We start from the raw sequence: 56,505 nt of genomic DNA, 5'->3' as shown, positions 1-56,505 counted from the left end.
TTCTTCAGGCTGATACCACACTCAAAACCTTGTCTCACTTCAGACACATCGTCCTTGAAACGCTTCAGAGCAAGTATCTCGCCGTCCAGCACCACGATGCCATCACGTACCAGTCTCACCTTTGCGTTACGCTGTATGGTTCCGTCAGTCACCATACAACCGGCAATGGTACCCACCTTCGTGATCTTGAACACGTCGCGCACTTCTGCGTTACCCGTGATCTCCTCTTTCAGCGTCGGTGCCAGCATACCTTCCATGGCGTCTTTCACCTCGTTGATCGCGTCGTAGATAATAGAGTAGAGGCGAACGTCGATCTGCTCCTGCTCTGCCAACTTGCGCGCATTCTGCGACGGACGCACCTGGAAACCGATGATGATCGCGTCGGAGGCAGAAGCCAGCAACACGTCTGATTCCGAGATGGCACCCACGCCCTTGTTGATGATGCTCACCTGAACCTCAGGCGTAGACAGTTTCAACAGGGAGTCAGAGAGTGCTTCCACCGAGCCGTCCACGTCACCTTTCACAATCACGTTCAGTTCCTTAAACGTACCGATCGCCAGACGGCGTCCGATCTCATCCAGGGTGATGTGCTTGCGGGTACGCAGGTTCTGCTCGCGCTGTACCTGAGAGCGGTTAGAGGCAATTTCACGCGCCTCACGCTCCGACTCCATCACCAGGAACTTGTCACCGGCCTGCGGCGCACCGTCCAGACCAAGCAACTGCACCGGCGTTGACGGGCCAGCCTCTTTCATTTTCTTGCCGAGGTGGTTGGTCATGGCCTTTACTCTACCGAAGTGAGATCCTGCCAGTACCACATCCCCAATCTTCAGGTTACCCGTCTGAACCAGTACTGTGGCCACATAACCACGTCCTTTGTCCAGGGATGCCTCAATCACGGTACCGATGGCGGCACGCTCTGGGTTGGCTTTCAGCTCAAGCAATTCCGCCTCCAGCAACACTTTCTCCAGCAAATCCGGGATACCAGCGCCTGTTTTGGCCGATACCTCCTGAGACTGGTACTTACCGCCCCATTCTTCCACCAGGAGGTTCATCTGGGCGAGTTCTTCGCGAACTTTATCCGGGTTGGCGCCTGGCTTGTCTATTTTGTTAAGTGCGATGATAATCGGTGAACCGGCCGCCTGCGCGTGGTTGATCGCCTCTTTTGTCTGCGGCATCACCGAGTCGTCTGCGGCAATCACGATGATCACGACATCCGTTACCTTGGCACCACGGGCACGCATCGCCGTAAAGGCCTCGTGACCCGGTGTATCGAGGAAGGTGATGGTGCGGCCGCTCTCCGTCTTCACCTTGTAGGCTCCGATGTGCTGCGTGATACCACCGGCCTCACCGGCTGTCACGTTTGCGTTTCGGATATAATCGAGCAGGGAAGTTTTACCGTGGTCAACGTGACCCATGATTGTGACGATAGGGGCACGCTCTTCCAGGTCTTCCTCGTTGTCCTCTACGATATCCTCCAGTGCCTGCTCGTCTTCTGAGGTGATGAAGTCAACGTCATAGCCGAACTCATCCGCGATGATGGTAATGGCTTCGGCGTCGAGGCGCTGGTTGATAGACACGAACATGCCCAACTGCATACATACCTTGATGACGTCGTTCACACTGATATCCATCAGGGAGGCAAGGTCGTTGGCTGACACGAACTCAGTTACACGCAGTGTCTTAGACTCTGCCTGCTCTGCCATGCGGCGCTCTTCCGTGGCATCGGCAATCGCTGAGCGCTTCTCGCGCCGGTATTTGGCGCGGTTACCGCTGCTGCCTTTACCACCGCTGAGCTTGGCAAGTGTTGCCTTGATCTGCTCCTGGATTTCCTTGTCCGTAACTTCTGCCTTTACAGGCCGGCCAGCCGGGGTATTTGCACGCTGCGGACCTCTGCCGCCGCCTGGCCTAGGAGGGCGCTGTCCGCCGCCGCGCTGCTGCGCTGGCACGGTTGGGCGCTGGTTGCCCTGTCCGGGTCCTTGCTGGGCCCCCTCTGTTCCTACAATAATGCGCTTGCGCTTTTTCTTCTTCCCTTTCTTGTCGTCTGACGACGCCACCGGTTTAGAACCTTTTCTGCGCGACTCTGCTGGCAATTCTATCTTGCCCAACACAGTTAGACCTTTTAGCTGGTCTGCTCTTCCTGAAATCGTTTCTATGCTTTCCTTATTTTCTGGGTTGGTGTCTGCTGCAGGAGTGGCCGGTTGCTGCGGCGCCGTCTCTGGGGCAGATGTTTTAGGTGCTTCAACAGCCGGTTTCTCAGCGGAAGGAGCAGGTGCCTGGGGTTCCGTAGGCTTGGCAGGAGCTTCCGGAGCTTTGGCGCTTACTGGTTCTTCCGGCTTAGGGGCCGGGGCCTGTGGTGCCTCTGGGGCAACGGCCACAGGAGTGTCCTGTACAGGAGGGGCTGGCGCAGCCGGTTGCTCGGGAGCCTTAGGTGCCTCAGCGGCAGGCTCTGCAGCTGGTTTGGCCGCTGGCTCCGGTGCAGCTGCCTCTGCCTTTGGTTCTGGTGCAGGGGCTGGTTGTGGTTGCTTCGGAACCGGGCGTCCTTTGGCGTCCAGTTCTATCTTGCCCAGCACTTTGATGCCGGGTAAGATAGAAGCGGGTTCCTCCTGAGCCGCCGCTGGGGCAGGCTGTGGGGCAGCCGGTGCCTGCGGCGCGTGTTGGCTGGGGTTCTTTATCAGAATATCCTGCTCAGGCTCGCTTGGCTTCTTCGGCTCCTGATGAATCTGTTTGTCTGACTCAATTACCTGGTTGCTCTGCGGCTTCTTGCCAATGTTGATTTCCTCTGCCTCCTGCTTGTCCTGCATAGAAGAAGCATACTCTTTCGTCAGCATACCGAACTGCTCTGCCGTGATTTTGGTCGTAGGCTTGTTGTCCACGTCAAAACCTTTAGCAGAGAGGTACTCTACAATGGTAGAGGTACCAATGTTTAATGTAGTCGCAACCTGTTTGAGCCTCCTTGTTTTTTCTTCTGCCATTTTGTTCTAATATGCTGTCTTTAATTCTAACTAAATAAATATATAGCTGCCTTGCCAGGGAGTAACAGTTGCATCCCGCTATAATTTCTTCAAAATTAAGCGATGGCGGTTCAACTCACAACTATTGGCTGTCTTCTTCTTCTAACTCCTCGCGCAGGATAGAGAGCACATCGTCAATGGTTTCCTCTTCCAGCTCGGTGCGGCGCAGCAGGTCTTCCTTGCTCACGGCCAGCACGCTCTTGGCTGTGTCGAGGCCAATGCGGCGCAGCTCTGCGATTACCCAGTCCTCGATCTCGTCTGTGAACTCTTCCAGGCTGATGTCTTCCTCGTAGCTTTCAGACTCGCGGAACACGTCAATCTCAAGGCCCACCAGGCGGCTGGCAAGCTTAATGTTCTGGCCGCCTTTGCCAATGGCAAGCGACACCTGGTCTGGCTTGAGGAACACCGACACGCGGCCGTTTTCCTCGTCTACTTTCATGCTGCTGATCTTAGCCGGGCTAAGGGCACGCTGTATATACAGCTCCAGGTTTTCGGTATAGTTGATAACGTCGATGTTCTCGTTCTCCAGCTCGCGCACGATGCTGTGGATACGGGAGCCTTTCATACCCACACACGCCCCAACGGGGTCAATGCGGTCATCGAATGACTCTACGGCTACCTTGGCGCGCTCGCCGGGCTCGCGCACGATTTTCTTGATGGCGATCAGGCCGTCGTAGATCTCAGGCACTTCGTTTTCGAACAGGCGCTCCAGGAACGTAGGCGATGTGCGGGAAAGGATGATCTTCGGGTTTCCGTTCACGATCTCCACGCGCTGCACCACGGCTCTCACCACGTCGCCTTTGCGGTAGCGGTCTTTCGGGATCTGCTCCACCTTCGGTATCAGCAGCTCGTTCTCTTCCTGATCAAGCAGCAGCACCTCGCGGTTCCATACCTGGTATACCTCCCCCGAGATCACTTCGCCCACCTGGTCTTTGTACTTCTGGAACACCAGTTCCTTCTCCATGTCCTTGATGCGCTGGATCAGGGTCTGGCGGGCCGTGAGCACGGCGCGGCGGCCGAAGTCTTCCAGCTTCACCTCTTCCGAAACTTCCTCACCTACCTCAAAGTCGGGCTCAATCTTACGGGCGTCCGTAAGGCTGATCTTGTCATGGTCCCAGATGTCCTCGGAGTTGTCGTCCACGATCTCGCGGTTGCGCCATATCTCCAGGTCACCCTTCTCCACGTTCAGAATGATGTCAAAGTTCTCGTCAGTGGACCACTTCTTGCGGATCATGGTGCGGAACACATCCTCCAGGATGCGCATCATGGTCGGACGGTCAATGTTCTTGAATTTCGCAAATTCAGCGAACGACTCGATCAGGACTGAACTGTTCATTATTTTATCATTTAAAAGATATTACAACATTTGCTTTCACAATCTCCCCGAAGGGTATTTGCACAGGCTCATACGTTGCCTTTTTGCCTTTCTGTTTCTTCTCTTCCAGCAGGAGTATGCCTGTTTCGGTCACCTCCTCCAACTTGCCGGTTTTCTCGGTGTCGTCCTGCAGTTTTACTTTCAGGTGGCGGCCAACGTTGCGCTGGTACTGCTTTGGCTGCGTGAGCGGGAAATCCACGCCCGGCGAGCTAACCTCCAGCACATAGCTCACTTCCTCGCCCTCTGTCTCCTCGATCCGCTTGTTGATGCGGCGGCTGATGGTGGCGCACTGCGAGATGGTGATGCCCTGCTCGCCATCGGCCAGCACCACTATTTTGGGGCGCACGGCAGACGCCGACACGGAAACATCCACAATAAACAGATCCGGCTCGGGTAAGCAGGCCTCCGCCATCTCTCGTACAGTTGTTGCAGTAATTGCCATCGCCAAAGGTTAAGAAATAAAGAAGGGGACTCCATGTCCCCTCATCTCCTTTATTAGAAATAATGGCACAAATTTACTACAAAATCCTAAGACAAACAACATGGGGGGCTGCCAAAGCCCTTATTAAATTAGTGTTTTCATCTGTTTCAGGAAAAAAACAGGCGTAAAACGGGGTTTGGCAGGGGGGCTGTCGGCAAACCCTGGGCTGTAACAAAACCAAGGGTGCAATAGTTCGGATAGTGCAAAGCAGCCGGACACGCCGCGTTGCGCCGCAATATATTCTGCCTGCCTGCGTAAGGTAGATACTCTCTTAATTCGTAAGTTTGCTTTTGTGTCGGGAACCTTTAGAAAAATACGCAGGCGTATATGGCTTGTCCTTAACATCGGGGTAGTGCTCTGGGTGCTGGCCGGTGTGCTCAGCCTGCAGGTGCCGCCGCAATCGTTCTGGCCTGCCGGCTTTGTGGCCTTTTCGCTGCCCGGTGCGCTGGTCCTTAACTTCTTCTTTCTTTTATACTGGGCGCTGCGCCGCTCGTGGCTGTTTATGCTGCCGCTGGCCGTGCTGCTGCTCGCCTGGAACTACTATGCCCGCCTGCTGGCCATTAATTTTGAGAAAGAGGTGCCCGAGGGGGCGAACACACTGCAGGTGCTGAGCTTTAACACGCACATGTTTAACGTGTACAGCGATGACGCAGGCGACCAGGGCAGCTCGGTGGAGATGGCAGACTGGATAGCAACCAACCCGGCGGATGTGTACTGCCTGCAGGAGTTTTACAGCAAGCGGAGCTCGGATGTGTACAACACCATCAGCAGGATCGGGGTGCGGTACGACAAGCACCGCTTTTTCTCCGTGTCGCGCACCAGCCGCAAGCGGGGCGACGTGGGCATCGCCATCTTCTCAAAGCACCCGATCATCCACAAAGGCGTGATCAACTTCAGCAACGAGCCGAGCCCGAACCGGGTGGTATGGGTGGACTTGAACGTGGCCGGCGACACGATTCGCGTGTACGCCTCGCACCTGCAGTCCATGAGCATCAAGCGGGAGGACATTGAGGACACGTATTCCTCGCTCTCCAACGAAGACAGCTTTAAGCGCAGGGGCCGGAACCTGGCCAGGCGGCTTCGGGCCGGTTTTGTGGCCCGCGGAGAGCAGGTGGAGATGCTGCTGGACCATGTGCGGGAGTCGCCCTACCGCACGATCGTGTGCGGCGACTTCAACGACATCCCCTTCAGCTATACCTATAACAAGCTGGCCAAAGAGCTCGACAACGCGTTTGTGAAGGCGGGCACGGGGGTAGGCGCCACCTACAACGGGCCGCTTCCGTTCCTGCGCATCGACAACCAGTTTTATACCGACGGGCTGCGGGCGGTTTCCTTTCAGACGCACAACGAAATGGGCCTCTCGGACCATTACCCTATCTCGGCCACGTATGTGGTGGAGCCGCGCGCGGAGGAGGCCCGTTAGGAGATGGAAGGCAATATGAATAGCTTTGGGGTGTTACCCATCGCGCAAAACCAACAAGATACAGCAATGCGACACCTGCGGGTGTGTATACCTGATTAGAACCATGCAACAGAAACTGAACCTATACAACACGCTCACGCGAAAGAAAGAGGTGTTTGAACCCCTGCACCCCCCCATGGTGGGTATGTATGTCTGCGGGCCCACCGTGTATGGCGAGCCGCACCTGGGCCACGCCCGCAGTGCCGTTACCTACGATGTGCTCTACCGCTTCCTGAAATCCCAGGGCTATAAGGTGCGCTACGTGCGCAACGTGACCGATGTGGGGCACCTGGAGAACGATGCCGACGAGGGCGAGGACAAAATTGAGAAACGCGCCAAGTTGGAGCACCTGGAGCCCATGGAGGTGGTGCAGCACTATACCAACATCTACCACGAGGAGCTGCGGAAACTGAACGTGCTGCCCCCGGACATAGAGCCGCGCGCCTCCGGGCATATCATCGAGCAGATCGAGATGATACAGGAGATATTGAACAACGGGCTGGCCTACGAGGCAAACGGATCGGTATACTTCGACGTGAAGGCCTACAACAAGGACCATAACTACGGCAAGCTCTCCGGGCGCAACATCGAGGACCTGCTCGGCAACACCCGCGCCACCGAGGGGCAGGAGGAGAAGCGCTCTCCCGTGGACTTCGCCCTATGGAAGAAAGCCTCGCCCGCCCACATCATGCGCTGGCCCTCGCCCTGGAGCGACGGCTTCCCGGGGTGGCACCTGGAGTGCTCGGCCATGAGCCGCAAGTACCTCGGCACAACCTTTGATATACACGGGGGTGGGCTGGACCTGATGTTCCCGCACCACGAGTGCGAGATTGCGCAGAGCCAGGCCAGCAACAGCCACACCGATGCCGCGCGCTACTGGATCCACAACAACATGATCACGGTGAACGGGCAGAAGATGGGCAAATCGCTGGGCAACTTCATCAACCTGAGCGAGCTGTTCGGCGGCACCCACGAGACACTGGAGCAGGCCTATACCCCCATGACAGTGCGCTTCTTTATTTTGCAGGCGCACTACCGCAGCACCCTCGATTTCAGCAACGAGGCCCTGCAGGCGGCCCGCAAAGGCTATACCAAGCTGATGAACGGCCTGAACATACTCAAGAAGCTGGAGTACCCGGAGGAGACGGAGGCCCTGGCGCCCGACGAAAAGCTGAACCAGGAACTGCTGAAGCTGACCGAGGACTGCTACCGGGGTATGAATGATGACCTGAACACCGCGCGCACCATCGCCTCGCTGTTCAACCTGCTCAAAAAGATCAACAGCCTGAACCTGGGCCAGATCAGCATGGGGCAGCTCTCGCGGGGCACGTTCGATACGGTGCGGGACACCTACCAGGAGCTGGTAACAGATGTGCTGGGGCTGCAGGAAGAGCCGCTGGGAGATATGGAAGAGATGCTGGACCTGGTGCTGCAGTTTTACAAAGAGGCCAAAGAGAACAAGCATTACGACAAGGTCGACACGATTCGGGCGGAGCTCAAAAAGCAAGGCATCGTGATCAAAGACCTGAAAACAGGAATAGATTGGGCTTATGAAGAATAAACTGAACATGCTGGCACTCTTGTTCTGTTGCTCCCTCGCCCTGCACGGCTGCGACTCAGCCGAGAAAGGCGGCGCGCAACAAACAACGGTGGAGGAAATGAAAGAAACGGTGCAGGCACCCGCCTTTAACCCGGACTCTGCCTATGCCCTGATCGCGAAGCAGGTTGCCTTTGGGCCGCGCGTGCCCAACACGGCCGCTCATGAGGCCACTGGCGAGTGGATTGTGGCCAAGCTGAAGGGGTATGGCCTGGAGGTGAAGGAGCAACGGTTTCAGATGGAAGCCTACAATGGCACCACGCTGAACCTGCGCAACATTATCGCCTCGATTAACCCCGGCGCGGCGAACCGCGTGCTGCTGGCCGCCCACTGGGACACGCGCCCGCTGGCAGACAAGGACGAGAAGGAACCGAACACGCCGATAGATGGCGCCAACGACGGCGCGAGCGGGGTCGGTGTACTGTTGGAGATTGCCCGCACCATAAAGGAGGCGCAGCTAAAGCCGGACGTGGGCGTGGACATGATCTTTTTTGATGGGGAGGACTACGGGCAGCCAGACAACAGCGGCTTGTCATACAAGGACGATACCTGGTGCCTGGGCTCGCAGTACTGGAGCAAAAACAAGCATGTGCCGAACTACCGCGCCAAGTATGGGGTGCTGCTGGACATGGTTGGTGCCGAGAACGCCCGCTTTGCCCGCGAAGGCCACTCGATGCAGTTTGCCCGCGAGATCGTGAACAAGGTATGGAAGGCCGGGAACAAGATCGGCTACTCCGATTACTTTAAGTATGTGAATGCCCCGGCCATCATCGACGACCACTACTACGTGAACAGGGTGGGAAACATCCGCATGATCGACATCATTGAGTACAACATGAACAATCCCGACGACTATTTCGGGCCATACCATCACCGTCATACCGACAACATGGACGTGATCAGCAAAAACACCCTGAAAGCGGTTGGCCAGACGCTGCTGCACGTGCTCTACAACGAGTAGCGTACTGCTGCCACGGAGGAAAAAAGGGGGGGAGCCGCAGCTAGCGGCTCCCCCCTTTTTTTATGTTGGGCGCGCGCAGGTTTACCTGATCAGGTGTTCCTGGGCCATTCTGCTTGCCGTCAGCTGTGCAAGCGTTTCGGAGGCTTTCCGGAGGCTGGCCGGGCTGTAAGACCTGGACTGGGCCGACCAGAGCAAGTCCTCCGAGCTGGCATCGTACAGGTTCGTCTCCAAAAAGTAAATCTTCTCCTCGGTGTAGTAGCCGGGGTCGTAGAGGGTGGGGTACCAGTAGGTATAGTAGCCCCGGAACCTGCCATACCAGCCAAACCGCGTTACCGGGGTATAGCCGTATGTGCCCGGCACGTAGCGCGTTTCCGTGTCCTCGTCAATCAGGGCCACCGTCAGGATGGCGTCGTAGTTTTGGTTCTTTATTTTCTGGAGCAGTTGGTTCATATCCGGCCCTCCCTCGCGCACCGTCGGCGGGAACAGGTCGATGCTTCTGGAGGCGGTGATGCCGCGCTGCTGCAACTGCATTTGCATGTCGGTCTCCACGGTTTGCCGGGCGCGGACGTTGTCTGTCAGGGCGGCCACCACAATCTTGTCAAAGTTCTGCGTTCCCGCCTCCGGGTTTTTCCAGGTAGCCGTTATCCTGGTAGTCGGCACGCAGCCATACAACCCCGCCCCAGCCAGCGAGACTGCGAGCAGAAACACCAAAGCACGGCTGGCGAATTTCAGGTTTACTTTCATAATCAGCTTATATATAAGTGGTTGTACTGTTTTGTATAACGTGTGTTTAGTGCTTGTGGTATACCAGTGCGGACTGATTATACCCCATGCCGGCTGCGGAAGGTGGTCGGGAAATGAGGGATGTCCCACACAAATTTCCTGAAGCGTGCGGGGTGTTTTCACGCGGCGTTTGCCGCCGCTGTCTAAGTTTCCGGGAGATTACCGGCTGGCAACGTGCCTTCTTACAGATTGACTGCCGTATAAATGTGTGTCTTTCTAAACTATCACGGTTTTAAAACGCAAGATACATGACGTACGAAAACATTGTTTCGATGCTTGGTGCCGATGCAGAAAGCCTGCTGCAGCACGAGAGCAAAACCTTCCCGAAGGCCCAGCTGCATGTGCCCGGCCCCGACTTTGTAGACAGAATCTTCGCTCAGACGAACCGCAGCCCCCAGGTGCTGCGCAACCTGCAGCAGCTGTTTGGTCACGGCCGCCTTGCCGGCACCGGCTACATCTCCATCCTGCCCGTCGACCAGGGCATCGAGCACACGGCGGGCGCGTCGTTTGCCCCAAACCCGATGTACTTTGACCCCGAGAGTATACTGGCGCTGGCGCTGGAGGGCGGCTGCAACGCCGTGGCCACCACCTTCGGCAACCTGGCCATGATGTCCAGGAAATACGCCCATAAAATCCCGTTCATCGTCAAGATCAACCACAACGAGTTGCTGACCTATCCCACCAAGTACAACCAGATCATGTTCGGCTCTGTGGATGATGCCTGGAACCTGGGGGCCGCCGCCGTGGGGGCTACCATCTACTTCGGCTCTGAGGAGTCGTCGCGGCAGCTCATCGAGGTGTCGGAGGCGTTTGAGCGTGCGCACCAGCTGGGTATGGCCACCATCCTGTGGTGCTATACCCGCAACAGCGCCTTTAAGAAAGACGGCACCGACTACCACGTGGCCGCCGACCTCACGGGGCAGGCCAATCACTTGGGTGTCACCATCCAGGCTGACATCATCAAGCAGAAGCTACCCGAGAACAACGGCGGCTTCACGGCGGTCAGGTTCTCCAAGTCAGACAAGCGGATGTATACCGAGCTGAGCACCAACCACCCCATCGACCTGTGCCGCTACCAGGTGGCCAACTGCTATATGGGCCGCGCGGGCCTGATCAACTCGGGCGGGGCGTCTGAGGGGGCATCGGATATACAGCAGTCCGTCCGCACGGCTGTCATTAACAAGCGCGCGGGCGGTATGGGGCTGATCCTGGGCCGGCGGGCTTTCCAGAGGCCTTTCGCGGAGGGCGTGGATCTGCTGAACGCCGTGCAGGACGTATACCTGGCAAAAGAGATTACTGTGGCGTAATTTGTAGCACAACTGCAGATTATTACATATTTTTGTAGCCTGCCTTTCAAAAGCCTGTTTATAAGGCCCGAAGAGGCAGGTTATATAGTTTTATGCTTTGCTGCCCGCAAGGTATACACCCGAAACTTAAAAGTGCGGCACGCACGCTTTTGTCTATGATGCCTTGGTTTAAAAGAGTCGAAAAAGGAATCCATACCCCCACAGAGGAGAAAAAGGAAACCCCGGATGGGTTATGGTATAAGTGTCCGGAGTGCAAAGCGGTGACCAGTATGGCCGAGCATCGCAAAAGCATGCATACCTGCGTAAAGTGCGATTACCATGACCGGATCGGGTCGGAAGAGTACTTTGCCATTCTTTTTGATGATAACGCGTTCACGGAGCTGGACGAAAACCTGACCTCAGGCGATCCGCTTCACTTCGTCGATTCCAAGCCATACCCGCAGCGCATTGAGGCAACCGAGAAAAAGACGGGCCTGAAAGACGCTGTCCGGACGGCCTACGGCAAGCTGGATGGCCGGGACATCACCATCGCCTGTATGGATTTCGCCTTTATCGGGGGCTCGATGGGCTCGGTGGTAGGGGAGAAGATAGCCCGTGCCATAGACCATGCCCGCGAAACGCGCACCCCGTTCATGATGATTTCCAAGTCGGGCGGGGCCCGGATGATGGAAGCCGGCTTCTCGCTGATGCAGATGGCCAAAACCTCGGCCAAGCTGGCGCTGCTCTCTGAGGAGCGCCTGCCCTATATCTCGATGCTGACAGACCCGACCACCGGCGGCGTAACCGCGTCTTACGCCATGCTGGGCGACTTCAACATCGCGGAGCCCGGAGCCCTGATCGGTTTTGCCGGACCGCGCGTGATCAAGGAAACCATCGGCAAGGATTTGCCCAAGGACTTTCAGAGCGCCGAGTTTGTGCTGGAGCACGGCTTCCTCGACTTTATCGTGGACCGCAAGCAACTGAAGCAAAAGCTGTCGGACCTGCTCCGGATGGTAGCGCCCAAAAGCGTGCCGGCACCCAAGCCCCAGGTAGTTACTCAGGCTTAAATTTATATACCCCCTACAAAAAGCGCGGCCTGCTACTTCTGTAGCGGGCCGCGCTTTTTTGTGGAGCAGGCTGATGGCCAGGGGTATAGGTATGTTTTGGTAAAAATATATCGGGGATTAAATATTTAAAGGGTGCTTCCGCGCGTTCTGGCACAGGAGTTGCCAATGCACAGACATGCATGCAGCATACTAACAGAAACAACACAAACGGAACAGTACAAACAATCACACAAATCAAAACCATGAAATTAAGAAACCTTTCGCTGGGCACCTTTTTAGCTGCCACCATGCTGTTTACCTCGTGCCAGACCAAGGCACCCGTTGCCAGCTCAGACAACACCGAGACCACCCAGGGCAAAACAGCCGAGCAAGATCAGAACGCAGACAAGCCAGGCATGAAGAAGACGACCAAAGGCGGCCTGATCGGGGCAGGCGGCGGTGCCGTAATCGGAGGCCTGATCGGCAGCAAGCTGGGCAACACGGCCGCCGGAGCCATTGTGGGCGCTGCCGTGGGCGGTGCCACAGGTGCCGTGATCGGCCGCCGCATGGACAAGCAGGCCGAGGAGCTGGAAAAATCGATGGAGGGCGCGAAGGTGGAGCGCGTGGGTGAGGCCATCCGCGTGAACTTCGACTCGGGCATCCTCTTCCCGGTGGGCTCCGCCGACCTGAGCGCCAACGCCAAACGCGATGTGGAGAAACTGGCCAAGACGCTGAAAGAGTATGGCGGCACCAACGTCATCATCGAGGGGCACACAGACAACACCGGCTCTTACGAGTTGAACCAGAAGCTGTCGGAGCGCCGTGCTGAGGCCGTTGCCACCTATGCCCGTAGCCTGGGCGTGGAGCCCGGTCGCCTGCAAGCCAAGGGCTACAGCTTTGATCAGCCTATAGCAGAAAACACTACTGCCGAAGGACGCCAGCAAAACCGACGCGTCGAGATTATCATCGTGGCGAACGAAGAGCTGAAGCAAGCCGCTGAAAGCGGCCAGTTGAAGTAAGCAAAGCACTTTCCTGTTTTAATGGGATGGCGTCTGCGGGTATAAACCGGCAGGCGCTGTCTTTTTAAAGGCCGTTGGCTAATGATTGCGCCTGTGGCAAGGCCTGGCTTAAAACCTGAGAAAGCGGCAAACGTTTAAGTATAAAGTATAGATTATATAAAGTGTTATATATCAGCCTGCTCATTGCCCCTTACCTCTGCAAAGCTGCCAATGCAATGCTTTATGGCTTCAGAGAACAGAACATTTTAGAATTATAGGAGTATTTACCACAGACCTTTTGGGTTCGAAAAACTTATTTATGATGAAAACCATGAAAAAACTAAGAATTTATCTTTCAATATTCGCCATCCTGGGTTTATTGTCTACCTCTTGTACGTCTAGCCAACAATCCGGCACTAGCTCCGACAATGGTCGTGGCATGAGCAAAACCACGAAAGGCGGTATCATCGGGGCCGGTTCCGGCGCCGTGGTTGGCGGAGTGATCGGTAAGATAGCGGGTAATACGGCAGCAGGTGCCATTATAGGTGCTGCTGTGGGTGGTACGACTGGTGCCGTGATCGGACGCAAGATGGACAAGCAGGCCGAGGAATTACGCCGCGACCTGGAAAACGCCAACGTAGAGCGTGTTGGAGAGGGTATCAAGATTACCTTCGACTCAGGCATCCTTTTCCCGGTGAACTCCTCAGAGCTGCAGTCAGGTGCCAAAACCGAGATTGCCCAGCTGTCTGAGACGCTGAAGAAATATCCTGATACCAACATCGTGATTGAAGGCCATACCGACAACACCGGTTCGCGTGAGATTAACCAGCCGCTTTCTGAGCGCCGTGCCCGTGCCGTTGCCGACTATGCCGCCTCTATGGGCGTTGACCGCAGCCGCATGACCACACAGGGGTATGCTTTCGATCAGCCGATCGCTGACAACTCAACCGAGGCTGGCCGTCGCCAGAACCGCCGCGTGGAGATTGCCATCTTCGCGAACGAAAAGATGAAGAAAGCCGCTGAGAAAGGCGATTTGTAAGCAATAACGTTTGTTTCGATTTTATGCCAGCCGCGCCTTCGGGAGCGGCTGGTTTTTTATACCACATTTTTTACCCCGGCATATACTGCGCAGCCCTATAAGGAGCGTTGTGTAGATGCAAATCAATCAGATGAAAAAGGTTTTATACATCGCGCTGTACAGCATGCTGATCACCGCGGTTTTCAGTGCCTGCGAGCGTATCCTGGATCCGGCCACGGTGGAAGTGCTCTCGAACAGTAATATAGCCGCAGAAGCAAAGTGAGGGCAATCTCACGAGCGGGTGAGGCCTGGCTACAGGCAGGCTAATCAAACCCAACCACGTTATACTTTGGGTACTGCCTGAACCCGCTTTCTCCGCAGGATCAGCGTAAGGCACATGGCCAGCAGCGCACCGATGAAGGCCAGCCCCATATCCTTCTGGGCATCCCACACATCGCCCTGCATCCCCAGGTATACCATACCCTGCCGCGCGCCATCATAGGCCACATCGGCCACCAACCACTCCACCAACTCATACAGCGCGCTCAACGACAAAATGAACTCTACCGGCAACAGGTAGCCCAGGAAATTCCTCAGGCCAAGGCCTCTTGCAAACACCTCGTGCATCGGGTATGCCAGCAGCAAGCCAAAGCCGAGATGCACAATCCGGTCATAGTGGTTGCGCTGCAGGTGCCACTGCACTTTCAGCCATTCCCCGAACGGGTTTTCGGCGTACTGATACTGGCTGCCATACACGTGCAGCAGCAGGAACAGGAATATCAGTGTGTAACTGGTGTCGGAGAAACGCAGGATGTTGTAGAAAGCCACGAGCAAAATCACCATCGAGAGCGTGTTCTCCAGAAGCCAGTTTTTCAGGTCAGGTGTGGAGAGCCCGGTATAAAGCCAAAAGGCCGCAAACAGCACGCTGTAGCACAGGTGCAACGGCTGGCGCAGGAAAGAGGTCTTTGCAGGCAAATGTGCGATCATGGATAGAGAGCCTTCCTATGGAAGTCAATTGTTTCGCAGCATTAACCCGGAAAAGAGGATATAGTTTTACTGGTGTTGTATTGGGGCGTATGTCTGTGCGCTACCTATCCACACGTGCCGGAGAGCTGTCAGGCCATCAGGCTGCTCTCATGAAACACCAGGCGAATGGGGTTGTCCTCTGGGTTTTTGGTTGGGTCACAGTGATAGCCGAATATGTCGATGCCATTCATGTAGGGCAGGAGCTTTTTGTAGTAGGTATGGCCGGTATTGTCTGGGGTAAAGGTGATGTCGTGGAAGACGCAGGTCTTTTTCTCCGGGAGCCGTTCCAGCCGCTCAAACAGCACCTCAGGCCGTGCCAGGTCGCCGGAGTACACAATGCGGCTCTCATTGTCGAAAATGTAGGCGTAGCTTTGCATCCCCTCGGAGTGCTGCCCATACGTGTCGATCGGTATGATGCCCTCCACCTGGTCCACGGGAACAAACTCAGCGTACTTTTCCGGATCCTTCACCTGTATCTGCAAAAACTGGTATAGCTGCTGCTTAAACTGCTCTGAGGTATAGAGAATGACCGGGCGCGGGCTTTTCTCGATTATGCTTTTGTAAAGGAGCAGGTTGGCGAGGCTGCCGCAATGGTCGTTGTGCAGGTGCGTTAGCAGAATGTGATCCACCTTTCCGATCAGCTTCTTCTCTATTAGTGTCTGAAACACAGTGAAGCCACAGTCAATAAGCAGATGGATGCCCCTAAACTCCAGCAAGGCCGCCGAATTGCGGTAATCGATGTCGAAAGTCCCGCCTGTACCTAAAAATTTTATTTGCATATATATTCCTGAAATGAGCCAAGAGAGCTGTGTCGATAAGAATTAAACATATACCGACTGATAAGTGTAAATAGTTGTATATATAGTTACATTTTTATGAAACCAGTTCGCTCTCAGCTTTTCGCTGCGGTTTCAGCAGGCTGGCCAACGCATGCGGCCGTGCAACCAGGCCCAACAGCAGACAGGGTCCATCCGTAGACAGAAAGCCATATTGCGCTGAAAAATGGATGCACACCAACTACCGCCACAAGACAAAGCACTGCGAACACACGAGTTGCTGAACCAGGCTTACAAGCGGCTCACGCTCGACAGCCGCCGCACGCCCATGCACGAGCTGATCTCTACCATGCTCTCGCACCGCACTACCCATGCCGACGAAGTGTTGGCCTACAACACCATGCTGGAGCGCTTCGGCGATTGGGAGGGTGTGCTGAACGCCGACGTGGACGAGCTGGCGGATGCCGTGAAAACGACCCGTTACCCCGGCCAGAAAGCGCCTCAGATACAGCAGACGCTGCGCCTCATAAAGGAAGACCGTGGCGAGATCAGCATCGATTTTCTGCAGGACATGCCTGTGGAGGAGGCCATGGCTTGGCTCACGCGCCTGCCAGGCGTGGGCCTGAAGACAGCCACGCTACTGCTGCTTTTCAACTTCAGGAAGCCGGTGTTACCCGTAGACACACACGTGTTCCGGGTAAGCCAGCGCGTTGGGCTGATTGGGGCAAAGGTCACCGCCAACAAGGCGCACGACCTGCTGCTCCAGATGCTGCCGCATGAGGCCGTGGAGCTCTTTAATTTCCACAAGCACCTCTTCTGGCACGGCCAGCGCGTCTGTACTTTTTATACCCCCAAATGTGAAGCGTGCGTGCTCCAACGTTTCTGCAACTACTATCAGGATGTGCGGCAGAAGGGGATAGACCGGGCGGCATGAGTGCAACCCCTTGGCATAAAGACATCAGCCTCAACTTTGCTTCTCGTGCTCGCTTATCTCGAAAAGATGCCCGTCCGGGTCCCTGAAGAAACACCGGGTCTCCGTGCCACGTTGCTTGGGTGGCGTCAGGAAAGCAACTCCTTTGGCTTTCAGCGTCTCGTAGGATTTCTGGCAGTCCTGCACCTGTATGGTAAAGCAATGGCTGACCTTGTTTGCGTCTTGTGGCATCACAAACGCTGTCTCGGGCTTGTCTTCGGTAGGCCCTCCGGGGCTAACCAGCAGCAGCCAGTTGCCCAGGAATTGAAGCACGACAGAGGTGCCGCCATACGCGCGGTATAGCTCTGCTCCCAGGACATCCACATAAAAGGCTTTGGAGCGGTTTATATCCGTAACCACCAGTATCGTGGTGAGCGCTGCGCCCTGAAAAGGGTTGTATCCGTTTGCTGCCATAGGTATGATTTTTTTGCGCGGACTACCGCCGTCGTTTATAAATACCCTTGAACGCCACGTGGACGGGGGTGCCCTGCGGGTCAAGGATCTCCCAAAGTTGCGTCACGGTGCCGTCGCTGTTCCTGGTCCAGGTGATACGGTTTGCGTAAGGGATGCCCTGCCTGCCTGTTGTCAAGGCGCTTTGCAGCACCATCTTGTCGGGGCTGGCTTTGCCTTTCAGCACCAGGTTTTGCCCTTGGCTGTCTATCCATACCTGGTTCCAGGTCGAGTCGGCGGCATCAAAGTAATTGTAGCTTCGGCCGGTGGTGCCGGTGGCGCTTTGCCAGCGCTCGCTCACCACGCAGTCGGCCTCTACTTTCTCGATCAGGTTCTCGCCGACTTTCGCGCCGGTGGTATCATATACCAACCAGTCGCCGAGCCAGAAGTCGAATTGCCTGTGTTGTGCCGTACAGCAGGCGCAGCTTGACTGGGCCAGGCAGATGTTGGCCAGGAAGAGCAGCGGCAAAAGAAGGAGGGGCAGCTTGGGCATAGGCAAACCGGTATAAATGTGGCTGTGTCGGGGGCTATGCTTTTTTACGTGCGCGCTGGGATAAGTTTTTGACCCAGGCATATCTCCAAGCCAGCATTGGTTAGTGCATGTTTAAATTTCATTTTTGGAAGCGAAAAATGTTCAGGAAGGGTTCTGACGAAGCGTTTTTTGAGCCGCATAGCAGCGCTATGGGGCGATAACAAGGTGAAGTCAGGTTCCTTGATGGACGTTTTGTAGTCCAAAAGGTGAATTTTAAACATGCTCTTAGTCGGAATTAACTTTTCCGGGGCAAGCGAGTATCTATAGAACACTTAAAATAGAACACTTAAAAAAAATCATCGCTATGAGAAAAACTGCCAAAAGCTATTTGCTGTTGCCCCTGAGCCTCTGCCTGCTGCTGCTTGCCACCAGCTGCAAAGACAAGCACGGCGAGCTGCCGATCGAAGACAAGCCCGCCGCCACCGGACTTGCCTATACCCAAAAATCCAACCGAAGCCTGGATACTGTCTACAGCAACATCGTTGCAGCGCTGCAGGCCAATGACGCCATCGGGATAGTGGCGCAGGTAGACCATCAGCAGAACGCCAGCAACGCAGGACTCAGCCTGAACCCGACGCGGGTAGTGCTGTTTGGCAATCCGAAACTGGGCACCCCCCTGATGCAGGCAAACCAACAGGCCGGGCTCGACCTGCCGCAGAAAATGCTGGTATACAAAAACGACATAGGGGATGTGTATACGGCCTTCAACTCGGCGCAGTACCTGGCAGAGCGGCATGGCGTGGGCACCGTCTCGACTTTGCCGCAGATTGAAATGGCCCTGACCAAGCTGGCCGAAAGCGCCACAGGCAAAAAAGTGCAGATGGCAGACGATAACGCTGTTGCGCTGAACGAAGGCATATTGCATAAAGTAAGCGCGAACGCTTTTCCGGACGCATACGCCAAATTGCGCACTGCCATAGAGGCAAACGCCAACCTCAAGATCGTTGCCGAACTAGACCACCAGCAGAATGCCCAGTCTGTCGGTATGACGCTGCGGCCCACTAAGCTTATCGTGTTTGGCAACCCTAACCTGGGTACGCCGCTGATGCAGGCGGAGCAGACCATCGGCATTGACCTGCCGCAGAAAATGCTGGTATATGAAGACGAAAACGGGGCCGTGCACATTGCCTACAACGACCCTTACTACCTGGCAGAGCGGCACAATATTTCGGGAGAGGAGGAAACGCTGGCAAAAATAGCCACAGCCCTGAACGCGCTCGCCTCGACAGCTGCCGAATAGATTTCTACCTCGCTTTATTCTGGCCTGGCATCTCTACTTTTTTTCCATATCACAGAGGTGTCGAAGCACCGTGCTCCAGCCAAATCTCTTTAACCGTGGGAGAATGATTAGGAAAGTAATGCGGGGCTTTTAAAAACAACCTTGCTGTCCAGGCATTGCTATTGTTCGTGCGTGCGCCTTTTTGCCAAAGGCGGGGCCGCGATCAGCCCCACCAGTATAGCCGCGATGTAGATAAAGATAAGATCGCGGTGGTCAGGGTCCCCAAGCCATACCTTCAGGGCAACCACGGTAACGGCTATACCCGTCACGGTGAGCCAGTAAGGGAGAATACTTCTCTCAGGGGGCAGGGATGGGGCAGGTGGCAGCTTTAAGATGGCGAACAGCACAACCACGGCACCGACCAAAGAGCTTAACATTTGCAAGACCCCATAAAAATAATACTCCTCACCCCGAATGCGCGTGCCGTTGAGCAAAAAAGGTAGCCAGCCAACCGCACGTCCTTCTTTGTGGGTAAAGCTGTCCCAGAAAATATGCGACGCGGCCCCAAGCAGGATTGAGAGGATAACGACGGGATAGTGCTGCTTGAAGTACGCTACCCAATCAAAATCCCTGAACCTGCTCAGGCGTCGGTGCAGGTAGCCGGGCAAATTGTTTATCAGCGCGTCCCGAACCAGGATATGGAAAACAAAGGCAAGCAGGAGCCCGATCGGAAGGTTAAAGTAGAAAATGCTGCGCCAGGTATGGCTGTAGGGATCGTCTGCCGACATCGAGATGAATTTCTCGAAATCAGGCGCCACACTGCCGACAACCAATCCTGTTAAAGATGTCCATCGCTTAAAAACAGTATGAACGGGCAAGATAAGGGCAGGGTGCGAAAAAGTAAAAGGCATTTGAATGAGTAGATCGTGGTCAGCAAAAGCTGCGGCTTAAGGGCTTTATACTGGATAAGAAAAAAGGTTGTTGTAAAAGCAGCATCAGTAAATACCGGCCAACACAGGCATCAGCCCCCTCTCCGAAAAGCCATACGCTTGTTGTGTGAGGGATGCTTTTTCACCTTGGGCTATACATACGTCATCGTCACACCGTCTGGCTGCACCTCCAGTTGCGCTGTGCGGCCACAGACAAGGGCCAGGTTCAGCGGCTCGTGCCCCACCGGGAAGCCGTAGCACACCGGGTAGTTATACCTGCCCGTATGCTCCAGGATAATCTCGTAGGCCGTTTTCCCGAAAGGCACGGCGTTGTCGTTCATATCGCTCATGTCGCCCACAATCAGGCCCGCCAGGTTGGCCAGTTTGCCGCTGCGGTCGAGGTGCACCAGCATGCGGTCTACGTGGTAGAGGTACTCGTCCAGGTCTTCCAGGAAAAGGATTTTGCCGTCGGTGCCGCTGTCAGACCTCGTGCCGGTGAGCGTGTGCAGCATCGAGAGGTTGCCGCCCACCAGCTGCCCCCGCCCGGTGCCGGTGCGGTTAAAGGGGTGCGGTGCCGCTCTATAGCGGATATCCTCGCCGAATAACACCTTGCGCAGGGTTTCTACGGAGTCCTCGGTGCCAGCCTTGGGAAACAGCACGGGCATGATGGCATGGACACTCTCGATGCCCAGGGTATGGATGTGGCTGTGCAGGGCCGTCACGTCGCTGAAGCCCACGAGCCACTTGGGGTGCTTCTGGAACTGCGTGAAATCCACTTGGTCGATGATGCGGGTCGTGCCGTAGCCTCCCCGGGCACATATGATAGCTTTGATGCCTGGTTCGTCCAGCATGCGCTGCAGGTCCTGCAGGCGCAGGGCATCGTCGCCGGCGAACTGGTTATAGTTGGCCCCGATCGTTTCGCCCAGCACTACCTCCAGCCCCCAACTCTCAAAGGTGCGCACGGCCACTTCTACTTCCGGGGCGGTTATCTTGCGGGCGGTGGCAACAATGGCAATGCGGTCTGCGGGGCGTAGGGCTGGTATCATGGGTTAAAGGGTCGGGGGAAGCGGACGAATATAGGGCTTTTCCGGGTATTTATACATGCCCTATTACATGGTTAAATGGTTGAATTTTTAAATGGTTGATACAGCACATGTGGCGGGATTTATCTAACCATTCAACCATCCAGCCATTTAATAATTCAACAGTTTAACCATTCAGCCATTTACTTAATCAGCTTGTAGCCCAGGCTCACGATAAACTGCTGGTTGTTATACTGCATGTCGCGCTGCTGCGCCGTGTTGGAATACTGGCGGTTGATGCGCTCGTAGCGCACATCGGCGGTAATGCTGCCGAGGTCCAGGCCAATGCCCGCCTGCACACCCCAGTCGGCTCTTTTCATGTAATCCTCTAAATTCTCTCCCTCGCGCTTGGCGCTGATTAACGTAGACGACACCGGGCCGGCCTGCACCCGCAGCACCTGGAAGAAGTTATACCCCAGCATAATCGGCACGTCGAGGCGGTTGAAGTTAATATCCTCCACATGCACGGGTATGGAGTTGTCGGCACTGGATACCTCCACCTTGCCGCCTGTGGAAGTCAGGATGGCCTCCGGCTGCACAAACACCCCCGCAAACTGCAGGCGGGCAAAGGCACCCACATGGTAGCCGGTCACGTTCTCGGCTTTGGCATACTGCCACGGGTCGTTGCGGACTTCCTCAATTTTTACGTTGGCGGTGCTCAGGCCCGCTTTCACACCCGCCTGGAACTGCGCCCTGGCACCCACGCTTATTGCCACAAAAAACAGCAGCATCACGATTCTCTTCATATCTCCTAAAAATTTAGCCTGTTGTGACTCATGTATTTATACCGCATAAGAGCATGTTTAAAATTCATCTTTTGGGCTGCAAATTGTTCATAAAGGAACCTGACTTCACCTTTTTATCACCCCATAGCGCTGCTATGCGGCTCAAAAAACGCTTCGCCAGAACCCTTCCTGAACAATTTTCGCTTCCAAAAACGAAATTTAAACATACTCTAAACGCCGAAGAACAGGAATTGGTATGATGCGGCATCAGCTTTAGTGTATGGATCTGTTCCAGACGTTAAATGTATATGATTTTGTGAATATAACATAGCGCTCGCCGATTTCTGCTTGCCCTAAGGCTGTTTGCCCCGGAGGTCGGGGCGAGGCGGCAGTATGGCCGTTGCCTCGATCTCCACCAGCAGGTCGGGGTGGATGAGGGCGCTGACCTGCACCATGGTGGCAGCGGGTTTTATGTCGCGGAAGAATTCGGCGTGCGCCCGGCCAATTTCCTGCCACTGGCTGATGTCGGTGGTATAGATGCGGGTGCGCACCACATCGGCCATGGTGGCCCCGGCCTGCGCAAGGGCCTGTGCTATTTTCTCCAGCGCATACCGCGTCTGCGCATACGGGTCGCCTTTGCCGATCACCTGCTCGCCGTCGGTGGCGGTAGTGCCAGACACCTCGATGGTGTTACCCACCCGCACGGCGCGGCTGTAGCCTACTTGTTCCTCCCAAACGGCACCAGACGAGATATTTTGTCGATTCATACGTTGCTTTCGCGCTTTGCTGTACCCAAAGATAGCACCGGCTTAAAGCAAGGTTATGCATGCTTTCGCTTTATTTTCCATGCATAATCCCTACTTTTGGTTTTATACCCCCGGAAAATGCGCCTGACCTCTAAACCCGTGCTTTGCAATTACTACGTTACCTATCGCTGTAACGCAAAGTGCTCGTTTTGCGATATCTGGGAAAAGCCCTCGCCTTACATCACGCTGGAGGACGTGGCGCAGAACCTCCGTGACCTGAAGCGACTGGGGGTGCAGGTGGTCGACTTTACCGGCGGCGAGCCGCTGCTGCACCGCCAGATAGACCAGATGCTGGGTATGGCCCACGACATGGGCTTCATCACGACCCTCACCACCAACGGCATGCTATACCCTAAACTGGCCAGCCGGCTGAAAGGGAAGATAGACATGCTGCATTTTTCCCTTGACTCCTCCGACAAGGAGGAGCACGACACCGGCCGCGGCGTGGCCTGCTATGATTTTGTGATGGAGTCCATCGCTGTGGCAAAAGAGTTGGGCGAGCGGCCCGATATCCTGTTCACGGTGTTCCGGCGCAACCTGCACCAGTTGGAGGAGGTGTATGAGAAGATCGTCCTGCCCAACAAACTGGTCCTCATCATTAACCCTGCGTTTGAGTATAACACCGTGGAAACCGGCGAACAACTCACTGAGGAGGAGCTGAACTACCTCACGGCGTTCGGCAGGCGCAAGCGCGTATACCTCAACGAGGGCTTTGTGCAGCTTCGCCGCGATGGGGGCAACCACACTTCGGACCCCGTGTGCAAGGCGGCCAGCACCACGCTGGTCATCTCGCCCGAAAACGAGCTTGTGCTGCCTTGTTACCACCTGGGCACAAAGAGCTTCCCAATCCGGGGCAAGCTGTATGACCTGTACAAGTCGCAGGAGGTGGAGGAACTGAAGCGGCTGGAGGGAAGGTTGCCAGCCTGTGAGGGCTGCACCATCAACTGCTACATGCAACCCAGCTTTGCGGTGGAGGTAAACAAGTATTTCTGGAAATCCTTGCCCAGCACGCTTCGGTATAACTACATGAAAGGCACCTGGAAAAGGCTTTTGCCAAGCGTGAAAATCTAACTGCTCTACCAAAAGCTTTTCAGAATCCAACCTTAACTTTGCAAGAGAGGCGATGAGGAAATCGAAAACCAGTTGCAAGAAGAAAACTTCAGAAACGGGAAAAATCCTTTTGCATGCATTTCGTGTTACCCATTCGTAATTCGTAATTTATAATTCGTAATTCAAAAAAAATATGCCAGTTATACTACCGGTAAAAGGCGTGAAGCCGCAGATGGGCACCGATTGCTTTATTGCCGAGAACGCCACCATTGTAGGCGATGTGATCATGGGCAACGAGTGCTCGATCTGGTTCAACGCCGTGATCAGGGGCGACGTGAACAGCATCCGGATCGGGGATAAGTCAAACATTCAGGACGGGGCCGTGATTCATTGCACCTACCAGAAGGCGGCCACCACCATCGGCAACAACGTGACGGTGGGCCACAACGCCATCGTGCACGGCTGCACCGTGGAAGATAACGTGCTGATCGGGATGGGTGCGATTGTGATGGACAATGTGGTGGTGCAGAAAAACTGCATCGTAGCCGCTGGGGCCATTGTGCTGGAAAACACGGTATGCGAGTCGGGGTATATTTATGCAGGTATCCCCGCCAAAAAAGTGAAACAACTGAGCCCCGAGCAGGTGGAAGGCCTGGCTAAGGTGGCAAACAATTACGTGCTGTACAGCAGCTGGTTCAGCGGGAGATAAGAACAGTTGGCGCTCCAGAAAGTAATGCAAAATCGCGCTACGAAGCATCCTTGTCTGGCTTTATCTGGCGCAAGCGTCCGCTTGTGCCTTTTAGGGAACACCATTTTCCCAGGTCTCCATTTGGGCTTAAATACTTGGGCGGTTTTGATACAAGCTGAAAAGACTGGAGGCAAGGTATAACTTAATCGCATAAGCCCTTAGCAAAGGTATAAAGGCACAAGCGGACGCTTGCGCCAGCTTAGGTAGCGCGGTTACGCCAAGTGCTTTAGCACTAACTGCTGCAACAGCTGCAATTTTTCATCAGGGAGGCTTTGCTGCAGCAGCTCAAAGAACTCGCGCTCTTCGCGGCGTATGTGCTGTTCCAGAAGCTGACCCACCTCATCCAGCTTGTCCGGGAGCGTTGCTGCGTCTGCCTGCGGCAGGGCCTGTATAAGCGCCTCCAGTTGCCGGTGCTCTGCCAGCAGTACGTCTGTCTGTTCTGCCAGGGCTTCGGAATGGGCGCGGGCGGCGGCAAAAACGGTGGTTTCTTCTATCTCAAAATGCGCCTGGAGGTGGTCTGTGTAAAACTGCAGGGTATAGGCAAGTTTGTCGGCAGCCGCAGTGGGCATGCCTTTGTAGGGCGGGGCACCGTGCTGCAGCAGCCTTGCCGTGAGCAGGCCCCCGTGGTGCTGGCGCGAGATCGGGATCAGGCTGGGGTGCCGCTTCATCTGCTTGGCTCTTCCTCTTCCTGCAGCGACTCGTGGCGCACCTTCAGCTGCACCCACTCCACGCGGCGCTCTGATTTCTCCAGCACCCGCACCTCGTACTCGTTGAAATTGGTCACTTCGTTGAGGTTTTCCGGTATCTGCCCGTAAATCACGTTCAGCAGTCCTCCCACCGTTTCGTAGTCTTCGCCTTCCGGCAGCGGGTAGGGCAGATAGTCGTTTGCATCGGAGATGGTGGCCGAGCCGCTTACCTTGTAGTCAAAGTCGCTGATCTTCTCCACGATGGGCACTTCCTCGTCATACTCGTCCTGTATCTCGCCCACCAACTCCTCTATGATGTCCTCGATGGTCACGATGCCCGATACCCCGCCGAACTCGTCGGTGGCCACGGCCATGTGCATGTGGCGGCGCTGAAACTGCTTGAGGAGCAGGTTGATCTTCTTGGTTTCCGGCACAAAGTAGGCCGGGCGCATAAGCTTTGCAATCTCAACGGCCTCTCCGCGGCGCACAATGCTTAGGATATCCTTCACGTACAGGATGCCCACGATATTGTCGATGTTGCCATCGTATACCGGCAGGCGGGAGTAGCCCTCGTTAAAGATCAGCTCCATAAGCTCGTGCTCCGAGATGTTCAGGTCCACGGCCACCATTTTGGTGCGGGGCACCAGAATTTGCTTTACCATGCGCTCGTTAAACTCAAACACGTTCTCGATCAGCTCGTGGTGCGCGTTCTGGATGGCGCCGCTCTCCACGCTCTGCTCAAACAGGAGGCGAAGCTCCTCGGCAGAGTGTACCTCGGCGCCGTGCACCGCCTGTATGCCGAGCATGCGCAGCACCATGTTTGCCAAGCCGTTCAGCAGCCATATAAACGGCTTGAACACGATATAAAAGAACCGAAGCGGAAACGCAACAGCCAGCGCCGTGGACTCTGAGCGCTGTATCGCCAGCGATTTAGGGGCAAGCTCACCGAAAACGATGTGCAGCACCGTGATAATGGCAAAGGAAACAGGCAGGGCGATCTGGTGGGCCAGCACCTCGCTGCCGCTAAAGCCGAAGAAGGTCATGACGTTGATCACGATCTGGGACACCACGCTTTCGCCGATCCAACCCAGGCCAAGCGAGGCGAGGGTTATACCCAATTGCGTTGCCGAAAGGTAGGCATCGAGGTGGGTGAGCATGTTTTGGGCGAGCTTGGCCATGGAGTTGCCAGTCTGGGCGCGCAGCTCTATCTGCGAGGCGCGCACTTTAACGATGGCAAACTCAGCCGCAACAAAGAAACCGTTTAGGAGGACCAGGAAAATGGTTAACAGAATGTCTAAAGCCATAGGGAGTTTCTGCTGTTGTGTAGCAGCAAAGCTGTAAAATTAACTAAAATACGTGCTTTTGCTACTAGAGTATGTGCTATTAGGGCTAAAACATAGGCACAAATGCCATTGGAGGCAATAAGGCCGCATTTTTTCCTTCCCTTACACTTGGGCCAACCCAAAAACAAAAGGTGCCGCGAAGCACCTTTTGTTCATATGGTATATATTGTAGCGCTAAGCGCAGAATTGTGAGGACGCGGCGGCTGGGGCGTTAAACAGTTCAGAGGCGTTCTCCTGGGAGAGGAGGCGCTGAAAAATACGTTTGGCTTCAGGTTCAGAGATGAGCCTGTACACGTTGGCGAACAGATCGTCCTGAAACGGGTTGCAGAAGGAGTAGATGTACTCATCCGAGAACGTTTTGTAGACTATATGAAAGTTGTGCTGCTCATCGCGCACGAGCTTTATAGCTTTAAAAACATTTCCGAAGGTTTTGCCACATTCAGTCTGTAGCGAAAAGTCAACATAGCCGGGTAGAGTTTTATCCATGTTGGATAGGGTTTAGGGTGTAGCGATATGTAAATATTGAAAGTTTTTTTGAGATTTAACAATATGGGTTATCCTATTTAATCGCTTTATAAGTGAACACATCTTATTTAATAGGGGAGCATAGTATTTGCTTAGTTAATTTTAGGTGCTGGTACTTAGTACGTAAATTCTTGTATTATAGAGGTTGTTATATATAAAATTTACTAAATATCCAGGGTTTGTTGCACTTCTATTTCAGTTTTAAAGCTCTGGTTTCCCTAAAAGATCAGGTATACATGGCTTTAGGGGCTCAAGGGCCAGTATTGGGGTGTAGATAATTGCACCATCTCAAGGAGAAGAATTTTTTAGGAAACAGGGAAAGCCTGCCTGGAATCAGGAGGGGGACAGAGACAGGGAGTTTAGGGCAGCGCAGGCAACATTAAGGGGAAGATACATGTTGTCTGTCCGACCGGTTGCGGGGGCTAGTAAAGTGTCAGTCCAAAAATCCCTACTTTTGCAGGCGCACCCGCTCAAGCCCCATACTGCTTGCACCGGATTTTAACAGATGAACCCAAACAGAATGATCAACGGCAATAAAATTGGAGTGAGACTTACCCTGACGTGGCTATTTTGCCTGGTGGCCCTGTTTGCGCAGGCACAGGTGCTGAAGCCAGCTACCTGGAGCTACGATACCGCTAAAAAACAAGTGGCCGTCGGGGAGGAAGTGGAGCTGATCTTCCATGTGAAAATCGACAAGGACTGGTATCTCTACTCCTCCGATTTTGACCCGGACCTGGGCCCTATGGTCACGGAGTTTGCGTTTCAGAAGCACCCGTCTTATGAGCTGGTGGGGAAGATCAGGCCCATCAACCCAAAAAAGAAGTATGATGAGCTGTGGGAAGGCGAGTATACCTACTTTACCGGCACGGCGCAGTTCCGGCAAAGGGTCAGAGTGCTTCAGCCAGAGCTGCTTATAAAAGGAAGCTACGAATATCAGGTGTGTTCCGACGTGTCGGGGCAGTGTATACCTTTCGATGATACGTTTGCCTTCACCAACAGGCAGCTTGCCGTAACGGCTGCGGCCAAAACAGAACCCGCACCGGCAACAACGGCACCGAAGCCGCAGGAAAGAGAAATTCAGAAGGAGATTCGGCAGGAAAATGAGGAAACGGCCTTGCCGGATGCCACGGCGGCCATACCACCTGACGCTGTTTTTGAAGGGGAGGACACTGCCTCAAAAGCGCCTGAGGCCTTTGCCAGCCGGGATACGGCCCATACCGCTTCCGCTGCGCTGCCTGCCTCCGAAGAGACCGCCACTGCTGGCGGCGCGGGCAGCTTGTGGGCGTTTATGCTGGTGGCCTTTGGCTCTGGCCTGGTGGCCCTGTTAACGCCTTGTGTCTTCCCGATGGTGCCCATGACGGTGAGCTTTTTTACCGGCAGCAGCGGCAGCAAGGGGCAGGCAGTGCTCAAGGCGCTGGTATACGGGGTGTCCATCATCGCAATTTATACCCTCATCGGCACGGTGGTAGCCAAGGTTTTTGGGGCCGACGGTGCGAACTTCCTCAGCACGCACTGGTTGCCCAACGTGCTGTTCTTCGCTATTTTCCTGATTTTTGCGATGTCGTTCTTTGGCATGTTCGAGATCACGCTGCCCAGCTCATGGCTTACTAAAATAGACGCCCAATCCGACAGGGGCGGCTGGATAGGCGTTTTCTTTATGGCTTTCACGCTGGCGCTGGTTTCATTTTCATGTACCGGCCCGATTGTGGGAAGCATCCTGGTTGCCTCTGCCGGAGGCGAGACCATACGCCCGGTTGTCGGCATGTTTGGCTTTTCGCTTGCCTTTGCGCTGCCGTTCACGCTGTTCGCTGTTTTCCCCTCGTGGCTGAGCGGGCTCCCCAAGTCGGGGGGCTGGCTGAACTCCGTGAAAGTGGTGCTGGGCTTTATCGAGCTGGCTCTGGCGCTGAAGTTCCTGAGCGTGGCCGACCAGGTATACCACTGGGGAATTCTGGACCGGGAGGTATACCTTGCCCTCTGGATCGTAATCTTTACCCTGATGGGCTTCTACCTGCTGGGCAAGCTCAAGTTCTCTCACGACTCCGACCTGCCATACATCAGCGTGCCGCGTCTTTTCATGGCGGTCGCCACTTTCGGGTTTGTGGTATACCTCATACCGGGTTTGTTCGGAGCCCCGCTGAAGGCGCTGGCCGGCTACCTGCCGCCGCAGTCTACCCACGACTTTGACCTGAACAGCATTATCCAACAGAACGCGGGCGGCGGAAGCGTTGCTGCTACTTCGGATGAGATTTGCGAGGAGCCGAAGTATGGCGACATCTTCGAGTTGCCGCACGGCCTGCAGGGCTACTTCGATCTGGAGCAGGCGAAAAAGTGCGCAGCAGAGCAGGGCAAGCCGATCTTCATCGATTTTACCGGCCACGGCTGCGTGAACTGCCGCGAGATGGAAGCCAATGTATGGTCGGACCCGGCGGTGCTGAAGCGACTGCGCGAGGAGTATGTGATCCTGGCCCTGTACGTGGACGACAAAACAGAACTGGCTAAAAGCGAGCAGTATACCAGCAGCTACGACGGCAAGGAGAAGAAAACCATCGGCAAGAAGTACGCTGACTACCAGATCACGAAGTTCAACGTGAACGCTCAGCCTTATTATGTGCTGATGGACGCGCAGGAAAACATACTGGTAAAGCCTATCGCTTACGACCTGAGCGTGGAAAACTTCGTGAATTTCCTGGATGCCGGGGTGGCTGCTTTTAAAGCAAAACAGCAGGTAGCGCAGCGATAAACAAAGTCACAGTAGACCTCACAGTGTGCGAAGCTCCTGTGAGTGTCTGTGGCAGCAAAGGCTACAGCTAAATACTAAATACCCTCGCAGGTCGTAAAGACACCGCGAGATCTAAACAAAAAAGTCCCCGCCAGCAATGGCGGGGACTTTTTTGTTTACGGGCAAAAGTCCTAAGTCTTTTGTCCTGAGTCTTGTGTCTTTAAAAAGCTATTTGGCCTCGTTAAAGCGCTTGGTTACTTCTTCCCAGTTCACTACGTTCCAGAAAGCGCCGATATAGTCCGGGCGACGGTTCTGGTAGTTCAGGTAGTAGGCGTGCTCCCATACGTCCAGGCCAAGGATTGGCTGTCCGCCGCACGCCTGATCCACATTCATGATAGGGGAGTCCTGGTTTGCTGTAGAGCACACGCTCAGTTTGCCATCAGTGCCTACGCACAGCCAGGCCCAGCCAGAGCCGAAGCGCGTGGCAGCAGCCTTGTTGAATTCCTCTTTGAATGCATCGAAGGAGCCGAAAGCGCTGTTGATCGCATCTGCCAGCTCACCTGATGGCTGACCGCCACCGTTCGGCGACAGCACCGTCCAGAACAGGTTGTGGTTGTAGAAACCACCTCCGTTGTTGCGAACCGCTGTATTGCCGTTCACGTTTTTGAGGATCTCTTCGATAGACTTTCCTTCCAGGTTAGTGCCCTGAATGGCATTGTTCAGGTTCGTGGTATACGCCTGATGGTGTTTTGTATGGTGGATTTCCATGGTGCGCGCATCAATGTGCGGCTCCAGGGCATCATATGCATAAGGTAGTTTCGGAAGTTCGAACGCCATAGTTTTATGTGGTTTAAGGTTGAAAAATAATGTTTGTACACTTGTTGAAAGTGTACGTCTCGATTCCAAAGTTAGTTAATTTCTTTTAGCGGCAAAGAAAGTGGCCATCAGGTCGGCGCACTCCTGCGCCATGATGCCGCTAACCATCTCTGTTTTCGGGTGGAGCAGGTTGCCCACGCGCCTATACCCCCGCTTGGGCTCCGGCGCCCCGAACACCACCCGTTTCAGTTGCGCCCAATAGCTGGCCCCGGCGCACATCACGCAGGGCTCCACGGTCACGTAGAGGGTGCAGTCGTGGAGGTATTTGTTGCCCAGGTACTCGGCGGCGGCTGTAAAAGCCAGCATCTCGGCGTGGGCCGTCACGTCGTTCAGCTTTTCGGTCTGGTTATAGGCTTTGGCAATGATGCGGTTGTTTGCCACGATCACAGCACCAATCGGCACCTCGCCTTCGGCAAAGGCCTGTTTTGCCTGGGTATAGGCCTGCCGCATAAAATGATCGTCGCTGTGTATCGATAAAAAGTCTGTTGCCATAGGGGGGATGGTTTAGATGAAAGTGGGGCCATGATAAACCGGCAGGAATACGCCCGCCGCGGCCCGCCGGAAAAGAGCGGATGTATGGCGCGCCTCCCAAAAATAAGCCGAAGCGGCACCGAATCAAAAAAAAGCCCCTCCAAAAAAGGAAAGGCTTGTGAAGAAGGTATAGGGCAACGCGCCAGTTATGGTTTGATGTTGATAGAGCTCATAATCTCACGGGCGGGCTGCTGCCAGTCGTTTTTCAGCATGAAGGGCACGTGCAGGGTAAAGATCATCAGCTGGTTGCCCAGGATGGTATACTGCACAATGCTGTACTTCTGCATAGGGGCCATGTTGGTGGTGCCGCGCTCATCCTCCACCGACGACACGAACTCAAACACGATAAACTTCCTGCCTTTCACCTCAGAAACCTCCTGGCGGATAAAGTCCACTTTGCTGAAGGTCTCCAGCAGGTTTGCCTTGTAAAACTCACGCAGCATGTCCAGGTCCCGCTCCTTAAACTGCGACTGCTTTTGCGTTACGCTGAAATCCACGAGGCCATTGGGGCTGGTGTACACAGCCAGCGGTTTCGTGGAGGCCGGGTATTTGCGGGCTATTCCGTCGTCGGGCAGCGGCGTGAAGTCCTGCGGCAGGTGCACGCTAATCTCCTTGCTAAGCTGCACCTTCTTCAGTTTGGGCTGGGCAAAAGCCACTCCGGCCAATAAAAGGACTACCAGAAAGGTTAAATAACGCATGTTCATAATAGGTTGGGTTGGCAAAGGTATGGAATTGTGGGGTAAAATCACCCGGGATGCTGATTGGTGCAATTATGCTGCCAAAGTATGTAACGCACCGAACGCCCTGCACATTGTGCCGGGGTATCTTCTGAGGCCCTTTGCCGTTTATACACATAGGCGACTGCGGCCACCGGCGTCAGGGAAAGGCGCCACCGGAATGCACCGACGCGGCAGCCTGAAATCAAAATATGTATAACAGACTATTTAATTGAAGAGATATGCTTGAGAACATCATCAACAACATGAAAGGGCAACTGACAGGGGAGCTGCAAAGCAAGTTCAACCTGGAGCCAGACAAGGCCGACAAATCCGTGGACCTGGCCAAGGAGAATCTGATGGAGGAAATGAAGCAGCGTGCCAGCAGCGGCGATTTCGGCGGGATTATGGATGTGCTGAAGGGCCAGAAAGGGGCCACGCAAAGCGCGGGCATCAACAACGTTATCCAGAAGTATGTGGGTGACCTGACAGCCAAACTAGGTATTCCGGAGTCGATCGCGAAACAGGTAGCGCCGTTCGTCATCACGTTTATCATGGATAAGTTCTCCAGCAAAGTAGCGTCGGAGGGGATGGGCCAGTCCGAGATTGTGGGCAGTTTGCTGAGCGGGGGTATAAAAGACTCCGTAACCAAGGGGCTAGGCGGAAAACTGGGCGGACTGTTCAAATAGGCACTGCGCTCAACCGATAATCAGGGAGTAAAATAAAGAAGCCATACCTAGCAGGTATGGCTTCTTTTGTAACGTCATTGTGGTTGTTTGGATCAGAAAGGGCGCGTCCCCCTTGTAACAAGCGCGCCCGGTTGCCGGAAGCGTTCACTCCTCCTGGCAATGTCTTTATACAGCGTTAAGCCGCCATTGGTTAATCATTTCTTTTTAAACTGCACAGCCAGGGCCGTGCGGCCTCAAAGGTACGACAAATAAATCACAAAAGCAGGTATAAACGGGGTGCTTCCGCAGCGAGGCAGGCAGTTGTCGCTGGCTTTTATTAATAAGAAGATACCCATACCAGATAATTGGTTGCATGGCAGAAGTATTCTATTTTTGCAGCTTCCGCTAATCCGATCTCTTGCAGTCAGGCCTGGCCTGTGCGCGAAAACCCTGGTTGATGACTGAAAGTGTACAAACCCTTTTCCTGAAGTTCCTCAAGTTTGGCGCAGTGGGCTTCTCCGGCCTGCTCCTGGACTTCGGCGTGACCTACTTCGCAAAGGAGAAGCTGCGCTGGAACAAGTACATCGCCAACAGCATCGGCTTTCTGCTGGCCAGCGCCAGCAACTACTACCTCAACCGCATCTGGACGTTTGAGAGCGCGGAGCCCGAGATCGGGTGGCAGTTCTCCAAGTTCCTGCTGGTGGCCGCAGTCGGGCTGCTGCTCAATAACTTCATCATCTACGTGCTCACCGACCGCGGCAGGGTCAACTTCTACGCCGCCAAGTTTGTGGCTATCGTGCTGGTCTTCTTCTGGAACTTCTCCATCAACTACCTGTATACCTTCACGCGGTAAGGCGGCTAGGGCAGCACTTCGTAAAGCTGCACCCGCTCGTCTTTGTGCACGCGCGGGTTGAGCAGGTGCAGGAGGCGGTCGTAGAGCGAAGGCGTGATGGTATGCTCTAATTTCAGATGCGGGAAAAGCGTGTTCAGCCGGGCCATGCGCTCTTCCAGGTCGTCGGTGCCGACCACCACCACATAGTCCGGCTTGTAAGGCGATGCGTCGATTTGCGCCTGCAGCTCGGCCGGTGTTTTGTCCTGGTTCAGGGTATAGGCCATCACAAAGTCGGCGGGCAGCTGTTTTTTCCCCTGCAGGTACTCCTGCCATACCTGCTCCTTGTCGGTTGCATAATTTTCGTAAACCGCGCCGGTATGGCCCAGGTAAAAGAGCGGCGGTTTTTTCACGCTGTGGTTACCGAACTCCAGCACCACACCATCCATGCCTGTTTTTTCAGACAGATACACCAGCGGGGCCACCCGACTCTTTTTGGTGTACGTGAAGGCCATGCCCACGGCGGCCAGTATGTTCAGCACCCAGAAAAAGCCCCAGCACCAGGCCAGCAGCTTGCGGCGGCGCTGCCAGAACCCGGAGGCTTGCACAAACTGCTGCCAGCCGATCACGCCCAGGATCATAATTAACGGAAACAGCGGCAGTATAAACCGCTCCTGCTTGTTGGGGAACAGCGAGTGGGCCACAAAAAAGATCAGCCCTCCCCAAAAGAGCTTTGGGGCGAGCCTGGCCGTGCGGGCATAGCCCAGCACCAGAAACACGCTGACCGGCGGCACCAGAAAGCCCAGCACGGTCAGGGCAAAGCGATAAACCGGGCCTGTGCTGTAGTTCTCGGCGTTCTCAGCGTTATAAAGGAAGTAGGCCACAATGGAGTGGAACGGATAATCGAAGAAGACGATGTCGATGACGCCCTGCACTAGAAAGGCAAACACGGCAAAGCCGAGCAGCAGCGCGATTGACTCGCGCCACTGGCGGCGGTAGAGGAGCACCAGCCCGGCACCCGCGCCGAACAGCACGGTATGGTACCGGAACGCGAAGGCGAGCGCAAACAGCGCGCCCGCGCCCAGGTAAGGCAGCCACCGCCTGCGGCCCGCCTGCTCCTCGCGCACCATCAGGTAAAACGCAATGAGGTAGGGCGGAATGCACACCATCTCCACCAGGTTGCGCACGCTCATGTAGGGCATAAACCAAACCAGCGCCAGCATCATACCCACCAGCCGCGCGTTTAGGGTGTTCGAGAGCCGCTCGGTCAGCTTGTAGCCAAAGTATACCACCAGCAGTGAGTACAGGCCGTGCAGCACCCGCACCACCGTCATCTTCGCCTCGGGGCCGAAGATGCCGACAGCCTCCAGCACGTAGAAAACCGCGTAATGCAGCAGCACATACAGCATGCTGTGGCGGGGCGGCATCGATTGGTTTAGCCACAGCGGCAACCCGTCCAGCCAGCCCTGCGCCACCGTGATCACGTCGAAGTGGTCGTCGCTGAAGGCAAAGCCCTTCGAAAAAAAAGCAGCCAGCATCCGGATGACAAAGGCCAGGAGCATGACAAACCAAAGCGGGATCAGGTAGCGGCCCTGCGGAATGCCCTGCAGGGGCGGTATAGCAGTGTTCTCTTTTGAGATTTTCGTAAAGCTTTGCATAGGGGGATGGGAGTACTGCACAAATTTAAGGGGAATTAAAAAGAATTGGTGTTAACTTCGCCTTTTAAATTCGACAAACAGAATGCTGAATCCTGTGAAGCCGATCAAGAGGCGGCGCTGGCAGCTTATGCCGAAGCTACTGCTGGTGCTGGGGTTGGTCCTGGCGTTACTCGATGCTGGCACACGCTACTACTATACCTCTAAGTATAAGGACGCAAAGGTGCTGGTGCTGGGGCATGCCGGTTCTGGCTTTTTGTCCCCGCTAAACCCTTTCAACCCGCTGCCGTCCAACAGCAAGGCCTCTATCCTGAAGGCTTTGGAGAAGCACGGGGCCGATGGCGTGGAAGTAGACGTACAGCTGAGCAAAGACGGGGTGCCGATCCTGTACCATGACGTGACGCTGGCTTCCCTGACGGAGCGGCAGGACACCATCGATAACCTGAACGCGGCGGAGGTGGCGGGGCTGGCCTACCAGGGCGGCTTTTTCTACGACCTTTTCCATGACGAGAAGATCATCACCCTGGAAGAGCTGCTGCGGCACGTCAGCGGGTACGAGGCGGTGCCATACCTGCACATCGACCTGCGCAACCACGACCCCGCGCGCCATACCTACTACGCCCGCACGCTGCTGGGCCTGCTGCGCCGGTATAAATACCCGCTGGAGAAACTCGCTTTCATCTCGCCAAACCCCGACTTCCTGGAGGCCTTCCGCCAGGCAGAGCCGAAGGCGACGCTGATCCTGGACGTGAGCGGCAACTACGACCAGGCGATGCAGGAGATTGAAGCGCACGGCTTGCAGGGAATCTGCGCCAACGGCCGCGACATGACGCCGGAGCGGATGCGGCAGGCCAGAGAGCGGGGGCTTCAGGTAGTGCTTTTCGGGGGCAAGTCCCACTCCCGCATCGCCCGCATGCTGGAGATGCGCCCCGATGCCATACAGGTGAACAACGTGGCGGCCGCGCGCCGGATGCTCGACTGACATCTTTCGCCGCTGCAACTTATACAAGCGTACAAATTATTACATTTGCATTCTATAGATACATTGATTTAAGCCATGCTCAGAACACACACTTGCGGCGAACTCCGCTTATACAACAAGAATGAGGAAGTAATCTTAACTGGTTGGGTACAGCGCCTCCGCGACAAAGGCGGTATGGTATGGGTGGACCTCCGCGACCGCTACGGCATCACGCAGCTCTCGTTTGAGGAGGGTATAACGCCGCCCGCCCTGCTGGAGCAGGCGCGCGACCTGGGCCGCGAGTACGTGGTGCGGGCAACCGGCAAAGTGATCGAGCGCTTCTCGAAGAACGACAAAATACCGACCGGCGAGGTAGAGGTGAAAATAACCAAGCTGGAGGTACTCAACAAGTCCAAGCTGCCGCCCTTCATGATTGAGGACGAGACCGACGGCGGCGACGACCTGCGCATGAAGTACCGCTACCTCGACCTGCGCCGCACGCCGGTGCGCCGCAACCTGGAGCTGCGCCACCGTATGATGCGCGAGGCCCGCAACTACCTCGACAGCCATTTCTTTATTGAGGTGGAGACCCCGGTGCTGATCAAATCGACGCCGGAGGGTGCCCGCGACTTTGTGGTGCCAAGCCGCATGAACCCAGGCGAGTTTTATGCCCTGCCGCAGTCGCCGCAGACCTTTAAGCAGTTGCTGATGGTGTCTGGCTTCGACAAGTACTTCCAGATCGTGAAGTGCTTCCGCGACGAGGACCTGCGCGCCGACCGCCAGCCGGAGTTCACGCAGATAGACTGTGAGATGGCCTTCGTGACGCAGGAGGATATACTGAAGGTGTTCGAAGGCTTCATCCGCCACATGTTCGCCGAGGTAAAAGGCATCGAGATTGAGAAACTGCCGCGCATGACCTATGCCGACGCCATGAAGTTCTACGGCTCCGACAAGCCGGACACGCGCTTCGACATGCGCTTCGTAGAACTCAACGAACTGGCCCAGCAAAAAGGGTTCCCGGTGTTCGACAACGCAGAGCTGGTAGTCGGTATCAACGCAAAAGGAGCCGCCGAGTATACCCGCAAGCAACTCGACGAGCTGACCAACTTCGTGAAGCGCCCGCAGATCGGTGCCACAGGCCTGGTATACGCCCGCGTAAACGAGGATGGCAGCATCAAATCTTCCGTAGACAAGTTCTTCACGGCAGAGGACCTGGCGGCTTGGGGCACCGCCTTCGACGCACAGCCGGGCGACCTGCTGCTTATACTGGCCGGAAACGCCGACAAGACCCGCAAGGCCCTGAACGAGCTGCGCCTGGAGATGGGCGAGCGCCTCGGCCTGCGCGACAAAAACGTGTTCTCGCCACTATGGGTCGTGGATTTCCCGCTGCTGGAGTGGGACGAGGAAGCGCAGCGCTACCATGCCATGCACCACCCGTTCACCTCACCGAAGCCGGAAGACCTGCAACTGATCGACTACCGCCCAGGCGATATCCGCGCCAACGCCTACGACATGGTGATCAACGGTGTGGAAGTAGGAGGCGGCTCGATCCGTATACACGACCGCAGGTTGCAGGAGCAGATGTTCCGCTTGCTGGGCTTCTCCACCGCAGAGGCCGAGGCGCAGTTTGGCTTCCTGATGAACGCGTTTGAGTACGGGGCGCCACCGCACGGTGGCATCGCCTTTGGCTTCGACAGGCTCTGCTCGCTGTTCGGTGGCTCTGACTCCATCCGCGACTACATCGCCTTCCCGAAAAACAACTCGGGCCGCGACGTGATGATCGATGCGCCGTCTGAGATCGCTGACCAGCAGCTGGACGAGTTGCATATCCGTTTGAAGAACCTGCCAAGCTAGGCAGTTTATACCCTATATCACGTTCTTATTTATCCAGGTGAAGGTAGCAGCGAAGGAGTACGAGTTGAAGACGGGCGAGAAAGTCCTGATCCGGGAAGGGAACGAGAGCGATTCGAAAGCGCTGCTGGACACCGTGCGGCAGTATGTCGTGACGAGCCGCTACCTGATTGTGGCCCCCTCGGAGCTGGAGCAGAGCGTGGCAGACGAGGCCAAATGGATAAAAGAACTCCACCTGAACCCGAACAGCCTGCTGCTGCTGGCCCTGCACAACGGGACCGTGATCGGCAACCTCGACCTGACCGGCAGCGAGGAAGAGTATGACGACCAGTCCGGGCTGATCACAATGGGCATCCTGCCCGAGTATCAGAGCAAGGGGCTGGGCTCTATCCTGCTGCGCGAGGCGGTGGCGTGGGCCCGGCGGCAGCATCAGCTGCAGGTGCTTTGCCTGCAAGTGGAGAGAGCCAACACCAGCGCCGTGCGGCTCTACCAGAAAGCCGGTTTCCAGATTGAGGGGGCACAGGCCAACGTCGCTCCTGATGAGCAGGTGGACAACAGCAAAAGCCTGATCATGTCGCTGAACCTGTAGTGCAGGAGTAAGGGTATGGAATGAATGCAGAACGCCTGCAGCCGAAATGGTTGCAGGCGTTTTTTTATACCCTTTATGCTGGCTCGGCCCTTTTTGGCTCGGCCTCCTCCGCAAAAGTAAAAAGCCAGTAGCCTGTTGTATAATATTTTTTGATTAATCGTTTTAGCATTGCACTTAATGCTGTAAATGTGTATCATAGCAGTAGCAAAAAACAGATTTGGCAGTAGGGTCGGGGAGGAGTGCCGCCGTTAGTTGGGCATTCATCCAGAATTGTCTTTTCTCTTCACTATTCTAACGCATATCCTTTGTATGGCTGATTATCAAATCAAAGAAAATCCGAAGAAGTACGATGCTGTGATTGTGGGCTCTGGTGCCGGGGGCGGTATGGCGGCCTACGTGCTGGCCAAGGCTGGCCTGAAGGTCTGCCTCCTCGAGGCGGGTGCCATGTATGACCCCGCCACAGACTCGGCGCAGTTAAAGAACCCCTGGGAGTCGCCGCGGAGAGGGGCCAGCACCAAGTTCAGGCCCTTCGGCGACTTTGACGGGTGCTACTGGGGCTGGGAGATAGACGGCGAGCCCTATACCAAAGCCCCTGGCACCGAGTGGGACTGGTGGCGCGCGCGCATGCTGGGCGGCAGAACCAACCACTGGGGCCGCATCTCGCTCCGCTTCGGCCCCAAGGACTTCAAGCACAAAAGCATTGACGGCCTCGGCGAGGACTGGCCTATCGGGTATGAAGACGTAAAACCCTACTACGATAAGGTAGACCGGCTGATCGGCGTGTTCGGCACGAACGAGGGTATGGAGAATGAGCCCGACGGTATCTTCCTGCCTCCGCCGCTGCCACGCCTGCACGAGCTGATGCTCAAGAAAGCCGCCACCGGTATCGGTGTGCCGGTTATACCCTCCCGCTTATCCATCCTAACCAAAAAAATAAACGACGAGCGCGGCCAGTGCTTCTACTGTGCGCAGTGCGGGCGAAGCTGCAAGGTATACGCCGATTTCTCCTCCTCTTCCTGCCTGGTGAAGCCTGCCATGGAAACCGGCAACCTGGATGTGCTGCCCCATGCGATGGTGCGCGAGGTGATCACGAATGCCGATGGGCTGGCCACGGGAGTATCCTACGTAGACACGCTGGACATGAAGGATTACCAGATAAACGGCCGGGTGGTGATCTTGGCCGCCAGCGCCTGCGAGAGCGCCCGCCTGCTGCTCAACTCCGTGTCGAGGCGGCACCCGAACGGCGTGGCCAACTCCAGCGATGTGGTAGGCAAGTACCTGCACGACTCGACCGGTGCCTCCGTGAGCGGTGTGCTGCCGCACCTGATGGGCCGCAAGCGGTATAACGAGGACGGCGTGGGCGGCATGCACGTGTACTCGCCCTGGTGGCTGGACAACAAGAAACTGGACTTTCCGAGAGGATATCATATTGAGTACTGGGGAGGTATGCAACAGCCGGCCTATGGCTTCGGCTGGGGTATAGAAAAAGCGAACGGCAAGATGCAGGCGCATGGCAAAACCAAAGAGGCAGGCGGCTACGGCAAGTCGCTGAAGGAGGACTACCGCTTTATGTATGGCGCGGGCGTCGGGATGGCAGGCCGCGGCGAGGCCATCGCCTTCGAGAGCAATTACTGCGAGATCGACCCGACCGTGGTAGACAAGTATGGCATACCGGTGCTGCGCTTCAACGTGAAGTACTCGGACTATGAAATCAACCAGGCCAAACACATGAACACCACGTTCAAGGAGATACTGCACGAGATGGGCGCCGTGATCACCTCGGGCGGCGACGCCGGTCCGCACAACAACTGGGGGCTGGCGGCTCCCGGCAAAATCATACATGAGGCGGGCACCGTGCGCATGGGCAACGACCCGAAGAAATCGGCGCTGAACAAGTGGAGCCAGGCCCACGACTGCAAGAACCTGTTCTGCGTGGATGGCGGCCAGTTTGTGTCGCAGGGCGACAAGAACATCACCTGGACCATTCTCGCGCTGTCGATGCGGGCGTCGGAGTATATCATTGATGAGATGAAAAAGCAGAACCTTTAAACCAATCGGTTAACGCAAAAGCATATGGACAGAAGAGAATCATTGAAAGCCATTGTGGTCGGCACGGTTTCCTCGGCCTTACTTTTAGAAGGCTGCGACACCCGAACCAGCGATGGCCAGGAGGCGGCAGAAGTAGCCGAGGTTGTTGAGTCTGGTGGTGAGGCTGCGGGCCGCATGCCCGAGGAGGTCGAGCGGCTGAAGCTGATCAGGTCGAAGCAATTCTTCACCAAACCGGAGCTGGCCACCATCACGGTGCTCTCCGATATCATCATCCCGAAGGACGAGGTGAGTGGGAGCGCGTCGGAGGCGGGCGTGCCGGACTTCATCGAGTTTATCGTGAAAGACAAGCCTGAGCACCAGACCCCCATGCGCAGCGGCCTGAAGTGGCTGGACATCCAGTGCCTGAACCGCTACGAGCGCTCCTTCGTGGATTGCAGTGAGAAGCAGCAACTGGAAATGGTGGACGCCATCGCCTACCCCGAAAGGGCAAAACCGGAGATGAAGAAAGGCGTGGCCTTCTTTAACCTGATGCGCAACCTGACGGCAACGGGCTTCTTTACCTCCGAGATGGGCGTGAAAGACATCGGCTACGAGGGCAACCGCCCCAACCAATGGAAAGGCGTGCCAGCGGACGTGCTGAAGCAACACAACCTGGCCTATACCGAAAAGGAGTTGCGCGAGTGCGTGAAATTTGAGAACAACGCTTAGTCTTAAAAATCACGCATTGAACCTAGCGCGCCGCGTGCGCTTACAGCGTCATGTCGTGGTATAGCGTGGTGTCCGGGTCCAGGGTAACTGCTGTGTCTGCTTCTATACCAGAGCCTGCCTCTGTCTGGTTTGCTGGTGGCGTTTCTGTTGTGGTATCACTTTCCTGGCTGTTGCAGGCAGTTAGGAGAGGGAACGCAATTACCACTAAAGCGAAGGTCATCGTCTTTTTCATGTGCAGTTTGTTTTATATATATTGGAAAGAGCTGCTTACTCCCTGCTCATACGATATCCAGTATCCTGTAGCCAATCTTCAAAAGCAAACATTTATACCCTGCCGCAGAAAGCAGGGCAGTTTCATTCAAGTCGATCAGGAATTAAGCTACCTGTCATTCTGTAAAGAAACTTGGTAGAAACTGAGGGGCCCTTATCCTCGGGAGGTTAAGCTGATGCTACTAGCTACCAAGATCCTTTCAGGATGACAAAAATGGGAGAGTAAAACGGCCCACGTAAAGTAAGGAGGTATAGATGAAGGTTTGAGGTATAAAAGTAAGGCGGCTGCTCCATCTGGAGCAGCCGCCTTACTTTTATAGTCGAATCTGTGTTTAGATGATATCGCTTACAAGCGCAGGAGCTATACCTAACAAGATGGTCAGGACAGTGATGAAAATCAGCATGAAGGAGGCAAAGCCACCCACTTCGATGCGCTCCAGGTTCTCGGCCGGGTGCATGTACATGGCAATCACCACGCGGAAGTAGTAGTAGATACCCACGGCAGCCAGCACTACGGCAACTACCACAAGCCATACCATGTTGGCATCCTGCAGCACCGCCGCAAACACGAAAAACTTCGCGAAGAAACCGGCGGTTAGCGGTATACCTGCCAGCGAGCACATCGATACCGTCATGGCGAAAGCCAGCAGCGGATTCGTTTTGCCCAGCCCGTTAAACGACTCGTATACCTCACCGCCACGCTGTGTCTTTACCATGTTCAGCACACCAAAGGCTGCCACGGTAGCCGTAGAGTAAGCCAGTGAGTAGAACAGGATAGAGGAGTCAGAGTTTTCATTGAAGGCAACCAGCGCCATCAGCAGGTAACCAGCGTGCGAGATGCTGGAGTAAGCCAGCATGCGCTTCACGCTTGTCTGCACCACGGCGCCGATGTTGCCCACTACCAGCGTCAGCGTCGTGATGGCGATCAGCGTTGGGAACCAGGTAGGGTATGCGGCGGCGAAGGCCGCTGCCATCAGTTTATAGAAAGCCGCTACACCCGCTGTCTTCACCACCGTCGACATGAACGAGGTGAAGAAGGTAGGAGAACCCTCATACACGTCCGGGGTCCAGAAGTGGAAAGGGGCAGCCGATATTTTGAACGAGATACCGATGATCACCATCAGCAAACCAAGCAGGAACATCGCGCTCATCACGCCGTCCGTCGCCGCCGAAGCCGCGCCAATCTCGGTGATGTTGAAGGTGCCGGTTGCGCCGTAGATCAGCACGATGCCGAAAAGCAGGATACCGGTGAAGAAAGCACCCATCAGGAAATACTTCAGAGCAGCCTCGTTAGAGCGCAGGCTCTTCTTGTCGCTACCGGCCAGCACATACATGGCGATGGAAAGGATTTCGATGCCCACAAACAGCATCAGCATGTTCTCGTAGCTCACCATCATCACGGCGCCCACCAGCGAGAACAGCAGCAGCGAGTAGAACTCGGCCAGGTTTTCGTCGCCCTCATCAACGTAGCGCTGCGAGAAAGGGATCAGCAAAATCGTGGTCAGCACCATGATGCCCGTGAACGCCACCGCATAATTGTCGATGGTGAGCATGTTGTTGAAGTAGCTCTGGGTATCGTTCCAGCTAAACAGGTTTGCGCCAAACACCACCGCCAGAAACAGCAGCGCCAGTGGCAGCAAGATCTTCCTGGAGTTCGCAAAACCGATGAAGAGGTTGAGGACGCCGAAGAAGGAGAGAAGTATGATCGAAGTCATGTCGTCGTGTTTCCTGTAAAAATCTTTTTCTAAATCTTGGCCGCTTAGCGGTTAATGATGTTCAGCAATTGGCCTACGGCAGGTTCCGAGATGCTCAGGAACGTGTTCGGGAACAAGCCGATCCAGAACACCATGATCACCAACGGGATCAGCACGGCCTTCTCGCTCATGGTCAGGTCCGCAAACACCTCCGTCTCCGGAGACTTCGGCCCGAACATCACGCCCTGAAACATGCGCAGCATATAGACCGCACCCAGAATGATGGTTAAGCCAGCGGCAGCGCCAAACCAGGCGTTATACTGGAACACACCCGACAGCAGCAGGAACTCACCCACAAAGCCGTTGGTCAGCGGCAAGGCCACCGAACCCAGCAGCAGAATCATGAAGAAGATGGAGAGGGCAGGGGTTGTCTGGGTGATACCACCCAGGCTGGTGATCTCGCGCGTGTTGGTGCGGCTGTAAATAATGTCGATGATGAAGAAGAGACCCACCACGTTGATACCGTGACTCAGCATCTGGATCACACCGCCCTGCAAACCCTGCTCGTTCAGGGTGAAGATACCGGCGGCGATCAAGCCAACGTGTGCGATGGACGAATAGGCGATCAGGCGCTTCAGGTCGCGTTGGCGGATGGCGATGATGGAGGCGTATACAATGCCGATGATAGACAGCACCAGTACCAGCTCCGTCCACTGGCTCACGCCCAATGGCACCACAGGCAGCAACCAGCGCAGCACACCGTAGATACCCATCTTCAGCATGATACCCGAAAGGAGCATGGTTGCCTGCGCAGGCGACTCGGTATAGGTGTCTGGTTGCCAGGTATGGAACGGGAACACTGGCATCTTGATGGCAAAGGCGATGAACAGGAACCAGAAGATCCAGCTCTGCGACTCGCTTGAAAGATCCAGGTTATAGAAAGCGGTCAGCTCCGAAGAGTGGCTTCCGGGTGTTTGCAGGTACAGGTATACAAAAGCGGCCAGCATGAACAGCGATCCGAAGATGGTATACACGAAGAACTTAAAGGTAACCGGGATCCTACGGGCACCGCCCCAGATGGCAGCGATAAAGTACACCGGAATCAGGGCCATCTCCCAGAAGAAGTAGAACAAAAAGGCGTCCAGCGCCACGAAAACGCCGATCAGGCCCGTCTGCATAAACAGGATCAGGGCGTAGAATACATTCGCGTTCTTATACTCGTGCTTGAAAGAGGAAAGCACAATAAGCGGCACCAGGAAGGTGGTCAGCAGCACCATCAGGAGGCTGATGCCATCCATACCGATCGTGAAGCTAATGCCTGCGCTCGCTACCCAGGGGAAGGAAAGCCCCGCCTGGATCATGCCGCTGTCTGTGTTAAAACCAGTGTATGCGACCAGGGATATGGCAAATTCAATAAGTGCCGCCACCAAAGCCACTGTTCTGGCAGTTTGCCCTTTCAGGAGCAACACAAGCAGTGCAGCCAGGGCAGGCCAGAAAAGTAATAGAGCTGTAATCATCTTCTAAGAACCTTATCCGATAAAGAAGTTTAAAAATAGAATCAGCACGATGCTGAACACCATCACGAGCACATAGAAGCTAATGACACCGCTCTGCGCATACCGCAGCGTGCGGCCGCTTTGCATCGCCAGTTTACCGAAGCCGTTCACCACGCCGTCTACCAGCACCGTATCCACGAAGCGGTATAAAACGGTGGATAGCCACATAACCGGGCGCACAATAATGGCATTGTATAGTTCGTCGATGTAATACTTGTGGTAGATGAGGTTGTGCACCGGAGAAAGGCGCTCGCCCTCTGCGGCCGGCACTGTCTTTTTGCTCACATACATCACGTAGGCGATGATGGCGGCAATCACGGCCACGGCAACAGAAAGACCCATCAGCATATACTCCGTGGCATGGTCGATCTGCGGAGCCTCCAGCGCTGCCGGGTTAGCCAGTCGCGCGAAGTCATAAAGCGGAGCCAGGTAGTTGCCCAGCACATGCTCTGCGCCAAACACTTCCGGTATACCCAGGAAACCACCGATCGTAGAGAGCACTGCCAGCACGATCAACGGGATCGTCATGGAGGCAGGCGACTCGTGCAGGTGGTGGCGCTGCTCCTCGGTGCCCCGGAAGGTTCCGAAGAAGGTCAGGAACACCAGGCGGAACATGTAGAAAGAGGTCATGAAAGAGGCCAGCATACCCAGCGCCCACATCAGCTTGCTGTGCTCATACACATGCGCCAGCAGTTCGTCTTTCGAGAAGAAACCGGCGAACGGCGGTATACCGGAAATCGCCAGCGTACCGATTAGGAAGGTAAGGAACGTGATCGGGAGGTATTTGCGCAGGCCACCCATCTTGCGGATATCCTGCTCGTTGCTCATGGCATGGATCACAGAACCAGCGCCCAGGAACAACAGTGCCTTAAAGAAAGCGTGTGTGAGCACGTGGAAAAGCGAAGAAGAGAAGGCCATCACACCCAGCGCGAGGAACATATACCCAAGCTGCGAAACCGTGGAGTAAGCCAGCACCTTCTTGATGTCGTTTTGCGCCAGGCCGATGGTAGCGGCCACCAAGGCAGTCACCACACCCACCACCGCAATCACCTCGAGGGTAGTCGGGGCCAGCACGAACAGTACGTTTGAGCGCACCACCATATAGATACCCGCCGTCACCATGGTAGCGGCGTGAATCAGGGCCGAAACTGGCGTAGGGCCAGCCATCGCGTCCGGGAGCCAGGTAAACAGCGGAATCTGCGCGCTCTTACCCATCGCGCCCACAAACAGGAGCAGGGTAATCGTGATCATCACGGTAGAATCCACGCCTCCGGCATACTGCGCGGCGGCGGCAAACACCATCGGGTAGCTCACGCTGCCGAAGGTGATAAAGATCATGAAAATGCCCAGCAGGAAGCCCAGGTCACCAATGCGGTTCATCACAAAGGCCTTCTTGGCGGCATCGTTGTAGCTGGTGTTCTTGTTCCAGAAGCCGATCAGGAGGTATGAGCAAAGCCCCACGCCTTCCCAGCCCACAAACATCAGCACGTAGTTAGAGCCCATCACCAGCAGCAGCATCGAGAACATGAACAGGTTGATGAAGGCGAAGAACTTGCCGAAATTCTCATCGTGGCTCATATACCCGGCCGAGTACAGGTGTATGAAGAAGCCGATACCGGTCACCATCAGCATCATGAACAGCGTCAGCTGGTCGATGAGGAAGGAGAAGCCGATCTGCATGTCGCCCACTGAGATCCAGTTGTAGAAATCGACGGTATAGGCGCGGCTGCCGTTGGCGGTAAAGTCGAGGAAAAGGTAGATGGAAATGAGGAAGGAGGCCAGCACGGTGCCGCACCCGATCAAACTAACCAGCCCTTTCGCCAGTTTTCTGTTGCCCAAGCCGTTCAGCATGAAACCCAGCAGGGGCAGCACCGGAACGAGCAGACAGAGTAGTGCCATGGCTTGGTTGTTACTCGGCATTACAATCTCTTGCATCTGTATATATGTTATATAATATAAGCTGTTGCGTTGATAAAAATGGGGGCTGTTACCACTTCAGGTAGTTCAGCAGTTGCACGTCCGTAGAGCGGATGTTACGGTATGTCATCACGATGATCGCGAGCCCGACGCATACCTCGGCGGCGGCCACGGCCATAATGAAAAACACAAAAACCTGTGCGGAGGCGTCGGCGCGGTAAGCGGAGAGTGCCGTCAGCAACAGGTTCACAGCGTTCAGCATCAGTTCCACGCACATAAAGATCACGATGGCGTTGCGGCGGGTAAGCACCCCGATGACACCGATGGCGAAAAGCGCTGTGCTGAAAAAAAGGTAATATTCAAGGGGAATGGTTCTGATAACCTCAGGTATCTGGTTCATTTTCTGTGGGCCTGACCGTATTGCTGATTAAGTACTATGCTTTAAACGAAGCCGTAAAGTTATCCTCAATTTTCAAATAAACATAACATAATTTGAATCTTCTTTGGAGCGGAGGCGGTGGGTTGGGGCCGCTGTTTCAACGGTTTTCGGGGATTCGGGCAGTGTCCGGAGGGCTCATTTTTGTGCTTCCGGAATTGGTTTTATACTTCGGCGGAGGGTTTGCGTAGTTAAGGATAATTTTGAAAAAAGACCTTATGACGCTCTCCAAGACATTGCGCTATGTACCACTGGCCCTGCTGGCCCTTTTCGCCTGCAAATCCGAACCGCCTGTCGCCTCGCGGCTGGCCACCGCCGAAGCCCGCATGCAACAGCTTCAGCTTTCGGCCACAGTGCAGCAGCAGAAATCATACCCCAGGCTGCCTTCGGCCTCCGGCATCGAGCTGCTGGACAGCACCTATTACGTAGTGGGTGATGACGCGCCGTATGTATACCTCCTGGATGGGCAGTTTAATCAGACCGGCAAAATCGCGCTGTTCGACACTGCAGACTTTGCCACGGGCCGCATCCCCAAAGCCGTGAAACCTGACCTGGAGAGCATAGCGCACTTCACCTACGGCCGCGCCCACATGCTCCTGATCCCCGGCTCAGGCTCGGGGCCGAAGCGCAACCGGGCTTTCCTGGTGAACCTGACCGATAAGAAGTACGTGGAGGAACTGGATTTCACCCGCTTTTATACCTTCCTGAAGCGGGTGCTGCGCCTGGAGGCCGACGGTGAGCTAAACCTGGAGGGCTTCGCGATGGACAACACCTATACTTATATGTTGCAACGGGCGCTGGGCACCTCCACCAACGTGCTGCTCCGGTTTGATACCCAGGATTTCAAGCGATTCATTTTCGGGAAAGGAGACCTTCCGGCGGTGGCTGTGTACCATTTTGCGCTGCCAGCGGTTGGAGGGTATAAAACCGGCTTCTCTGGCGCCTTTGCCCTGGAGGACAAACTTTTCTTCACCGCATCGGCAGAGGACACGCCCAACGCGGTGGCAGATGGCGAGGTGCTCGGCAGTATCGTCGGCGTGATTGACCTGAACGCGCTGCCATACGCCACCCGTGCCGCCAGCCCGCTACAGGTGCCTGCCGTGCAATTCATGAACCCGGATGGCACGGTTTACAAAGGAAAGGCCGAGTCGCTGGTGGTAAAAGCAGGCGCTGCCGAGGGTATGTATGAGGTGGTCGTGGTGTCAGACGACGACGCAGGCGGCTCCGGCCTATTGACGTTGCAGCTGGAGCTGAAGTTGTAGGGACAGGTCGCGACCTGTCCAATCGTTCCCGAATACACCTGTCCAATCGTTCCCGAATACACCTGTCCAATCGTTCCCGAATACACCTGTCCAATCGTTCCCGGAAACATTTATGGGAACTATGATTTATAGGATTAATGGATGAACAGGATGAAAGCCATGCATGCTTCCTGCATAGGCCGATGCGCGGACAGGTCGCGACCTGTCCCTACGAAGGGGGTATAAAAAAGCGCCTGCACAGGGTATGTGCAGGCGCTTTTGGTATGTATAAAACAGTGTTTCTTAGAAATGCTGCTCGCCGGCTTCTTTCTTGCCGAGCATCACGGCACCCACCATCGCTACCAGGAACAGCACCGAGGCTAGCTCAAACGGCAGCAGGTATTCTGTAAATAGTACCTTACCGAGACTCTCCACCATACCTATCTGCGAATTGTAGGTTTCGGGGTCGTAGCCCGCGATTTTAGAGTCTTTCAGGGCTGCGATCATCACCACAAAAAGCAGACCGCCAGCCAGTGTACCGGCAATTTTGCTCAGGGTGGAAGTTTTTACGTGCTGCTCGGATTCCTTGCCCATGTTCAGGAACATGATCACGAACAGGAAAAGCACCATAATCGCACCAGCATACACGATGATATTCACGGCGGCCAGGAACTGCGCGTTCAGCAGGATGTAGTGGCCGGAGATGGTGAAGAAGGTAATGATCAGGAACAGCACGCTGTGTACCGGGTTTTTGGAGATTACCACCATCAGGGCGCACAGCAGCGTCAGCGAAGCAAGGAAAAAGAACAGGCTTGTCATCGGGTTATTTTGTTTCAGTCGTCTTTAACGGCTCCACCAATCGGTCTTTGCCATATATGAATTCGTCGCGCTCGAAGCGGGCAGGGGCTAGCTTGTCGTCCTGCAGGAAGATGGCTGCTTTCGGGCAGGCTTCCTCACAGAGGCCGCAGAAGATGCAGCGCAGCATGTTCACCTCATACGTCACTGCGTATTTCTCCTCGCGGTACAGGTGCTCTTCTCCGGCCTTTCGCTCTCCGGCCGTCATCGTGATGGCCTCAGCAGGGCAGGCCACGGCGCACAGGCCACAGGCCGTGCAGCGTTCCGCACCCGTATCGTCGCGCTTCAGCACGTGCAGGCCACGCCATACGTCGCTCCGCTCGCGGGTTTGCTCGGGATATTGTACGGTTGCCTTCTTCTTGAAAAAGTGCTTCAGCGTGATGCCAAGTCCCTGGGCGATAGCAGGAAGGTAGGCGCGCTCTGCGAACGTCATCTCCTTCTTCTCTACTTGCTTTCTTCTATTGGATAGTGGTTCCATGTGTCTCAGCTTTTGATTGTTGCCAGTGTCGGCTGCTGCATTAACAGCGAAACGGGGGGCAACATTCAGGTAAAGGTTAAAATAAGTATTCTTTCAGCAGAATTCCGCCGCCTGTCAGGATAATGTTCAGGATTGCGAGCGGAATCAGGATCTGCCAGCCCAGTTTCATCAACTGGTCGTAGCGGAAACGCGGCAAGGTCCAGCGCACCCACATAAAGAAGAAGATGAACAGGAAGATTTTCGCGAACATCACGCCCACACCCACCATGGTCACCACGTTGTTGGCCAGCACCGGGTCGCTGATGGCCTCGCGCAGGTTCTCCATGAACGGGAAGTTGTAGGCGCCGAAGTATAGCGTCGCCATCACGGCAGAGGCCACGAAGATGTTGATATACTCGGCAAACAGGTACATACCCAGTTTCATCGAGCCATACTCGGTATGGTACCCACCGATCAGCTCTGCCTCAGACTCTGGTAAGTCGAACGGGGTACGGTTGGTCTCGGCAAAGGCACACACCAGAAAGATCACAAAGCCAAGCGGCTGATACCAGATGTTCCAGTTGAAGCCCGCCTGCTGCGCCGCGATCTCGCGAAGCGAAAGCGAGCCCGTCAGCATAAGCACCGCGATCAGCGAAAGGCCCATGGCCAGTTCGTAGCTGATGTTCTGCGAAGCCGCACGGATAGCACCCAGCAGCGAGAACTTGTTGTTAGAAGCCCAGCCACCGATCATCAGGCCATACACGCCCAGCGAAACGACGCCGAACACATAGAGCACGCCGATGTTTACCTCAATGGCCTGCAAAAATATCTCACGGCCACCTACTATCAGCATATCGCCAAACGGAATAACCGCACTCGACATGGTAGCCACCAGCATGGCAATGCCCGGACCGATAACGAACAGCGCCTTGTTTGATTTGGCAGGTATAAAATCCTCTTTGAAGAAGAGTTTTCCGGCGTCGGCCAGCGGCTGCAGCAAGCCTGCGGGGCCAGCGCGGTTCGGGCCTACGCGGTCCTGGATAAAGGCCGCTATCTTGCGCTCGAAATAAGTGGAGTACGTCGCTATCAGCAAAGTGATACCGAAAATCACCAGAATGTATATTCCTTTATATAGTAGGTCTACTGACTCCATATGTTATTCCTGCGGAAGGTTTTTCTTGGTAGATACTGGTAAGTTGGGTACGATCGGCACGTTCAGGACCGGCAACTCGTAGTGGTTAGCCGAGATCACAGAGCTGCTGTCGATATGGCGCGGGCCTTCGATTGTCCAGTCGCTTGTCTCTTTCTTGTCGAAGCGGCAGGTATTGCAGATAAACTCCTCTACCTCGTTGTACTGATCCTTGCGGGCCGTTACGCGCAGTACTTCCTCGCCACGCGTCCAAAGCGTTACTTTGCCGGAGCAGGTAGGGCAGTCGCGGTGCGCATCCAACGGCTTGGTGAACCACACGCGGTTCTTAAAGCGCCATGTCTTGTCTGTCAGGGCACCTACCGGGCACACATCGATCACGTTTCCGGAGAACTCATTGTCCACCATGTTCTCGATGTACGTTCCGATCTCCGCCGCATCGCCACGCCCCAGCACACCGTGCACGCGCTCCGGCGTCAGTTGGTCGGCAGTGTACACGCAGCGGTAGCAAAGGATGCAGCGCGTCATGTGCAACTGAATGTATGGGCCCAGATCCACTTTGTTGAAGGTGCGGCGCTCTTCCTCGTAGCGGGTAGCGCTCACGCCGTGCTCATACGAAAGGTCCTGCAAGCTGCACTCACCGGCCTGGTCGCACACAGGGCAATCCAGTGGGTGGTTGATCAGCAGCATTTCCACGATGCTCTTGCGGGCGTTCAGCACATCCTCGTTAGTGGAGTTCTCCACCACCATGCCGTCCTGCACCTGCGTGATGCACGAGGCAACCAGCTTGGGCATGGGGCGGGTGTCTCGTGCAGAGCCTTGCGTTACTTTAACCAGGCACACGCGGCATTTGCCACCGCTGCCTTTCAGCGGCCCGTAATAACACATGGCAGGCGGCACCACCTTGCCTCCGATTTGTCTTGCGGCCTGCAGGATGGTAGTTCCGTCTTCTACCTCTATCTCAATGCCGTCAATTGTTACTTTAGCCATTATTTCGTTGTTCGTTTTTCGTTGTTCGTTTTTCGCGGGGAAACCGAACAAGGAACAGTTAATGCTATACTTGTTTAGTCTTTTCTGTCATCCTGTGGGCTCTAAGCAAAGCTTATTAGGAGGTGACACTAAAAGAGAATCTCGATTATAGTTGACGAAGACCAACTTTTAAAAAGTCTTGTGTCTAACGTCTTGCTACCTGTGTCTCTTTTAAGCCGTTACCGTATCCAGTTGGCCTCTGTACACCGCACCTGGGGCAGTTGCCTCTTTCGGGTGCTTGATGTGCCACTCAAACTCATCACGGAAGTGACGGATGGCGGCAGCTACCGGCCAGGCGGCGGCATCGCCTAATGGGCAAATCGTGTTGCCCTCGATCTGCTTGGCAACGCTCACTAACAGGTCGATGTCCTGCTGATGGCCGTGGCCGTGCTCGATGCGGTGCAATACTTTCTCCATCCAGCCGGTACCCTCACGGCATGGGCTACACTGGCCGCACGACTCATGGTGATAGAAACGGGAGTAGTTCCAGGTGTTGCGCACAATGCACTGCTGGTCGTCGAACACGATGAATGCGCCGGAGCCCATCATCGAGCCGCTTACAAAGCCACCATCGGAAAGCGATTCGTATGTCATCAGGCGGTTCTCGCCTTCAGCTGTTTTCAGGATCAGGTTGGCAGGCAGAATCGGCACAGAAGAACCTCCCGGCACCACGGCCTTCAGTTGTCTTCCTTTCCAGATACCGCCGCAGTACTCGTCAGAGTAGATAAACTCCTCCACCGGCACACCCAGTTCGATTTCGTATACCCCTGGGTTGTTGATGTTACCGCTGGCAGAAATCAGTTTGGTGCCTGTGCTGCGACCTATACCTACTTTGGCATACTCCGCACCGCCGTTGTTCACAATCCAGGGCACCGAAGAGATGGTCTCGACGTTGTTCACCACGGTCGGGCTCTGGAAAAGGCCTTTCACCGCCGGGAACGGAGGCTTGTTGCGTGGGTTTCCGCGCTTGCCCTCCAACGATTCCAGCAAAGCAGTTTCCTCACCGCAGATGTAAGCACCGCCACCTGGGGCTACATGCAGGTCCAGGTCGTAGCCCGAGCCCAGGATGTTTTTGCCCAGCAAACCGGCAGCGTAGGCCTCCGCGATCGCTTTCTCCAAGATGCGCAGCACGAACATCAGCTCTCCACGGATGTAGATGTATGAAGTATTGGCACCCAGCGCGTAGCTAGACGTGATCATACCCTCGATCAGGCCGTGCGGGTTTTTCTCCATGTACCAGCGGTCCTTGAAGGTGCCCGGCTCCGACTCGTCGGCGTTGCAAACCAGGTAACGCGGAACGCCCTCTGGCTTGGCCAGGAAACTCCACTTCATACCCGCCGGGAAGCCAGCGCCACCACGGCCACGCAGGCCAGAGGTTTTCACTTCTTCCACCACCTCATCCGGAGACATCGTTTTCAGGGCTTTCTCTACAGACTTGTAGCCGCCGTGCTTACGGTATACCTCCAGCGTTTCGATGCCGGGTATGTTTATATGTTCGGTTAATATTTTAAGTCCCATTGTAGCAGGATGTATAGCTTTGCAGATTTTACGCTGCCTGTTGTGTCAATTTATAATTTTAAGCCCTTGCCGGTGTTTTCACCGGCAAGTAGTTCGTTGCCAACTTGTTGTTGTTGGTGATAACACCAACAACGGTATTAAGAGAAGCGAGGCGACTTTCGTTGTGGCTGTTTTATCCAACCACCCCCGACCCCTCCTTATCCAAGGAGGGGAGTTGCTCTGGTATGAGATAACTGCTCTCCCTGGTCTCTTTTCTTAGGCTGAACCTTTGTCAGGATTACTTGGCCCAGGTTGGGATTTCGTGTTCCGTCTGGCGCATAGTTGCCAGGAACTCGTCCACGCGGGCCTCGCTGTCGAGGTTCTCGTAGAACAGCTCGCGCACCTGCAGCATCGGGCCGGTGCCGCAAGAGGCAAGGCACTCCACAGGCTTCAGCGTGAACATGCCGTCGGCCGATGTCTCGCCTTCCTCAATGTTCAGCTTGCGCTTCAATGTGTCGATCAGCTCGTCGGCGCCGCGCAGGCAGCAAGGACCGGTGCGGCATACCTCCAGCACGTGCTTTCCAACCGGCTTCAGGTTGAACATGGTATAGAAAGTAGCCACCTCATATACCTCGATCGGCTGTATGTTCAGGATTTCGGCAATTTTGTCCATCGCCTCAGGGCTTACCCAACCGCCCAACTCAGCCTGCGCAATGTGCAGGAGAGGGAGCAGGGCAGACTTCTGACGCCCTTCTGGGTAGTGGCTGATGTAGCGCTGCATTTCGGCCAGGGCCGCATCAGAAAACTTCACTTCGTCTTGTATCATCTTATCAGTTAACAAGTAACAGTTAACAGGAATTTTACAGTTATCAATTAACAGTTACCAGTAATCAATCTTCGCTCTCGTTTTCAGTATTCAAGTTGTGTTAACTGATTACTGATAATTGGTCACTGATTATTGTTCACTGTTCTAGGCGTCCAGCTCGCCAGCGATCACGTTCAGGCTGCTCAGCGTCAGGATGGCGTCAGCCAGCTGTCCGCCCACGATCATCTCGGTATAAGCCTGGTAGTAGATAAAGCAGGGGCGGCGGAAGTGCAGGCGGTATGGCGTGCGGCCCCCGTCGCTGATCAGGTAGAAGCCCAGTTCGCCGTTTCCGCCTTCCACGCTGTGGTACACCTCGCCAACCGGAATGTCTGCCTCACCCATCACAATCTTGAAGTGATAGATCAGAGCCTCCATGCTGGTGTATACCTGCTGCTTTGGCGGCAGGTAATAATGCGGGGCATCGGCGTGGTAGGAGCCTTCGGGCAGGTTTTTATAGGCCTGCTCAATGATCTTTAAACTCTCCCATACCTCAGCGTTGCGCACCAGGAAGCGGTCGTAGGTGTCGCCTTTGGTACCAACCGGAATTTCAAACTCAAAGTCTTCGTAAGACGAGTATGGGTTCATCACGCGCACATCGTAGTCTACACCGGCGGCGCGCAGGTTCGGGCCTGTGAAGCCGTAGTTGAGGGCACGCTCCGCGGAGATGGCGCCCACATCGATGGTTCTGTCCATGAAGATGCGGTTACGCGTCATCATTTTCTCAAACTCCGCCCATACCTTCGGGAAGCGCTTCAGGAACTCGTCGATCAGGTGCAGGGCTTTTGGCGACAAATCGCGCTCCATACCTCCGATGCGACCCATATTAGTGGTCAGTCGGGCACCGCATACCTCCTCATATATATCGTAGATGTGCTCGCGCTCCTGCATCACGTACAGGAAGCCCGTGAAGGCACCGGAGTCCACACCCAGGATCGAGTTACAGATCAGGTGATCCGAGATACGGGCCAGCTCCATCATGATCACGCGGATATACTGCGCGCGCTTCGGGATGGTGATGCCGAGCAGCTTCTCCACCGTCATGTGGTATCCCATGTTGTTGATGGGGGAGGAGCAGTAGTTCATGCGGTCGGTGAGCGGCGTGATCTGGTAGAACGGGCGTCGCTCCGCTATTTTCTCGAAGGCACGGTGTATATAGCCGATCGTCGGAACAGCGTCCATGATCTTCTCGCCATCCATTTGCAGGATGTTCTGGAAGATACCGTGCGTGGCCGGGTGCGTCGGGCCCAGGTTCAGCGTGGTGAGGACCTGCTCTTCCTTCAGGGCAAGTCCATGGTCCTGGCGGAATTGCTCCAGTTCGGTGAGTGCTGCGGTTTTATTTTCAGTAGCCATGCTATGTATACATTGTTATGAGCCGCCTTTTTCCCACGTATTCCGGGGTGGCGGCAGATTGGCTTAACGCCCGAAAAACGTGTCTATCTTGTCTTCCCGTGTCAGGTCCTCCAGCGGGTACTGCTTCAGCATCGGGTGGTACTCCATCTCGTCGATGTTGAGGATGCGCGTCAGGTTCGGGTGACCGGTGAAGATGATGCCGTAGAAGTCGAACGTCTCGCGCTCCATCCAGTTAGAGGTAGCGTAGATGTTCGTCAGGGTCGGCATCACAGGGTCTCCGATCGGGAAGAACACCTTCAGGCGGATGCGGAAGTTATGGCGCAGGCTGTGCAACTGGTACATCACGCACAGCTCCTTGTCCTTCTGGTGAGGGAAGTGGATGCCGCACAGGGTGGTGAGGAAGCGGATCTGCAGCTCCTCATCGTCGTACAGGTACTGGATCAGGTCGATGATCGTCTCACGGTTGGTGGTGAGCGTCATGATGCCATCCGGGTTAAAAGCGTCACGGACGTTGTCTTCCCCAAACTTACTGATGATTTTGCCGAGTACGTTTTCGTTGGTAAGCTCCATTTGCTTATTTAATGTTGTAAGAGGCTAAAAGGGCCTGGTACTCCGGAGAGTTGCGGCGGCGCAGCGATTCGTTCTCTGCCAAATCCTGTACCCGCATCAGGCCGTCCAGGATCTGCTCAGGGCGTGGCGGGCAGCCCGGCACGTATACATCTACCGGCACTACGCGGTCGATGCCCTGCAGCACAGAGTAGGTGTCGAAGATGCCGCCGGAAGAGGCGCATGCCCCCACGGCTATTACCCAGCGCGGCTCGGCCATCTGCTCGTATACCTGCTTCACCACGGGCCCCATTTTCTTGGCAATCGTTCCCATCACCATCAGGATGTCTGCCTGGCGTGGGGAGAAGCTCGGTCGCTCCGAACCGAAGCGTGAAATATCATAGTTGGAGCCCATGGTGGCCATGTACTCGATGCCGCAGCAAGAGGTGGCAAACGGCAAGGGCCACAGCGAGTGCTTGCGGGCCAGACCAATCACCTTCTCAAAAGATGTGGCGAAGAAACCTGCACCAGACACACCATCAGGCGCATCTACTAAATTGATATCGTTAATTGAATCGCTCATTTTAAGGATGTTTTGTTTTTACAAG

General features: G+C 55.3%; 54 protein-coding genes (1 of these 54 cut by a window edge). 21 read left to right on the top strand and 33 right to left on the bottom strand.

The annotated features are described in order from the left end of the window. The 3 genes from infB to rimP form a co-directional block, all read right to left on the bottom strand. Nucleotides 1-2,972, bottom strand: the 5' portion of a protein-coding gene (infB, locus tag MKJ04_RS12275) for a translation initiation factor IF-2 (RefSeq protein WP_241641936.1). 70 nt of this gene lie to the left of the window's left edge; 2,972 of the gene's 3,042 nt are visible here — the first part of the coding sequence; the start codon lies at nt 2,970-2,972; the stop codon falls past the left edge of the window. A gap of 121 nt (nt 2,973-3,093) precedes the next feature. Beyond that, a complete protein-coding gene (nusA, locus tag MKJ04_RS12270; protein ID WP_241641935.1) occupies nt 3,094-4,347 on the bottom strand; it encodes a transcription termination factor NusA in 1,254 nt (417 codons plus the stop codon). A gap of 7 nt (nt 4,348-4,354) precedes the next feature. Further along, the gene (rimP, locus tag MKJ04_RS12265) at nt 4,355-4,828 is read right to left on the bottom strand and encodes a ribosome maturation factor RimP (RefSeq protein WP_241641934.1); all 474 of its coding nucleotides are present in this window, start codon (nt 4,826-4,828) and stop codon (nt 4,355-4,357) included. Nucleotides 4,829-5,159: 331 nt separating this feature from the next. On the opposite strand from rimP, the gene MKJ04_RS12260 reads away from it, so the two are divergent. The 3 genes from MKJ04_RS12260 to MKJ04_RS12250 all read left to right on the top strand — a co-directional run bounded on the left by MKJ04_RS12260 (nt 5,160) and on the right by MKJ04_RS12250 (nt 8,887). Beyond that, nucleotides 5,160-6,290, top strand: coding sequence for an endonuclease/exonuclease/phosphatase family protein (locus tag MKJ04_RS12260; protein WP_241641933.1), 1,131 nt, complete (start codon nt 5,160-5,162; stop codon nt 6,288-6,290). Between the two features lie 103 nt (nt 6,291-6,393). Continuing rightward, complete coding sequence (cysS, locus tag MKJ04_RS12255) at nt 6,394-7,890, top strand: cysteine--tRNA ligase (RefSeq protein WP_241641932.1); 1,497 nt, start codon at nt 6,394-6,396, stop codon at nt 7,888-7,890. Then, the gene (locus tag MKJ04_RS12250) at nt 7,880-8,887 is read left to right on the top strand and encodes a M28 family peptidase (RefSeq protein ID WP_241641931.1); all 1,008 of its coding nucleotides are present in this window, start codon (nt 7,880-7,882) and stop codon (nt 8,885-8,887) included. The genes cysS and MKJ04_RS12250 overlap by 11 nt, the downstream gene beginning before the upstream one ends. 81 nt (nt 8,888-8,968) lie before the next feature. On the opposite strand, the gene MKJ04_RS12245 is transcribed toward MKJ04_RS12250, so the two are convergent. Then, the gene (locus MKJ04_RS12245) at nt 8,969-9,631 is read right to left on the bottom strand and encodes a hypothetical protein (protein WP_241641930.1); all 663 of its coding nucleotides are present in this window, start codon (nt 9,629-9,631) and stop codon (nt 8,969-8,971) included. A 287-nt stretch (nt 9,632-9,918) separates the two neighbouring features. On the opposite strand from MKJ04_RS12245, the gene MKJ04_RS12240 reads away from it, so the two are divergent. From MKJ04_RS12240 to MKJ04_RS22790, 5 genes are all read left to right on the top strand, one after another. Further along, on the top strand, nt 9,919-10,977 hold the full coding sequence (locus tag MKJ04_RS12240) for a class I fructose-bisphosphate aldolase (protein ID WP_241641929.1): 1,059 nt from the start codon (nt 9,919-9,921) through the stop codon (nt 10,975-10,977). Nucleotides 10,978-11,135: 158 nt separating this feature from the next. After that, a complete protein-coding gene (gene accD, locus MKJ04_RS12235; RefSeq protein ID WP_241641968.1) occupies nt 11,136-12,023 on the top strand; it encodes an acetyl-CoA carboxylase, carboxyltransferase subunit beta in 888 nt (295 codons plus the stop codon). 242 nt (nt 12,024-12,265) lie between these two features. Next, entirely contained in the window at nt 12,266-13,021 is a 756-nt protein-coding gene (locus MKJ04_RS12230; RefSeq protein ID WP_241641928.1) for an OmpA family protein, read from the top strand. Nucleotides 13,022-13,331: 310 nt separating this feature from the next. Further along, nucleotides 13,332-14,039, top strand: coding sequence for an OmpA family protein (locus tag MKJ04_RS12225; protein ID WP_241641927.1), 708 nt, complete (start codon nt 13,332-13,334; stop codon nt 14,037-14,039). Between the two features lie 130 nt (nt 14,040-14,169). Continuing rightward, on the top strand, nt 14,170-14,301 hold the full coding sequence (locus MKJ04_RS22790) for a hypothetical protein (RefSeq protein ID WP_262918079.1): 132 nt from the start codon (nt 14,170-14,172) through the stop codon (nt 14,299-14,301). A gap of 59 nt (nt 14,302-14,360) precedes the next feature. Here MKJ04_RS22790 and MKJ04_RS12220 read toward each other — a convergent pair whose 3' ends face one another. Further along, nucleotides 14,361-15,005, bottom strand: a complete 645-nt coding sequence (locus tag MKJ04_RS12220) for a DUF2238 domain-containing protein (RefSeq protein WP_241641926.1) — start codon at nt 15,003-15,005, stop codon at nt 14,361-14,363. 128 nt (nt 15,006-15,133) lie between these two features. Then, nucleotides 15,134-15,823 carry an MBL fold metallo-hydrolase gene (locus tag MKJ04_RS12215; RefSeq protein ID WP_241641925.1) on the bottom strand — a complete coding sequence of 230 codons (690 nt, stop codon included), beginning with the start codon at nt 15,821-15,823 and terminating at the stop codon, nt 15,134-15,136. A gap of 223 nt (nt 15,824-16,046) precedes the next feature. On the opposite strand from MKJ04_RS12215, the gene MKJ04_RS12210 reads away from it, so the two are divergent. Next, complete coding sequence (locus MKJ04_RS12210) at nt 16,047-16,754, top strand: endonuclease III domain-containing protein (protein ID WP_241641924.1); 708 nt, start codon at nt 16,047-16,049, stop codon at nt 16,752-16,754. A gap of 30 nt (nt 16,755-16,784) precedes the next feature. Here MKJ04_RS12210 and MKJ04_RS12205 read toward each other — a convergent pair whose 3' ends face one another. Then, nucleotides 16,785-17,204 (bottom strand): VOC family protein, encoded by a 420-nt coding sequence (locus tag MKJ04_RS12205; RefSeq protein WP_241641923.1) that lies wholly within the window; start codon nt 17,202-17,204, stop codon nt 16,785-16,787. A 22-nt stretch (nt 17,205-17,226) separates the two neighbouring features. Next, the gene (locus MKJ04_RS12200) at nt 17,227-17,733 is read right to left on the bottom strand and encodes a hypothetical protein (protein WP_241641922.1); all 507 of its coding nucleotides are present in this window, start codon (nt 17,731-17,733) and stop codon (nt 17,227-17,229) included. A 343-nt stretch (nt 17,734-18,076) separates the two neighbouring features. On the opposite strand from MKJ04_RS12200, the gene MKJ04_RS12195 reads away from it, so the two are divergent. Next, nucleotides 18,077-19,012 carry a DUF302 domain-containing protein gene (locus tag MKJ04_RS12195; protein ID WP_241641921.1) on the top strand — a complete coding sequence of 312 codons (936 nt, stop codon included), beginning with the start codon at nt 18,077-18,079 and terminating at the stop codon, nt 19,010-19,012. A 158-nt stretch (nt 19,013-19,170) separates the two neighbouring features. On the opposite strand, the gene MKJ04_RS12190 is transcribed toward MKJ04_RS12195, so the two are convergent. The 4 genes from MKJ04_RS12190 to MKJ04_RS12175 form a co-directional block, all read right to left on the bottom strand. Next, nucleotides 19,171-19,902 (bottom strand): DUF4184 family protein, encoded by a 732-nt coding sequence (locus tag MKJ04_RS12190; protein ID WP_241641920.1) that lies wholly within the window; start codon nt 19,900-19,902, stop codon nt 19,171-19,173. Nucleotides 19,903-20,072: 170 nt separating this feature from the next. Beyond that, complete coding sequence (locus MKJ04_RS12185; RefSeq protein ID WP_241641919.1) at nt 20,073-20,966, bottom strand: LD-carboxypeptidase; 894 nt, start codon at nt 20,964-20,966, stop codon at nt 20,073-20,075. Between the two features lie 179 nt (nt 20,967-21,145). Further along, nucleotides 21,146-21,748, bottom strand: a complete 603-nt coding sequence (locus MKJ04_RS12180) for a porin family protein (RefSeq protein WP_241641918.1) — start codon at nt 21,746-21,748, stop codon at nt 21,146-21,148. Nucleotides 21,749-22,080: 332 nt separating this feature from the next. Further along, nucleotides 22,081-22,494 carry a RidA family protein gene (locus tag MKJ04_RS12175; RefSeq protein ID WP_241641917.1) on the bottom strand — a complete coding sequence of 138 codons (414 nt, stop codon included), beginning with the start codon at nt 22,492-22,494 and terminating at the stop codon, nt 22,081-22,083. 117 nt (nt 22,495-22,611) lie between these two features. Here MKJ04_RS12175 and MKJ04_RS12170 point away from each other — a divergent pair, with 117 nt between their 5' ends. Together MKJ04_RS12170 and MKJ04_RS12165 are read left to right on the top strand one after the other, a co-directional pair. After that, a complete protein-coding gene (locus tag MKJ04_RS12170) occupies nt 22,612-23,604 on the top strand; it encodes a radical SAM protein (protein ID WP_241641916.1) in 993 nt (330 codons plus the stop codon). Between the two features lie 172 nt (nt 23,605-23,776). Continuing rightward, nucleotides 23,777-24,292 (top strand): gamma carbonic anhydrase family protein, encoded by a 516-nt coding sequence (locus MKJ04_RS12165; protein WP_241641915.1) that lies wholly within the window; start codon nt 23,777-23,779, stop codon nt 24,290-24,292. Nucleotides 24,293-24,543: 251 nt separating this feature from the next. Here the strand turns inward: MKJ04_RS12165 and MKJ04_RS12160 are convergent, their stop codons facing one another. From MKJ04_RS12160 to MKJ04_RS12150, 3 genes are all read right to left on the bottom strand, one after another. Continuing rightward, nucleotides 24,544-24,999 (bottom strand): hemerythrin domain-containing protein, encoded by a 456-nt coding sequence (locus tag MKJ04_RS12160; RefSeq protein ID WP_241641914.1) that lies wholly within the window; start codon nt 24,997-24,999, stop codon nt 24,544-24,546. Then, nucleotides 24,996-26,321, bottom strand: coding sequence for a hemolysin family protein (locus tag MKJ04_RS12155; protein ID WP_241641913.1), 1,326 nt, complete (start codon nt 26,319-26,321; stop codon nt 24,996-24,998). The genes MKJ04_RS12160 and MKJ04_RS12155 overlap by 4 nt, the downstream gene beginning before the upstream one ends. A gap of 213 nt (nt 26,322-26,534) precedes the next feature. After that, nucleotides 26,535-26,846 (bottom strand): hypothetical protein, encoded by a 312-nt coding sequence (locus tag MKJ04_RS12150; protein WP_241641912.1) that lies wholly within the window; start codon nt 26,844-26,846, stop codon nt 26,535-26,537. Between the two features lie 544 nt (nt 26,847-27,390). On the opposite strand from MKJ04_RS12150, the gene MKJ04_RS12145 reads away from it, so the two are divergent. Next, nucleotides 27,391-29,625, top strand: coding sequence for a cytochrome c biogenesis protein CcdA (locus MKJ04_RS12145; protein ID WP_241641911.1), 2,235 nt, complete (start codon nt 27,391-27,393; stop codon nt 29,623-29,625). A gap of 207 nt (nt 29,626-29,832) precedes the next feature. Here the strand turns inward: MKJ04_RS12145 and MKJ04_RS12140 are convergent, their stop codons facing one another. From MKJ04_RS12140 to MKJ04_RS12130, 3 genes are all read right to left on the bottom strand, one after another. After that, nucleotides 29,833-30,441, bottom strand: coding sequence for a superoxide dismutase (locus MKJ04_RS12140; protein WP_241641910.1), 609 nt, complete (start codon nt 30,439-30,441; stop codon nt 29,833-29,835). A gap of 75 nt (nt 30,442-30,516) precedes the next feature. After that, nucleotides 30,517-30,972, bottom strand: a complete 456-nt coding sequence (locus tag MKJ04_RS12135) for a nucleoside deaminase (protein WP_241641909.1) — start codon at nt 30,970-30,972, stop codon at nt 30,517-30,519. 185 nt (nt 30,973-31,157) lie between these two features. Then, nucleotides 31,158-31,709 carry a hypothetical protein gene (locus MKJ04_RS12130; protein WP_241641908.1) on the bottom strand — a complete coding sequence of 184 codons (552 nt, stop codon included), beginning with the start codon at nt 31,707-31,709 and terminating at the stop codon, nt 31,158-31,160. Nucleotides 31,710-31,969: 260 nt separating this feature from the next. Here MKJ04_RS12130 and MKJ04_RS12125 point away from each other — a divergent pair, with 260 nt between their 5' ends. Together MKJ04_RS12125 and MKJ04_RS12120 are read left to right on the top strand one after the other, a co-directional pair. After that, nucleotides 31,970-32,416, top strand: a complete 447-nt coding sequence (locus tag MKJ04_RS12125) for a hypothetical protein (protein ID WP_241641907.1) — start codon at nt 31,970-31,972, stop codon at nt 32,414-32,416. A gap of 436 nt (nt 32,417-32,852) precedes the next feature. Next, nucleotides 32,853-33,248 (top strand): GtrA family protein, encoded by a 396-nt coding sequence (locus MKJ04_RS12120; RefSeq protein ID WP_241641906.1) that lies wholly within the window; start codon nt 32,853-32,855, stop codon nt 33,246-33,248. Nucleotides 33,249-33,253: 5 nt separating this feature from the next. On the opposite strand, the gene MKJ04_RS12115 is transcribed toward MKJ04_RS12120, so the two are convergent. After that, entirely contained in the window at nt 33,254-34,882 is a 1,629-nt protein-coding gene (locus MKJ04_RS12115; RefSeq protein ID WP_241641905.1) for a glycosyltransferase family 39 protein, read from the bottom strand. Nucleotides 34,883-34,964: 82 nt separating this feature from the next. Between MKJ04_RS12115 and MKJ04_RS12110 the strand changes: the two genes are divergently transcribed. The 5 genes from MKJ04_RS12110 to MKJ04_RS12090 all read left to right on the top strand — a co-directional run bounded on the left by MKJ04_RS12110 (nt 34,965) and on the right by MKJ04_RS12090 (nt 41,037). Then, complete coding sequence (locus MKJ04_RS12110; protein WP_241641904.1) at nt 34,965-35,861, top strand: glycerophosphodiester phosphodiesterase; 897 nt, start codon at nt 34,965-34,967, stop codon at nt 35,859-35,861. A gap of 75 nt (nt 35,862-35,936) precedes the next feature. After that, nucleotides 35,937-37,694, top strand: a complete 1,758-nt coding sequence (gene aspS, locus MKJ04_RS12105) for an aspartate--tRNA ligase (protein WP_241641903.1) — start codon at nt 35,937-35,939, stop codon at nt 37,692-37,694. Nucleotides 37,695-37,731: 37 nt separating this feature from the next. Beyond that, on the top strand, nt 37,732-38,280 hold the full coding sequence (locus MKJ04_RS12100) for a GNAT family N-acetyltransferase (RefSeq protein WP_241641902.1): 549 nt from the start codon (nt 37,732-37,734) through the stop codon (nt 38,278-38,280). A 309-nt stretch (nt 38,281-38,589) separates the two neighbouring features. Next, entirely contained in the window at nt 38,590-40,329 is a 1,740-nt protein-coding gene (locus MKJ04_RS12095) for a GMC family oxidoreductase (protein WP_241641901.1), read from the top strand. Between the two features lie 24 nt (nt 40,330-40,353). Then, nucleotides 40,354-41,037, top strand: a complete 684-nt coding sequence (locus tag MKJ04_RS12090; protein WP_241641900.1) for a gluconate 2-dehydrogenase subunit 3 family protein — start codon at nt 40,354-40,356, stop codon at nt 41,035-41,037. A gap of 40 nt (nt 41,038-41,077) precedes the next feature. Here the strand turns inward: MKJ04_RS12090 and MKJ04_RS12085 are convergent, their stop codons facing one another. The 5 genes from MKJ04_RS12085 to nuoK all read right to left on the bottom strand — a co-directional run bounded on the left by MKJ04_RS12085 (nt 41,078) and on the right by nuoK (nt 46,874). Beyond that, nucleotides 41,078-41,269, bottom strand: coding sequence for a hypothetical protein (locus tag MKJ04_RS12085; RefSeq protein ID WP_241641899.1), 192 nt, complete (start codon nt 41,267-41,269; stop codon nt 41,078-41,080). A gap of 370 nt (nt 41,270-41,639) precedes the next feature. Further along, nucleotides 41,640-43,022, bottom strand: a complete 1,383-nt coding sequence (locus tag MKJ04_RS12080) for an NADH-quinone oxidoreductase subunit N (RefSeq protein WP_241641898.1) — start codon at nt 43,020-43,022, stop codon at nt 41,640-41,642. 44 nt (nt 43,023-43,066) lie between these two features. Beyond that, nucleotides 43,067-44,518, bottom strand: a complete 1,452-nt coding sequence (locus MKJ04_RS12075; protein WP_241641897.1) for a NuoM family protein — start codon at nt 44,516-44,518, stop codon at nt 43,067-43,069. A gap of 12 nt (nt 44,519-44,530) precedes the next feature. After that, nucleotides 44,531-46,456, bottom strand: coding sequence for an NADH-quinone oxidoreductase subunit L (gene nuoL, locus MKJ04_RS12070; protein ID WP_241641896.1), 1,926 nt, complete (start codon nt 46,454-46,456; stop codon nt 44,531-44,533). A gap of 88 nt (nt 46,457-46,544) precedes the next feature. Continuing rightward, on the bottom strand, nt 46,545-46,874 hold the full coding sequence (gene nuoK / locus MKJ04_RS12065; RefSeq protein ID WP_241641895.1) for an NADH-quinone oxidoreductase subunit NuoK: 330 nt from the start codon (nt 46,872-46,874) through the stop codon (nt 46,545-46,547). Between the two features lie 239 nt (nt 46,875-47,113). On the opposite strand from nuoK, the gene MKJ04_RS12060 reads away from it, so the two are divergent. Continuing rightward, nucleotides 47,114-48,172, top strand: coding sequence for a DUF6929 family protein (locus MKJ04_RS12060; RefSeq protein ID WP_241641894.1), 1,059 nt, complete (start codon nt 47,114-47,116; stop codon nt 48,170-48,172). Nucleotides 48,173-48,454: 282 nt separating this feature from the next. Here the strand turns inward: MKJ04_RS12060 and MKJ04_RS12055 are convergent, their stop codons facing one another. The 9 genes from MKJ04_RS12055 to MKJ04_RS12015 form a co-directional block, all read right to left on the bottom strand. Continuing rightward, the gene (locus MKJ04_RS12055; protein WP_241641893.1) at nt 48,455-48,970 is read right to left on the bottom strand and encodes an NADH-quinone oxidoreductase subunit J; all 516 of its coding nucleotides are present in this window, start codon (nt 48,968-48,970) and stop codon (nt 48,455-48,457) included. A gap of 4 nt (nt 48,971-48,974) precedes the next feature. Further along, entirely contained in the window at nt 48,975-49,484 is a 510-nt protein-coding gene (locus tag MKJ04_RS12050; RefSeq protein ID WP_241641892.1) for a NuoI/complex I 23 kDa subunit family protein, read from the bottom strand. Between the two features lie 76 nt (nt 49,485-49,560). After that, nucleotides 49,561-50,616 (bottom strand): NADH-quinone oxidoreductase subunit NuoH, encoded by a 1,056-nt coding sequence (gene nuoH / locus MKJ04_RS12045; RefSeq protein WP_241641891.1) that lies wholly within the window; start codon nt 50,614-50,616, stop codon nt 49,561-49,563. A gap of 3 nt (nt 50,617-50,619) precedes the next feature. After that, on the bottom strand, nt 50,620-51,600 hold the full coding sequence (locus MKJ04_RS12040) for a 2Fe-2S iron-sulfur cluster-binding protein (RefSeq protein WP_241641890.1): 981 nt from the start codon (nt 51,598-51,600) through the stop codon (nt 50,620-50,622). A gap of 210 nt (nt 51,601-51,810) precedes the next feature. Then, on the bottom strand, nt 51,811-53,157 hold the full coding sequence (gene nuoF, locus MKJ04_RS12035) for an NADH-quinone oxidoreductase subunit NuoF (protein WP_241641889.1): 1,347 nt from the start codon (nt 53,155-53,157) through the stop codon (nt 51,811-51,813). Between the two features lie 277 nt (nt 53,158-53,434). Continuing rightward, nucleotides 53,435-53,962, bottom strand: coding sequence for a complex I 24 kDa subunit family protein (nuoE, locus tag MKJ04_RS12030; RefSeq protein ID WP_241641888.1), 528 nt, complete (start codon nt 53,960-53,962; stop codon nt 53,435-53,437). Between the two features lie 144 nt (nt 53,963-54,106). Next, nucleotides 54,107-55,351, bottom strand: a complete 1,245-nt coding sequence (nuoD, locus tag MKJ04_RS12025) for an NADH dehydrogenase (quinone) subunit D (protein ID WP_241641887.1) — start codon at nt 55,349-55,351, stop codon at nt 54,107-54,109. A gap of 63 nt (nt 55,352-55,414) precedes the next feature. Next, on the bottom strand, nt 55,415-55,921 hold the full coding sequence (locus MKJ04_RS12020) for an NADH-quinone oxidoreductase subunit C (RefSeq protein WP_241641886.1): 507 nt from the start codon (nt 55,919-55,921) through the stop codon (nt 55,415-55,417). A gap of 4 nt (nt 55,922-55,925) precedes the next feature. Next, a complete protein-coding gene (locus MKJ04_RS12015) occupies nt 55,926-56,480 on the bottom strand; it encodes an NADH-quinone oxidoreductase subunit B (protein ID WP_241641885.1) in 555 nt (184 codons plus the stop codon). Between the last annotated feature and the right edge of the window lie 25 nt (nt 56,481-56,505).

Origin of the sequence: Pontibacter sp. E15-1, from assembly GCF_022601975.1 — a bacterium.
Classification (GTDB): Bacteria; Bacteroidota; Bacteroidia; order Cytophagales; family Hymenobacteraceae; genus Pontibacter.
This window is presented reverse-complemented; position numbering and strand designations above follow the sequence as displayed.

Excerpts from the sequence above, each read along its gene's own strand:
- MKJ04_RS12250 (WP_241641931.1), top strand. The coding sequence starts at position 7,880 with ATGAAGAATAAACTGAACATGCTGGCACTCTTGTTCTGTTGCTCCCTC.
- MKJ04_RS12140 (WP_241641910.1), bottom strand. The coding sequence starts at position 30,441 with ATGGCGTTCGAACTTCCGAAACTACCTTATGCATATGATGCCCTGGAG.
- nuoH (WP_241641891.1), bottom strand. The coding sequence starts at position 50,616 with ATGGAGTCAGTAGACCTACTATATAAAGGAATATACATTCTGGTGATT.
- MKJ04_RS12215 (WP_241641925.1), bottom strand. The coding sequence starts at position 15,823 with ATGCAAATAAAATTTTTAGGTACAGGCGGGACTTTCGACATCGATTAC.
- MKJ04_RS12200 (WP_241641922.1), bottom strand. The coding sequence starts at position 17,733 with ATGCCCAAGCTGCCCCTCCTTCTTTTGCCGCTGCTCTTCCTGGCCAAC.
- MKJ04_RS22790 (WP_262918079.1), top strand. The coding sequence starts at position 14,170 with ATGAAAAAGGTTTTATACATCGCGCTGTACAGCATGCTGATCACCGCG.
- MKJ04_RS12095 (WP_241641901.1), top strand. The coding sequence starts at position 38,590 with ATGGCTGATTATCAAATCAAAGAAAATCCGAAGAAGTACGATGCTGTG.
- MKJ04_RS12160 (WP_241641914.1), bottom strand. The coding sequence starts at position 24,999 with ATGAAGCGGCACCCCAGCCTGATCCCGATCTCGCGCCAGCACCACGGG.
- MKJ04_RS12180 (WP_241641918.1), bottom strand. The coding sequence starts at position 21,748 with ATGAAGAGAATCGTGATGCTGCTGTTTTTTGTGGCAATAAGCGTGGGT.
- nuoE (WP_241641888.1), bottom strand. The coding sequence starts at position 53,962 with ATGATACAAGACGAAGTGAAGTTTTCTGATGCGGCCCTGGCCGAAATG.
- MKJ04_RS12080 (WP_241641898.1), bottom strand. The coding sequence starts at position 43,022 with ATGACTTCGATCATACTTCTCTCCTTCTTCGGCGTCCTCAACCTCTTC.
- MKJ04_RS12085 (WP_241641899.1), bottom strand. The coding sequence starts at position 41,269 with ATGAAAAAGACGATGACCTTCGCTTTAGTGGTAATTGCGTTCCCTCTC.
- MKJ04_RS12135 (WP_241641909.1), bottom strand. The coding sequence starts at position 30,972 with ATGGCAACAGACTTTTTATCGATACACAGCGACGATCATTTTATGCGG.
- MKJ04_RS12040 (WP_241641890.1), bottom strand. The coding sequence starts at position 51,600 with ATGGCTAAAGTAACAATTGACGGCATTGAGATAGAGGTAGAAGACGGA.
- MKJ04_RS12225 (WP_241641927.1), top strand. The coding sequence starts at position 13,332 with ATGAAAAAACTAAGAATTTATCTTTCAATATTCGCCATCCTGGGTTTA.
- MKJ04_RS12020 (WP_241641886.1), bottom strand. The coding sequence starts at position 55,921 with ATGGAGCTTACCAACGAAAACGTACTCGGCAAAATCATCAGTAAGTTT.
- MKJ04_RS12175 (WP_241641917.1), bottom strand. The coding sequence starts at position 22,494 with ATGAATCGACAAAATATCTCGTCTGGTGCCGTTTGGGAGGAACAAGTA.
- MKJ04_RS12205 (WP_241641923.1), bottom strand. The coding sequence starts at position 17,204 with ATGGCAGCAAACGGATACAACCCTTTTCAGGGCGCAGCGCTCACCACG.
- MKJ04_RS12055 (WP_241641893.1), bottom strand. The coding sequence starts at position 48,970 with ATGACAAGCCTGTTCTTTTTCCTTGCTTCGCTGACGCTGCTGTGCGCC.
- MKJ04_RS12110 (WP_241641904.1), top strand. The coding sequence starts at position 34,965 with ATGCTGAATCCTGTGAAGCCGATCAAGAGGCGGCGCTGGCAGCTTATG.
- MKJ04_RS12120 (WP_241641906.1), top strand. The coding sequence starts at position 32,853 with ATGACTGAAAGTGTACAAACCCTTTTCCTGAAGTTCCTCAAGTTTGGC.
- nuoF (WP_241641889.1), bottom strand. The coding sequence starts at position 53,157 with ATGGGACTTAAAATATTAACCGAACATATAAACATACCCGGCATCGAA.
- MKJ04_RS12155 (WP_241641913.1), bottom strand. The coding sequence starts at position 26,321 with ATGGCTTTAGACATTCTGTTAACCATTTTCCTGGTCCTCCTAAACGGT.
- MKJ04_RS12220 (WP_241641926.1), bottom strand. The coding sequence starts at position 15,005 with ATGATCGCACATTTGCCTGCAAAGACCTCTTTCCTGCGCCAGCCGTTG.
- MKJ04_RS12230 (WP_241641928.1), top strand. The coding sequence starts at position 12,266 with ATGAAATTAAGAAACCTTTCGCTGGGCACCTTTTTAGCTGCCACCATG.
- MKJ04_RS12245 (WP_241641930.1), bottom strand. The coding sequence starts at position 9,631 with ATGAAAGTAAACCTGAAATTCGCCAGCCGTGCTTTGGTGTTTCTGCTC.
- accD (WP_241641968.1), top strand. The coding sequence starts at position 11,136 with ATGCCTTGGTTTAAAAGAGTCGAAAAAGGAATCCATACCCCCACAGAG.
- aspS (WP_241641903.1), top strand. The coding sequence starts at position 35,937 with ATGCTCAGAACACACACTTGCGGCGAACTCCGCTTATACAACAAGAAT.
- MKJ04_RS12125 (WP_241641907.1), top strand. The coding sequence starts at position 31,970 with ATGCTTGAGAACATCATCAACAACATGAAAGGGCAACTGACAGGGGAG.
- MKJ04_RS12130 (WP_241641908.1), bottom strand. The coding sequence starts at position 31,709 with ATGCGTTATTTAACCTTTCTGGTAGTCCTTTTATTGGCCGGAGTGGCT.
- MKJ04_RS12145 (WP_241641911.1), top strand. The coding sequence starts at position 27,391 with ATGAACCCAAACAGAATGATCAACGGCAATAAAATTGGAGTGAGACTT.
- MKJ04_RS12015 (WP_241641885.1), bottom strand. The coding sequence starts at position 56,480 with ATGAGCGATTCAATTAACGATATCAATTTAGTAGATGCGCCTGATGGT.
- cysS (WP_241641932.1), top strand. The coding sequence starts at position 6,394 with ATGCAACAGAAACTGAACCTATACAACACGCTCACGCGAAAGAAAGAG.
- MKJ04_RS12075 (WP_241641897.1), bottom strand. The coding sequence starts at position 44,518 with ATGATTACAGCTCTATTACTTTTCTGGCCTGCCCTGGCTGCACTGCTT.
- nuoL (WP_241641896.1), bottom strand. The coding sequence starts at position 46,456 with ATGGCACTACTCTGTCTGCTCGTTCCGGTGCTGCCCCTGCTGGGTTTC.
- nuoK (WP_241641895.1), bottom strand. The coding sequence starts at position 46,874 with ATGAACCAGATACCTGAGGTTATCAGAACCATTCCCCTTGAATATTAC.
- MKJ04_RS12050 (WP_241641892.1), bottom strand. The coding sequence starts at position 49,484 with ATGGAACCACTATCCAATAGAAGAAAGCAAGTAGAGAAGAAGGAGATG.
- MKJ04_RS12190 (WP_241641920.1), bottom strand. The coding sequence starts at position 19,902 with ATGCCTTTTACTTTTTCGCACCCTGCCCTTATCTTGCCCGTTCATACT.
- MKJ04_RS12115 (WP_241641905.1), bottom strand. The coding sequence starts at position 34,882 with ATGCAAAGCTTTACGAAAATCTCAAAAGAGAACACTGCTATACCGCCC.
- MKJ04_RS12185 (WP_241641919.1), bottom strand. The coding sequence starts at position 20,966 with ATGATACCAGCCCTACGCCCCGCAGACCGCATTGCCATTGTTGCCACC.
- MKJ04_RS12240 (WP_241641929.1), top strand. The coding sequence starts at position 9,919 with ATGACGTACGAAAACATTGTTTCGATGCTTGGTGCCGATGCAGAAAGC.
- MKJ04_RS12210 (WP_241641924.1), top strand. The coding sequence starts at position 16,047 with ATGGATGCACACCAACTACCGCCACAAGACAAAGCACTGCGAACACAC.
- MKJ04_RS12195 (WP_241641921.1), top strand. The coding sequence starts at position 18,077 with ATGAGAAAAACTGCCAAAAGCTATTTGCTGTTGCCCCTGAGCCTCTGC.
- nusA (WP_241641935.1), bottom strand. The coding sequence starts at position 4,347 with ATGAACAGTTCAGTCCTGATCGAGTCGTTCGCTGAATTTGCGAAATTC.
- MKJ04_RS12090 (WP_241641900.1), top strand. The coding sequence starts at position 40,354 with ATGGACAGAAGAGAATCATTGAAAGCCATTGTGGTCGGCACGGTTTCC.
- MKJ04_RS12170 (WP_241641916.1), top strand. The coding sequence starts at position 22,612 with ATGCGCCTGACCTCTAAACCCGTGCTTTGCAATTACTACGTTACCTAT.
- rimP (WP_241641934.1), bottom strand. The coding sequence starts at position 4,828 with ATGGCAATTACTGCAACAACTGTACGAGAGATGGCGGAGGCCTGCTTA.
- nuoD (WP_241641887.1), bottom strand. The coding sequence starts at position 55,351 with ATGGCTACTGAAAATAAAACCGCAGCACTCACCGAACTGGAGCAATTC.
- MKJ04_RS12165 (WP_241641915.1), top strand. The coding sequence starts at position 23,777 with ATGCCAGTTATACTACCGGTAAAAGGCGTGAAGCCGCAGATGGGCACC.
- MKJ04_RS12150 (WP_241641912.1), bottom strand. The coding sequence starts at position 26,846 with ATGGATAAAACTCTACCCGGCTATGTTGACTTTTCGCTACAGACTGAA.